Raw genomic sequence first — 56,108 nt, forward strand, 5'->3', positions numbered from 1 at the left:
CTCGTCGAAGGAGACCTTGCCGATGATGAAGTGGAGGTTCGCGTGCTTGTCCACGCGGAACTCGATCTTGCCGCCCTTGATGTCGGTGACAGCCTTGGCGACATCCGGGGTGACGGTGCCGGTCTTCGGGTTCGGCATCAGACCACGGGGACCGAGCACGCGGCCGAGGCGGCCGACCTTGCCCATGAGGTCCGGGGTGGCGACGACGGCGTCGAAGTCCAGACGGCCCTTGGAGACCTCGTCGATGAGCTCGTCCGAGCCGACGATGTCGGCGCCGGCGGCTTCCGCGGCCGCAGCACGGTCACCGGTCGCGAAGACCAGGACCCGGGCGGTCTTACCGGTGCCGTGCGGGAGGTTCACGGTGCCACGGACCATCTGGTCGGCCTTGCGCGGGTCGACGCCCAGACGCATGGCAACCTCGACGGTCGCGTCGAACTTGGCGGACGAGGTGTCCTTGGCGAGACGGACGGCCTCGAGCGGGGCGTACAGACGCTCCCGGTCGATCTTCGCGTCCGCGTTGCGAAGAGTCTTGCTGCGCTTCACTTCTGCTCCTGATGCAGTGGGTGGAGTCGTGGTGCGGACCAGCGCCTGGTCCTGCCACGGGGTGCCGAAAGGGGGCTGGGATCAGCCCTCGACCGTGATGCCCATGGAGCGGGCGGTGCCGGCGATGATCTTCGACGCGGCGTCCAGGTCGTTGGCGTTCAGGTCGGGCATCTTGGTGGTGGCGATCTCGCGGACCTGCGCCTCGGTGATCTTGGCGACCTTGGTCTTGTGCGGCTCGCCGGAGCCCTTCTCCACGCCCGCGGCCTTCAGGATGAGCTTCGCGGCCGGCGGAGTCTTGGTGACGAAGGTGAAGGAGCGGTCCTCGTAGACCGTGATCTCCACCGGCACGACCATGCCACGCTGCGACTCGGTCGCGGCGTTGTAGGCCTTGCAGAACTCCATGATGTTGACGCCGTGCTGACCCAGCGCGGGGCCGACCGGCGGAGCCGGGTTTGCGGCACCGGCCTGGATCTGGAGCTTGATAAGCCCCGTGACCTTCTTCTTCTTGGGAGGCATGCTCTCTCCGGGTCCTAGTGAGAGGTGTTTCGCCATTCCACCCGGTCATCCGGATGGAGGCATACCGCACAACGATAACGGGTATAGCGGTGCGGCCAAAAACCGAGCAGGTCAGACAGGCCGCGAAGGGCCCGTCCGACCTGGTCGGAAGACTGGAACTGGGACCGCTCGGGGTCAGTTCTTCTGGATCTGGTCGAAGGAGAGCTCGACCGGGGTCTCCCGGCCGAAGATCTCCACCAGACCCTTGACCTTCTTCGAGTCGGCGTTGATCTCGTTGATCGTGGCCTGCAGCGTCGCGAACGGACCGTCGGTGACGGTGACGGAGTCGCCCACCTCGAAGTCCAGGACCTGGACCTCGACCTTGCGGGACGGCGCCGGCTTGCCCTCGGCCGCGGCTGCCTCCTTGGCGGCCTTCTCCTCGGCCTCCGGGGCGAGCATCTTGACGATCTCGTCCAGCGTCAGCGGGTAGGGGTCGTAGGCGTTGCCGACGAAGCCGGTGACACCCGGGGTGTTGCGGACGACGCCCCAGGACTCGTTCGTCAGGTCCATGCGCACCAGGACATAGCCCGGGAGCTTGTTCTGGCGGACGGTGCGGCGGTCGCCGTTCTTGATCTGGACGACCTCTTCCTGCGGCACCTCGGCCTGGAAGATGTAGTCCTCGACGTTCAGCGAGACGGCGCGCTGCTCAAGGTTGGTCTTCACGCGGTTCTCGTAACCCGCGTACGTGTGGATGACGTACCACTCGCCGGGCAGGCCGCGCAGCTCGTCGCGGAGGGCGGCCACCGGGTCGACCGGCTCCTGCTCCTCGGCGGTCTCGTCCTCGGCCTCCTCGGCGGCGGCCTCGTCCTCGTCCTCGACGTGCACCGCGGCCTCTTCGGCGGGCTCGCCGGCGGCGGCGTCCTCGGCGTCGAGCTCGTCGACGTCGTCGGCGTTCTCGACGATCTGACGCGCGCCCTCTTCGTCAATGCTTGCAGCGTCGCCCTCGACCTCGGCCGGGGCAGCCGCGTCAACGTCGGCCGCTGCCGTCTCGGCGGAGTCTGCGGCGTCGTTCAGGTTCGGGTCAGACACTGTGGCTGCTTCTTCCTGGCTTCAAGGGGTTGAACATGCGAAACGGGCGCCCGCGTAGGCGCCCTCCGCGGGATCAGCCGAAGACGTACCCGACGACTCGGTTGATTCCCAAGTCAATCACGGTTACGAGACCGATGATGATGACAACGAAGACGATCACCACACTGGTGTACGTCGACAACTGGCTACGCGTGGGCCAGACAACCTTGCGGAGCTCCGCGACGATCTGGCGGTAGAAGAGCGCGAGACGCGCGAAGGGGCCCTTCTTGCCGCGCTTGCCGCCGCGACGGGGCTTCTTCTGGGACTCCGAGGCGTCGTCCTCGGAACGACCACGCTCAGGCATGTCGATGGAGCCCAGGGCGTCCGTCACTCGTCCTCACCTGAATCCGGGTCGTGGCCGTGCCGCGCCCGGTGGAGCTGCACGGCGGTGCATACGTACGCGTGCACGCACTGCGGTGAGAGTGCGTGTAGCAGGGCCGGAGGGACTTGAACCCCCAACCGCTGGTTTTGGAGACCAGTGCTCTACCAATTGAGCTACGACCCTTTGTGGTTCCCCCAACCTACCGCATGCGGCCGACTGCACTAGGTGCATGCGCCGCGGCGACCTGTTGGGAGCCAACGGTCAGCGAGTGTACGTGGTTCCGGGCCGGGCGTCGAACACGATTGTCCCGGTGGTGCCCCGCAAACCCGTGTGCCGGGCTCGTCGGGGGTCTGCAACGATGCATGTATGAGCGCTGCAACCCCTTCCGCATCGTCCCCCACCGACCGTCGGGTATCGGCCCGCGTCGGTTCGATCTCCGAGTCCGCGACCCTGGCCGTCGACGCCAAGGCCAAGGCCCTCAAGGCCGCCGGACGCCCGGTGATCGGCTTCGGCGCCGGTGAGCCCGACTTCCCCACGCCCGACTACATCGTCGAGGCGGCGATCGAGGCATGCCGCAACCCGAAGTACCACCGCTACACCCCGGCCGGCGGCCTCCCCGAGCTGAAGTCCGCGATCGCCGCGAAGACGCTGCGCGACTCCGGCTACGAGATCGAGGCCGCGAACGTCCTGGTGACGAACGGCGGCAAGCAGGCCATCTACGAGGCGTTCGCGGCCATCCTCGACCCGGGTGACGAGGTCATCGTCCCGGCGCCGTACTGGACCACCTACCCCGAGTCGATCCGCCTCGCGGGCGGCGTGCCGGTCGACGTGGTCGCCGACGAGACCACCGGCTACCGGGTGACCGTGGAGCAGCTGGAGGCGGCCCGTACGGAGCGCACCAAGGTGCTGCTGTTCGTCTCGCCGTCGAACCCGACCGGCGCGGTGTACACCCGCGAGCAGGTCGAGGCGGTCGGCCGCTGGGCCGCCGAGCACGGACTGTGGGTGCTGACCGACGAGATCTACGAGCACCTGGTCTACGGCGACGCCGAGTTCTCGTCGCTGCCGGTGGTCGTGCCCGAGCTGCGCGACAAGTGCATCATCGTCAACGGCGTGGCGAAGACCTACGCGATGACCGGCTGGCGGGTGGGCTGGGCGATCGGCCCCAAGGACGTCATCAAGGCCGCCGCGAACCTCCAGTCGCACGCCACCTCCAACGTCTCCAACGTCGCGCAGGCCGCGGCCATCGCGGCGGTCTCCGGCGACCTCACGGCCGTCGAGGAGATGAAGGTCGCCTTCGACCGGCGCCGCAAGACCATCGTGCGGATGCTCAACGAGATCGACGGTGTGCTGTGCCCGGAGCCGGAGGGCGCGTTCTACGCGTACCCGTCGGTCAAGGAGCTGCTGGGCAAGGAGATCCGCGGCAAGCGCCCGCAGAGCAGCGTCGAGCTGGCCGAGCTGATCCTGGAGGAGGCGGAGGTCGCCGTCGTTCCGGGCGAGGCCTTCGGCACCCCCGGCTACCTGCGACTTTCGTACGCGCTGGGCGACGAGGACCTGGTCGAGGGCGTGTCCCGGATCCAGAAGCTGCTGGCGGAGGCCAAGTAGCCGCACACGGTTGTCCGTGAGTGCCCCGAGCGGGCGGCCGGAAGGTGTTCCGGGCCGCCCGCTCGCGCGTTCTTCCGGACACCCCTTCGGGAAAGGCCCTACCGGCGCGCCGCCCGGATGCGGCAAGATCGGCTGATGGAGCCCTTGCCAGGGGGACGTCCCCCGAACCCCACGAGCACTCGTGACCGCGGCCCGGCCGCCGTACGAGACCTGCGCCGGCTGCCGAAGGCCCATCTGCATCTGCACTTCACCGGTTCGATGCGGCCGTCGACCCTGCTGGACCTCGCCGACAAGTACGGCGTCCATCTGCCGGAGGCCCTGCGGGGCGGTGAGCCGCCCAGACTGCGCGCGACGGACGAACGCGGCTGGTTCCGCTTCCAGCGGCTGTACGACATCGCGCGCTCGTGTCTGCGCGCGCCGGAGGACATTCAGCGGCTGGTGCGCGAGGCCGCCGAGGAGGACGTCCGCGACGGATCGCGCTGGCTGGAGATCCAGGTCGACCCGACCTCGTACGCGCCGCGGCTGGGCGGGCTGATCCCGGCGCTGGAGATCATCCTGGACGCGGTGCGCAGCGCCTCGCGGGAGACCGGGCTGGGCATCCGCGTGCTGGTCGCGGCCAACCGTATGAAACACCCGCTGGACGCCCGTACGCTGGCGCGTCTGGCGGTGCGCTACGCCGACCAGGGCGTGGTCGGCTTCGGGCTCTCCAACGACGAACGCCGGGGTCTCGCCCGGGACTTCGACCGCGCCTTCGCCATCGCCCGGGAGGGCGGTCTGCTGGCGGCGCCGCACGGCGGTGAGCTGGCTGGGCCGGCCAGTGTCCGGGACTGCCTGGACGATCTGCACGCCGGCCGGGTCGGGCACGGCGTACGGGCCGCGGAGGACGCCGCGCTGCTGCGCCGGCTGGCCTCGCGCGAGGTGACCTGCGAGGTGTGCCCGGCGTCGAATGTGGCGCTGGGGGTCTACGAGAAGCCGGAGGACGTGCCGCTGCGGACGCTCTTCGAGGCCGGGGTGCCGATGGCGCTGGGCGCGGACGACCCGCTGCTGTTCGGCGCGCGGCTGGCCGCGCAGTACGAGATCGCCCGCACCGCGCACGGCTTCACCGACACCGAACTCGCCGAGCTGGCCCGCCAGTCGGTGCGCGGCTCACGCGCGCCGCAGGACGAGCAGCAGCGGCTGCTGGCGGAGATCGACGGCTGGCTGGCCGGGTAGCGCCCCGGCCGGCCCGTACAGGGCCTTCCGGGGCCGCTCGGGGCCTTGGGGCCCGCCGGGGGCCTTGCGCCGCCGCTAGAGGCTGACGCCGACCGTCACCGGTTCGTTGACGAGCGTGACGCCGAAGGCGGCGTGGACGCCGTCGCGGACCTCGCGGGCCAGCATGAGCAGGTCCTCGGTGGTGGCCGCGCCGCGGTTCGTGAGCGCGAGGGTGTGCTTGGTGGAGATACGGGCCGGGCCGCTGCCGTAGCCCTTGGTGAAGCCGGCGCGGTCGATGAGCCAGGCTGCCGAGGTCTTCACCAGGCCGTCGCCGGCGGGGAAGGCGGGCGGGGCGACATCGGGACCGAGGCGGTCCTGGACGCGCCGCAGGAAGGCGGCGTGCTCGGCCTCGGTGAGGATCGGGTTGGTGAAGAAGGAGCCGGCCGACCAGGTGTCGTGGTCCGCCGCGTCCAGCACCATGCCCTTGCCCGCGCGCAGGGCCAGGACGGTCTCCCGGGCGATGGCGGCCGGGACCCGGTCGCCGGCCTCGACGCCGAGGGCGCGGGCGGTCTCGGGGTACTTCAGGGGTGCGGAGAGGCCGCCGGCGTCCTCCAGGGCGAAGCGCACCCGCAGCACCACGAACCGGTCGGGGTCCGCCTTGAAGCGGCTGTGGCGGTAGGAGAAGCCGCACTCCTCGCCCGGGATCGTGACGGTCTCGCCGGCCCGGCGGTCGTAGGCGACGACCTCGGTGATCGTCGTGGCGACCTCCTGGCCGTACGCGCCCACGTTCTGGATCGGCGTGGCGCCCGCCGAGCCGGGGATGCCGGCCAGGCACTCGACGCCGGCCAGCCCGGCCTCGACCGTACGGGCGACGGCGTCGGACCAGTTCTCGCCCGCGGCGAGCTCCAGGGCCGTGCCGTCCAGCGAGAAGCCGCTGGTGGCGATGCGCAGGGCGGTGCCCTCGAAGCCCTTGTCGCCGATGACGAGGTTGCTGCCGCCGCCGATGATCAGCAGCGGGGTGCCGGCGTCGTCGGCCGCGCGGACGGCGGCGATCACCTCCTCGTCGGTGGTGGCCGTGACGAGGCGGGTCGCCGGGCCGCCCAGCCGGAAGGTGGTCAGCGGGGCGAGGGGGGCGTCGTGTTCTACGTGGCGTTCCTGCACGCGCCCAAGGGTACGGGGGCGGTCCGACAGTGCCGTCCGGCCGCCCCCTGCGTCCGCCGCCCGCTCAGGCGAGGCGGACCACCGCACGGGCCATACCCAGCACCTTCTTGCCGGCGCTTATCGCGGTGAGGTCGACCCGGACCGTACGGGCGTCGTCGTCGAGCTTGGCCGCCACCTTGGCGCCGACCTCGATCAGCGCGCCTTCGTCGTCGTTGGGGACGACGACGGGCTTGGTGAAGCGCACGCCGTACTCGGCGACCGCGCCGGGGTCGCCGGTCCAGTCGGTGACCACCCGGATCGCCTCGGCCATGGTGAACATGCCGTGGGCGATGACGTCCGGCAGGCCGACCTCCTTGGCGAACTTCTCGTTCCAGTGGATCGGGTTGAAGTCGCCGGAGGCGCCCGCGTAGCGCACGAGTGTGGCGCGGCTCACGGGAAAGGTCTGCGCCGGGAGTTCGGTGCCGACCTCGACATCGTCGTAAGAGATCTTCGCGGTCATCTCAGGCCTCCTCGGCGCGACGGGACACCAGCTTGGTGAAGGCGGTCACGACATGCTCGCCCGCCTGGTCGTGCACCTCGCCGCGGATGTCGATGATGTCGTTGCCCGCCATCGTCTTGACGGCCTCGATAGTGGAGGTGACGGCCAGTCGGTCGCCGCTGCGCACCGGCCGGGTGTAGGCGAACTTCTGGTCGCCGTGCACCACCCGGCTGTAGTCCAGGCCCAGTTGCGGATCCTCGATGACCTGCCCCGCCGCCTTGAAAGTGATCGCGAACACAAAAGTCGGCGGCGCGATCACATCGGGGTGACCGAGGGCCTTGGCCGCTTCGGCGTCGGTGTAGGCAGGGTTGGGGTCACCGATCGCCTCGGCGAATTCGCGGATCTTTTCCCGGCCGACCTCATAGGGGTCGGTGGGCGGGTACGTGCGTCCGACAAAAGACTGGTCGAGCGCCATGGGCTCGCAACCTCCGTGTACTGATGGTGATAACGCCGTGAGGCCGCCCCCAGAATGGGGACGGCCTCACGAACGAGCCTGGTGTTATCGCGTCTCGCGGTGCGCGGTGTGCGAGTTGCAGCGCGGACAGTGCTTCTTCATCTCAAGACGGTCCGGGTCGTTGCGCCGGTTCTTCTTGGTGATGTAGTTCCGCTCCTTGCACTCCACGCAGGCCAGCGTGATCTTCGGGCGGACGTCGGTGGCAGCCACGTGAGTGCTCCTTGACGGACGGATGGACGGATGAACGCAGAAAAGAGTAGCCGATCGAAGGACCGACCCCACAATCGGCTACTGTCAGTAGCGGTGACCGGACTTGAACCGGTGACACAGCGATTATGAGCCGCTTGCTCTACCGACTGAGCTACACCGCTGCGATGCGGGAAGTCCCTCGCCCGAAGGCGAGGTGCCTCTCACATCAGAGCCCCAATACGGAATCGAACCGTAGACCTTCTCCTTACCATGGAGACGCTCTGCCGACTGAGCTATTGGGGCGAGCGATGAAGACATTACACGGCCCGCCGCCAAACGTGAAATCCGTATCCGGGCCGCGCCCCAACGGCCCCGCGCACCACACCGGTACGACTATTTCGCGCCTGCGCGAAGCTCCCCCGGCGGCGCCCTAGTCTCGGAGGCACGCTGCGTGATCTTGCACGCCCGGGCCTTCGAGGAGCGCGATGTCCGACAGCAGTCCGCCGCAGCCCCAGCCGGGAAGACCCGGCAACCCCGGACGGCACACCAGGTCGGACGGCGGTTCGCTGGTCCTGTGCGGCGCCCGGCTCGCCGACGGCCGCACGGTGGACGTACGCCTCGGAGACGGGCGCATCGAGGCCGTGGGGACGGCCGGCAGCCTCTCCCTCCAGGGCGCCCGCCTCGACCTCTCCGGCTACCTGCTGCTCCCCGCCCCCGCCGAGCCGCACGCGCACTGCGACACCGCCCTGACCGCGGACTGCGACGGCCCCGCCTCCGGCTCCCCCGAGGACGTCCAGCGGCGGACGACCGAGGCGGCGCTGCTGCAGCTGGGGCACGGCGCCACCGCCTCCCGCAGTCACGTCAGGATCGGCGACGTACAGGGGCTGCGGTCCCTCCAGGCGGTGCTGCAGGCCCGCAGGTCGCTGCGCGGGATGGCCGATCTGGCGGCGGTCGCGGTGCCGCGGGTGCTGACCGGGGTGGCCGGGGCGGACGGCCTGTCGATGCTGCGGGACGCGGTGAAGATGGGCGCCTCGGTCATCGGCGGCTGCCCGGACCTGGACCCCGATCCGGCCGGCTATGTCGAGGCGGTGCTGGAACTGGCCGACGAGCACGGCTGCCCGGTGGACCTGCACACCGATGGCGACGATCCGGCCCGGCTGGCCCGCTTCGCGGCGATGTCCGGGGGCCTGCGGCCGGGCGTCGCCCTCGGCCCGTGCGCCGGGATGACCCGGATGCCGCGCAGCGTGGCGGCCCGGGTCGCCGAGCAGCTGGCGGCGGCGGACGTCGCGGTGGTCTGCCTGCCGCAGGGCGACTGCGCGGGCCTGGAGCGGTACGGCTCGCGGGTGGCGCGGCCGGCTCCCGTGCGGCTGCTGCGGGCGGCCGGGGTGCGGGTGGCGGCCGGCAGCGGGGCGCTGCGGGACGTGGCGAACCCGGTGGGGCGCGGCGACCCGTTGGAGGCCGCGTACCTCCTGGCGTCCCTGGGCGAGGCCACGCCGGAGGCGGCGTACGAGTCGGTGAGCGCGGCGGCGCGGGCGACGCTGGGGCTGCCGGAGGTGCGCGTGGAGGCGGGTTTCCCCGCGGAGCTGCTGGCGGTGCGCGGCGAGCGGATCGCCGGGGTGCTCTCGCTGGCGTACAGCCGGATCGTGATCCACCGGGGGCGGGTGGTCGCCCGTACCAGCGCGGTGCGCGAGTACTGCGACGCGACGGGAGAGGTGGCGCTGGAGCTGCCGCGGCAGTCGCAGCGCTGAGCGCCGGCGGGGCGGCCCGGCGGCCAGAAGGAGCCCCTCGTGCGGCCGGTCCCGCGCTGCGCGGCGGCCCTTCGGCGTACGGTCGGGATCATGCGCATTGTCATCGCAGGTGGACATGGTCAGATCGCGCTGCGGCTGGAGCGGTTGCTCGCCAAGCGCGGGGACGAGGTCGCGGGCATCATCCGCCGGACGGAGCAGGCCGGCGACGTACTGGCCGCCGGGGCCGAGCCGGTGGTCTGCGATCTGGAGTCGGCGTCGGTGGAGGACCTCGCCCGGCACCTGGAGGGCGCGGACGCGGCCGTCTTCGCGGCGGGCGCCGGGCCGGGCAGCGGCATCGCCCGCAAGGACACCGTGGACCGGGGCGCGGCGGCGCTCTTCGCGGACGCGGCCGAGGCGGCGGGCGTCCGCCGCTTCCTCGTGATCTCCGCGATGGGCGCGGACCGCGAGCCCCCCGAGGGCACCGACCCGGTCTTCGCGGCCTATCTGAAGGCCAAGGGCGCCGCGGACGCGGACGTACGGGCCCGCGCCGGACTGGACTGGACGATCCTGCGGCCGGGCCTGCTGACGGACGAGCCCGGAACGTCCCTGGTGGCCCTGGCCGACGCCACCGGACGCGGCGCGGTGCCCCGCGACGATGTGGCGGCAGCTCTCGTGGAGCTGCTCGACGAGCCGGGCACCATCGGCCGGACGCTGGAGCTGATCGGCGGCGAGGTGCCCGTGGCGGAGGCGGTGCGGGCGGTGGCGCAGCGCTGAGCGCCGCGGCCGCGGGGTCTTCGCGGCGCCCGCGGGCCCGGCGCACGGAAAAGGCCCCTGAGTCGTATTGCTACAACTCAAGGGCCTTTTCACACCTGTGGCGGCGCCAGGATTCGAACCTGGGAAGGCGAAGCCGGCAGATTTACAGTCTGCTCCCTTTGGCCGCTCGGGCACACCGCCAGGGTTTGCTGCCGGGAGACCCGCTTTGGGGCGGTGCTCCGTGGCAACGACGTAAACCATACCCGATGGCTGGGGGTGGTTCGCCACTCGATTCCGGAGCGCTGGATCTTGGCCGGGTGGCTAGGCTTGGCAGGCGGTCCGGGCACGGTCCGCACCCCTGACGGATCTAGGTACGAGGAGCCAACTCAACATGGCCGACTCCAGTTTCGACATCGTCTCGAAGGTAGAGCGGCAGGAGGTCGACAACGCCCTCAACCAGGCCGCCAAGGAGATCTCGCAGCGCTACGACTTCAAGGGCGTGGGCGCGTCGATCGCGTGGTCGGGCGAGAAGATCGAGATGCGGGCCAACGCCGAGGAGCGGGTCAAGGCCGTACTCGACATCTTCGAGACCAAGCTGGTCAAGCGCGGGATCTCGCTGAAGGCGCTGGACGCCGGCGAACCGCAGGCCTCGGGCAAGGAGTACAAGATCTCCGCCTCCATCGAGGAGGGGATCTCGCAGGAGAACGCGAAGAAGGTCGCCAAGATCATCCGCGATGAGGGCCCCAAGGGCGTCAAGGCGCAGGTACAGGGCGACGAGCTGCGGGTCAGCTCCAAGAGCCGGGACGACCTGCAGGCGGTGCAGCAGCTGCTGAAGGGCAAGGACCTGGACTTCGCCATCCAGTTCGTGAACTACCGGTAGCAGCCCGGCCTCCGGGTGCCATGGATGGGGCGGTGCGCTGCGGTGTGCCGCCCCACCGGCTTTGGGGGCGCCCGTAGAAGGCCCTGCCGGCGGGCGGCCTTACGGGAGTGCTTGACCTCAACCGCGCTTGAGATTGCAGTCTCCCGGCATGACTTCTCTTGACGCACAGCGCAGCGCCGCCCCGGTGAACGGTCCCGGGGACGGCTTCGCCACGGATGTCTTCCCGCAGATCCGGCGGCCGGACGCCGGGACGGTACTGATCAGCGAGTGGGACGCCGGCAGCCCCGAGGGGCAGCGGGCCGTCCTGGACGGCGTCGCCCGGGCCTGGGAGGAGGCACCGCTGCCGGCCGGCTTCCTGTCACGGGTGCTGTTCGCCGGGACGGACGGGCGCAGCGTGCTCAACTACGCGCAGTGGACGAGCGACGCGGCACACCGGGAGTTCGTACGGAGCGAGGACACCGGGCTGGGCGAGCGGGTCGCGGCGGCGCTCAAGGCGGTGGGGGACGTCGGCGCTTCCGGGCCCACCCGCTACCGGCTCTACCGCAGCATGCTGCCCCAGGGGGAGCCGGCGGCGCCGGGCTGCGTCGTACGCGTCGCCTTCCGCACGACGGGGCACGACGCCGCGCGGGGACTCGTCGACGGTCTGCTGGACCGGCTCGGCGGGGTGCAGCCGGGCGAGGGCGGGATCGGCTCGCACTTCCACATCAGCGAGGACGGCACACGGGTCGTCAACTACAGCGAGTGGACGGACCCGGAGTCGCACGCCCGGCAGATCGGCACCAGCCTCCAGGCCGGCGGTCCGGTGATGAGCTTCATCACGAGCCTGCCGGGGGTCGAACCGCTCGGGTTCCGGCGGTATGCGACCCCCAGGGGGCTCGTACGGGTGTGACGCGGAGCCCCTGGCGTCAGCGGGTGGCGAAGGGCTGGTCGGTGGGCACGATCTCCCGTCCCAGGGGCAGCAGGGACAGCGGGATCATCTTGAAGTTGGCGATGCCGAAGGGGATGCCGATGATCGTCACGCACAGGGCGATGCCCGTGACGATGTGCCCCAGGGCCAGCCACCAGCCCGCGAAGACGAACCAGATGACGTTGCCGATCGCCGAGCCGGCGCCGGCGTCGTGCCGGACGACCGTCGTACGGCCGAAGGGCCACAGGGCGTAGCCGGCTATCCGGAAGGACGCGATGCCGAAGGGGATCGTGATGATCAGGATGCAGCAGACGATGCCCGCGACCACATAGCCGAGCGCCAGCCAGAAGCCGCTGAGGATCAGCCAGAGGACGTTGAGGAGGGTTTTCATGATCGGCAGCCTTCCACGGGCACGGCACAGAACGTAACTGCTCTGCTAGACGCACCGAACCTGGTGAAACGTTGCCCTCATGATGCGACGGGGCGGAAGGGACGGCCACCCGCCCCGTAAGGCGCCCGGGGCCTCACCGGCCGTGGTGGCCCGCCATCTCTTCGAGGCGGCTGATCCGCTCGCGCATCGGGGGGTGCGTGGAGAAGAGCCGGGACATGCCGCCGCCGGCGCGGAAGGGGTTGGCGATCATCATGTGGCCGGCGGTCTCCAGCCGGGGCTCGGGCGGGAGCGGGAGCCGCTGGGTGCCGGCCTCCAGCTTGCGCAGGGCGGAGGCCAGGGCGAGCGGGTCGCCGGTGAGCTGTGCGCCCGAGGCGTCCGCCTCGTACTCGCGGGAGCGGCTGACGGCCAGTTGGATCAGCGAGGCCGCGATCGGCCCGAGGATCGCGACCAGCAGCATGCCCAGGAGGCCGGGGCCCTCGTCGTCGTCGGAGCGGCCTATGGGAATCAGCCAGGCGAAGTTGACCAGGAACATCACGACCGAGGCCAGTGCGCCGGCGACCGAGGAGATCAGGATGTCGCGGTTGTAGACATGGCTGAGCTCATGGCCGATGACGCCGCGCAGCTCGCGCTCGGTCAGCAGCTGGAGGATGCCGTCGGTGCAGCAGACCGCGGCGTTGCGCGGATTGCGGCCGGTGGCGAAGGCGTTGGGCGCCTGGGTCGGCGAGATGTACAGCCGCGGCATCGGCTGGCGGGCGGTCGTCGAGAGCTCGCGGACCATCCTGTAGAGCTGCGGGGCCTCGAACTCGCTGACGGGGCGGGCCCGCATGGCCCGCAGGGCCAGCTTGTCGCTGTTCCAGTACGCGTAGGCGTTGGTGCCCAGGGCGACGAGGACGGCGATGATCAGGCCCGTACGGCCGAAGAGGCTGCCGATGACGATGATGAGTGCGGACAGCCCCCCAAGGAGGACGGCGGTCCTGAGCCCGTTGTGCCGGCGGTGCACGGTACGCCCTCCAAACGGTGCGGCAGGGGAACCCTGTGCCTTGTTGCTCCACTCTCCAGTGGACCCTTACGCACTGGTCAACGCGAGATGAACGAGGCTGGTTCCCCGGCGCGCGGACCGTGGGGCCGGGCGGGGCATGACGGTGCGCGGCGTGGTGCCCTACCGCCGTACGGGTGGGCGGAAGGCCGTAGGGGGCCCGTGCGGGTCCGCTACGGCTCGCGGCGGGCCGTCAGAGCAGCGCCACGGAAGCGAAGCGCAGGACGAGCTGCGGAGCGCCGGAGAGGGCCACGCCGAGGACGGCGGCCAGGGCGATGGCGGTGGCGAGGGGGCCCGGGATCCTGGCGCGGGACGGCTCCGCGGCCCGGGGGGCCTCCACCGCCCCGGTGCCTTCGGCACCCTCGGCCTCCTTCGCGCCCCGGAAGAGCACCGCGGTCCACTGCAGGTAGTAGTAGAGCGCGATCACGACATTGACGGCCATGACGACGGCGAGCCAGGCCAGCCCCGCGTCGACGGCCACGGCGAAGACCGTGACCTTGGCGAACAGGCCGATGATGCCCGGCGGCAGACCGGCGAGGCAGAGCAGGAAGAAGCCGAGCGCGAGCGCCGCCAGGGGACGCCGGGCGTACAGGCCCCGGTAGTCGGCGATGCGGTTGGCCGGGCTCGTACGGGCCACCAGGGCGGCGACGGCGAAGGCGCCGAGGTTCACGGCCGCGTACATCAGGGCGTAGGCCACCGTGGAGCCGATGGCGCGCGCCGGATCGTGGACGTATCCGGCGGCCGCGAGGGGGACCAGGAGGTAGCCGGCCTGGCCGACCGAGGACCAGGCGAGCAGGCGTACGGCGCTGTGCGCGCGCCGCGGGTCCTGGCGCAGGGCCGCGACGTTGCCGACGGTCATGGTGAGCGCGGCGAGGACGGCGAGCGCCGGGCCCCAGACATCCGCGTACGCGGGGAAGCCCTGGACCGTGACGAGGATCAGACCGGAGAAGCCGACCGCCTTGCCGACCACGGAGAGGTAGCCGGCGATGGGCAGCGGTGCGCCGACGTAGGTGTCCGGCACCCAGAAGTGGAACGGGGCGGCCGCGGTCTTGAAGGCGAAGCCGACCAGGGTGAGCGCGACGCCGGCGCTCGCCAGGGTGGCCAGGCGCGGGTCGGGGAGGTCGGCCAGGCCGCTCGCCACCCGGGAGAGGTGCAGGCTGCCGGTGGCGGCGTACAGGAAGCTCACGCCGAGCAGCATCACGGCGGTGGCGGCCACCGAGGACAGGAAGAACTTCAGCGCCGCCTCGGAGGAGAGCCGGTCGCCGCGGCGCAGCCCCACGAGGGCGAAGGCGGGCAGCGAGGCCACTTCGAGGGCGATGACGAGGGTGGCGAGGTCCCTGGAGGCGGGCAGCAGGGCGGCGCCGGCGGCCGAGGACAGCAGCAGGAACCAGTACTCGCCGGTGGGCAGGTCGTGGTCCTTGATGGTGTCGATGGACAGCAGAGCCGTCAGCAGCGCCCCGCCGAGCACCAGGAACTGGATGACCAGGGTGAACGGGTCGGCCACGTAACTGCACACATCGGGATGCCCCGGGAGGCAGAAGGTGCGGCGGTCGCCGTTCAGGAGCGGCAGCAGCGCCAGCGCGCAGAGGGCGAGGCCGGCCGTGGCGATCCAGCCCAGCAGCGGCTTGCGGGCCGCCGGGAGGAAGAGGTCGGCGACGAGCACCACCAGGGCGACGGCCGCGGCGAGGGTGGGCGGCGCGATGGCGAGCCAGTCGACGGACTGGACCAGTGAGGTGACCGAGCTCATCACTTACCGCCTCCGAGGAGCTGCTGGACGGCCGGGTCGGTGAGGCCGAGGAGGGCCGCGGGCCACAGTCCGGCGAGGACGGTGAGGACGGCGAGGGGGCTCCAGGCCGCGTACTCGTAGCGCGCGATGTCGGGGATGACGGGGGCCGCGGCCGGTGCGGGGTCCGCGGGGGCGGTGTCGTCCGGGTCGCTCCCGTCGCCCAGCGGGGCGGTCGGTGCGAGGTGCGGGGTGCCGCCCATGCAGACGCGGCGGACGACGAGCAGCAGGTACGCCGCGGTCAGCAGGGTGCCGAGGCCGGCCAGCACCATGAACGTCAGGAAGGCGGGGCGGCTCAGGCCGGCGGCCGGCCGGAAGGCGCCGAACATCGCGAGCATCTCGCCCCAGAAGCCGGCCAGGCCGGGGAGGCCCAGCGAGGCGACGGCCGCGAAGGCGAGCAGCCCGCCGAAGCGGGGCGCCTTGCCGTAGAGGGCGGCGCCGGTCGTGCCGGCGAGGGTGTCGAGGTCGGTGCTGCCGTAGCGGTCCTTGAGGGCGCCGACCAGGAAGAACAGCAGGCCGGTGATCAGGCCGTGGGCGATGTTGGCGAACAGTGCGCCGTTGACCCCGGTGGGCGTCATGCTGGCGATGCCGAGCAGTACGAAGCCCATGTGGCCGACGGAGCTGTAGGCGATCAGGCGCTTGAGGTCGCCCTTGGCGCCCTTGCGCACGAGGGCGAGGCAGGCCAGTGAGCCGTAGATGATGCCGACGGCGGCCAGCGCGGCCAGGTACGGGGCGAAGGTGTGCATGCCCTCGGGAGTGATGGGCAGCGCGATCCGCACGAAGCCGTACGTGCCCATCTTCAGCAGGACGCCGGCCAGCAGCACCGAGCCGACGGTGGGGGCGGCGGTGTGCGCGTCGGGCAGCCAGCTGTGCAGCGGCCACATCGGGGACTTGACGGCCAGTCCGATGCCGATCGTGAGCACCGCGAGCAGCTGGACCGTGTGGCTGAGCTGGGCTTTCGGGCCGTTGTCAGTGGCGAGTGCCACCATGTCGAACGTGCCGGATTTCACGCCGATGAGGAGGAGGCCGAGCAGCATGACGACCGAGCCGAGCAGCGTGTAGAGGATGAACTTCCAGGCCGCCGCCTGCTTTTCCGCACCGCCCCAGCGGGCGATGAGGAAGTACATCGGGATGAGGACCATCTCGAAGGCGAGGAAGAAGAGCATCAGGTCGAGGACGGCGAAGGTCGCGAGGGTGCCGGCCTCCAACGTGAGCAGCAGGGCCACGAATGCCTTGGGAGACGGGCCCGCCGGCATGTGGAAGTAGCTGTAGAGCGCGCAGAGGAAGGTCAGCAGCGCGGTCATGACGACAAGGGGGAGCGAGATGCCGTCGACGCCGAGGTGGATACGGATGTCGAGCGCCGGGATCCAGCTGATGTCGGTGGTGGCCTGCATACGGGCCGGGTGAGCGTGGTCGAAGCCGGCTGCCAGCGCGATCGTGGCGGCCAGCACGACACCGGTGACGGTCACGCCGTGGCGCAGTACGGCCTGGTCGGGGTCCTTGCCCTTCAGTCCGGGCGGTGCCGGGAGCAGCGCGGCGAGCGCGCCGACGAGAGGCAGGACGACGGTCCCCGCGAGGAGCAGCTGCAGAGCGGTGTGGTTCACGGGTCAGGCCCTCCTCAGGGGTTCGGCTCCGGCGAGGCAGGCCACGAGGGCTGTCGGCTGGGGGTGCGGGGTTCGGCCCCCGGTCAGTGGCGGCACGGTCAGGCTCCCGTGCCGGTGGCGACGAGGACGGCGGCGACGGCCAGGACGAGCGAGCCCGCGAGCAGCGCGCCGAGGTAGGTCTGCACGTTCCCGGTCTGGGCGCGGCGGACGGCGGCGCCCAGCAGGCGGGGTGCGGTGCCGGCGCCGCGGACGTAGGTGTCGACGACCTCGCGGTCCAGGAAGCGGACCAGCGTGGCGGCGGCGCGTACGGGCCGGACGAAGAGGGCGGAGTAGACGGCGTCGAGGTGGAAGCCGACGGCCGCGTGGCGGTGCAGCGGGCCGAGCAGGAGGCGGCCGGGGTCGGCGGGGTCGGCGGCGCCGGAGACGCTCCCGTAGACCGGGGCGTGGGTGGCGATCGCGGTCTCCTCGGCGAGCCCGGGGGCGGCGTCCGGGGCGGTGACGACCGCACCGATGGGGGTGCGGGCGGCGAGGGCGCTGGTGTGCCGCCAGGTGGCGTAGGTGACCAGGCCGCCGATGAGGGCGAGTCCGGTGCCCAGGACGGAGGTGGTCAGGGTCGGGGCGAGCGAGCGCCCGTCGAACCATTCGGGCAGCAGGGGGGCGGCGAGACCGAGCGCGAGGGTGGGCACGAAGAGCACCCACAGGACGGCGTTCATGACGACCGGCTGCGGGCCGTGGTCGGGGGCTTCGACGCCCTTGCCCTTGAAGGCCAGCAGCCACAGGCGGGCGGCGTAGGCCGCGGTGAGGAGGGCGGTGAGCAGTCCGGAGACCAGTACGGTCCAGCCGGCGGCGCCGGGGATGGCGGGTGCCTCTCCGGTGGCGGCGTGCTCGGCGGCGCCCAGAACGGCTTCCTTGGAGAAGAAGCCGGCGAACGGCGGGACGGCGGCGAGGGCGAACAGCGCGACGGTGACGGTCCAGTACGCGTCCGGGATACGCCGGGCCAGGCCGCTCATCCGCGACATGGCGGCCAGCGAGTTGGTGCCCGCGGCGTGGATGATCACGCCCGCGCCGAGGAAGAGGAGGGCCTTGAACGCACCGTGCGTCAGGAGGTGGAAGACGGCGGCGCCGCGGTCGCCGACGGCCAGCGCACCGAGCATGTAGCCGAGCTGACCGACCGTCGAATAGGCCAGGACGCGCTTGATGTCGTCCTGGGCCAGCGCGGCCAGTCCGGAGCCGACCATGGTGATCGCGGCCATGACGGCGAGTACGACCAGCGCGGCCGCGGAGGCCGCGAAGACCGGGAGGAGACGGGCCACGACATAGACACCGGCCGCCACCATCGTCGCGGCGTGGATCAGCGCGGAGACCGGCGTCGGGCCGGCCATCGCGTCCGGGAGCCAGGTGTGCAGCGGGAACTGCGCGGACTTGCCCGCGACCCCGCCGAGCAGCAGCAGCGCGATCAGCGTCGGGTGGTCCAGGCCGCCGTTGGCGACGGAGCCGAGGATGCCGGTGATGTTGAAGGTGCCGGCGTCGGCGGCCAGCGCGAAGATGCCGAACAGGAAGGGGACATCGCCGAGCTTGGTGACGAGGAATGCCTTGAGCGAGGCGGCGCGGGCGGTCTCGGTCTCCCAGTAGTGGCCCACCAGGAAGTAGGAGCAGATGCCCATGACTTCCCAGCCGACCAGCAGCATCATCAGGTCGCCGGTGTAGACGACCACCAGCATCGCGGAGGTGAAGAGCGAGACCAGCGCGGCGTAGGAGGGGTAGCGCGGATCGTCGCGCAGATAGGCGGTGGAGTAGATCTGCACACAGGTCGCCACGACACCGACCAGGACGGCGATCAGCGCGGCGAAGCCGTCGATGTGCAGGGCCAGGTCGATGGGGACCGAGCCGGTCGGGGTGAGCTGGGTGGCGACGTCGGTGGCCGGTCCGCCGCCCTGCCCGACGGCGACGACCACGGTGAGCACGGCCGCGGCGAGCGTCGGCAGCACGGCCAGCGGCCGTACGAAACCGGGCGTACGGCGCCCCAGGAGGAGGCCGGCGACGGCCCCGAGGAAGGGCAGGAGGGGAACGAGAACGGCGGTGGTCGTGAGCGTCACGCGGTGGCCTCCGCCTTGGTGTCCGGCTGCGGGGTCCCGTCCGCGGCGTCCGCCCCGGCCGGCTGCTCGGCGAGGTCGCGGAGCCGGTCGATGTCGGAGCTGCCGCGGTTGCGGTAGACGAGCAGCACGATCGCCAGGCCGATGCCGATCTCGGCGGCGGCGATGGCGATGGTGAAGAGGGTGAGCGCCTGGCCGGCGCGCAGGGTGTCGCGCAGCCAGACGTCGAAGGCGACGAGGTTGAGGTTGACGGCGTTGAGCATCAGCTCGACGGACATCAGCACCAGGATGGCGTTGCGGCGGGCGAGCACGCCGTACAGACCGGTGCAGAAGAGGAGGACGGCGAGGACGGCCGGATAGGCGAGATGCATCAGCGCTGCTCCTCTCGCGGGGCGGGGGCACCAGAGGCACTGTTCCTCAGCGCCGCCGCCGGGGCCCGGCCCTCGCCGCCCTTGCGGGACAGCACGATCGCCCCGACGAGCGCGGCGAGCAGCAGCACCGACAGCGCCTCGAAGGGCAGCACCCAGTACTGGAAGAGGCCGCGTCCGGAGACTTCGGTGGAGCCCTGGGCGGCGCCGTCGAGGTTGATCCAGGTGGCGCGGAAGGCATCGACGACGACCCAGACCAGGGCGCCGGCCGAGGCGAGGGCCACCACGAGCGCGGCCCAGCGGTTGCCCGAATCGGCGTCCGGTGAGCGGCCGATGGGGGCCTTGGTGAGCATCAGCCCGAAGAGCAGGAGGACGACAACGGAACCAACGTAGATCAGCACCTGCACCCAGGCGATGAACTCGGCCGTGAGCAGGAGGTATTCGACGGCGACCCCGCCGAGGGCGACGACCAGCCAGAGGGCGGCGTGCACCAGCTGCCGGGTGGTGACGGTGACCAGGGCCGCGCCGAGGGTGGCGATACCGACCAGGACGAAGGCGATCTCGACACCGGTGGGCGAAAGGAAGCCGTGGCCTGCGGCGGTGGCGGCGAGCGTCACGCTTCCTCCCCTGGGGTCTTCGGTGGTTCCTGGTCCTGGGCCGCGGCGGCCTGCGCCTCGGCTTCCGCCTCCTGCTGGGCGGCGAGCTTGTCCGCTGCCTTACGGGCGGCGGCGATCTCCTTGGGCTCCTCGGCGGCCGGGTCGAGCGCCGGCGGCTCGGGCACCGTCCACATCCACTCGCGGAGCTTGTCGCGCTCATGGGTCAGTTCGCGGATGTCGGTCTCGGCGTACTCGAACTCCGGCGACCAGAAGAGCGCGTCGAAGGGGCACACCTCGATGCAGATACCGCAGTACATGCACAGCGCGAAGTCGATCGCGAAGCGGTCCAGCACATTGCGGCTGCGCTCGCGGCCTCCGGGCGCGGCCGGCGGCACCGTCTCCTTGTGGGAGTCGATGTAGATGCACCAGTCCGGGCACTCGCGCGCGCACAGCATGCAGACCGTGCAGTTCTCCTCGAACAGGCCGATGACGCCGCGGGTCCGGGGCGCCAGGTCGGGCTGGACGTCCGGGTACTGCGCGGTGACCGACCGCTTCGTCATCGTCCGCAGGGTGACGGCCAGGCCCTTGGCGAGGCCGCTGCCGGGAATACCCATTACGAGATCACCACCTTCACTACGCCGGTGAGGGCGATCTGGGCGAGCGCGAGCGGGATCAGGACCGTCCAGGCGAGCTTTTGCAGCTGGTCCTCGCGCAGCCGCGGGTAGGTCACCCGCAGCCAGATGACGCCGAAGGCGAGGATCACGGTCTTCAGCAGCGTCCACAGCCAGCCCAGGCCGTCGGCGCCGAACGGGCCGTGCCAGCCACCGAGGAAGAGCACCGAGGTCAGCGCGCAGAGCACGACGATGCCCGCGTACTCGGCGAGCAGGAAGAGGGCGAAGCGCAGTCCGGTGTACTCGGTGTACGCGCCGAAGATGATCTCCGAGTCGGCGACCGGCATGTCGAACGGTGGGCGCTGCAGCTCGGCGAGCCCCGCGGTGAAGAAGACCACCCCGCCGACGATCTGCCACGGCAGCCACCACCAGTGGAATGCCTCGACGATGCCGGGCAGCGAGAGCGTGCCGGCGGCCATCGCGACCGACGCCGCGGCCAGCAGCATCGGCAGCTCGTAGGCGAGCAGCTGCGCGGCCGTCCGCAGACCGCCCAGGAGCGAGAACTTGTTCGCCGAGGCCCAGCCCGCCATCAGTGAGCCGAGCACGCCGACACCCATGACGGCGAGGACGAAGAAGATCCCGGCGTCCAGTTCCTGTCCGACGGCGTTGTGCGGCCCTATCGGGATCGCGACCAGCACCAGGAGGTAGGGCAGCAGGGCGACGGCGGGCGCGAGCTGGAAGATCCGCCGGTCGGCACCGGCCGGAACGATGTCCTCCTTCTGCGCGAACTTCACACCGTCGGCGACGAGCTGCGCCCAGCCGTGGAAGCCGCCCGCGTACATCGGACCGAGGCGGCCCTGCATATGGGCCATGACCTTGTGCTCGGTCTGCCCGATGACCAGGGGGAACACCAGGAACACGGCGAAGACGGCGACGAGGCGCAGCGCGATGTCGAGGGCGTCGCTCATGCCGACACCTCGCTTCGCTCAGCCCCGCATGCGCGAGGCGCGCACCTCTCCACGATCCGCTCGCTGCGCTCGCTCATGGGGTGTCGCCTCCTGCCGGGTCTTGGGGGGTGCCCTGGTCAGGGCGGGGCTCGGGCGCGGGCTCGGGCTGTTGGACCGGGGCGGTCCGCGGCTCGGCCGCGTCCTTCGGCTCCGGGGCCGGCTCGGCCTCCCCCTCGGGCGCGGACTGCTGCTGCGGCTCCGCCGTGCGCTCCGGCTCCGCCTCGCGCTCCGGCTCGTCGAAGGCCGGGCGCGCGTGGTGCCACGGCGCGTCGGAGGTACGCGGTGCGGCCGCCTCGGGGGCCTTCGCCGCCGGGGCCTGCTCGGGCTCGGCCGCCTCCGCCGCCGCGCGCTGCTGGCTCGCCGAACCCTCGCCGGCCGAGCGCGTACGGCGGGCCGGGCGCTCCGGCCGTCCCGTGGGCGCCGGGGCCGCCGGTGTCTCCGCGGTCGCCGGGGCCTGCGGGGTCGCCGGGGCCTGCGGGGTCGCCGGGGCCTGCGGGGTCGCGGCCCCCTCCCCCGCGGCCTGCTGGCTGGCCGAACCCGCGCTCGCGGTCCGGGTACGCCGCGCCGGGCGCTCGCCCGCGGCGGCACCGGCCGCGCGGGCACCGCCCGCCGCCCGCGCACCCCGCGCCGGGCGCGCGGGCGCCGGCGGCAGCTGGCCCTTCAGCGGGCCCCACTCGTTCGGGTCCGGGACGCCGGGCGGCAGCATCTGGCGGCGCTTGGGCCCGCCGTGTTCGGACTCCCCCGGCTCCTTGGCGCCCGGCCACGCCTTGGCGACCCGCGCCGCCAGCACGAAGTCCTTGCGCAGCGGGTGCCCCTCGAAGGACTCGGGGAGCAGCAGCGGTACGAGGTGGGGGTGGCCGGTGAAGTCGACGCCGAACATCTCGTGGGTCTCGCGCTCGTGCCAGCCCGCGCCCGCGTAGACGCCGACGGCGGTGGGCAGCGCGGCCGCCTCGTGCGGCACCGTCGTGCGCACGATCAGCCGCCGGACGGTCCCCGGGCGGGCGACGTCCGCGAGGTGTGCGCAGATCCGGAAGCCGGTGCCGGGCTCGTCGACGGCGCTCAGCCAGTCGAAGTAGCTGCAGCCGAGGTCGTCACGGGCCGCGGTCAGCGCGGTCAGCCAGCCGTCCACCGGGACGTCGACGGTCAGCAGGTCGTACGCCAGCTCCGCCGTGGCCCCGGCGCCGAAGATCTCGCTCGCGGGCCGCGGCAGCCAGCCGACCACGGGCTCGGCGGCGGGCTGCTCGGCGGTCTCCGGCTGCTCGGGCTGGTCCGGCTGCTCGCTCATCGGGGCTCCTCCCCCGGTGCCGTCGGCTCCCCCGCCGGCTTCGGGGCGGGCGGTGCGACCAGCCCGCTGCGCAGCGCGGCCGCGGAGGGCCGGGCGGCGCCCTTGGCGTACCGCTCCCCCAGCGACTCGCGGGCGATCTTCTCCTGGAGCTTGAGGATGCCCTGAAGCAGCGCCTCCGGCCGCGGCGGGCAGCCCGGTACGTACACATCGACCGGGATGATCTGGTCGACGCCCTTGGTGACCGAGTACGAGTCCCAGTAGGGACCGCCGCAGTTGGAGCAGGCCCCGAAGGAGATGACGTACTTGGGCTCGGGCATCTGCTCGTAGAGCCGCTTGACCGCGGGCGCCATCTTGTCGGTGACGGTGCCGGAGACGACCATCAGGTCGGCCTGGCGCGGGCCGGGCGCGAAGGGGATCACGCCGAGCCGGATGAAGTCGTGGCGCGCCATGGAGGCGGCGATGAACTCGATGGCGCAGCAGGCCAGGCCGAAGTTGAAGACCCACAGGCTGTACCGGCGGCCCCAGTTGAGGACCACCTTCATCGGTTCGGGCGCGAGCCGGGCCAGGGTGCCCAGGCGCCGCGGCTCCGGCAGGAACTCGGGGGCGGCGCCCTCGGGTGCGGCTGCCGAGCCGTTGGAGGCGGGGGTCACGTCCATTCCAGGACGCCCTTCTTCCATGCGTAGAGCAGGCCGACGGCGAGGAAGCCGAGGAAGATGAACATCTCCACGAGCGTCGCGCCGCCGAAGCCGGGGGCGGCGAAGACCGTCGCCCAGGGGAACAGGAAGATCGAGTCGACGGCGAAGATGACGTAGAGGAAGGCGTAGACGTAGTAGCGGACCTGGGTGTGCGCCCAGCCCTCGCCGACCGGGTCCACGCCGCACTCGTACGTCAGCAGCTTCTCGGGCGTCGGAACGGCAGGGCGCAGCAGCCGCCCGGCCCCGAAGGCCACGGCGACGAAGAGCACACCGACCACGGCGATGAGCCCCACGACCGAATAGCCCTGGAAATAGTCCGCGGCGATGGTGGTGCGTACGGTCGCGTCCGCCACGTCCGCCCCTCGCTCCCTGACTGCGCTTGTTCAACGACTTCGACGATCTGTACGGACCGGAGTCTAGGCCCTGTCAGGCCCGTCCGAGCAGCCGAGTCGTCGCCGACGGTGAGCTTGTCCGTACTTCGCCCTACCTGGGCGGGAGGCAGCGTAGACATCCCGCGCGGTTGTCTCATCAGGTGTCTCACAGAGCGGGATGCCGTGCCCGCCCACCGGGGCGGGAGCGAGCGGGATCAGCGGACCGGACCGCCGTCGAAGGGGCTCCTGGTGTCGGGGCCGGCGGCGGGAGCGGGGTGCTCCGGAGCCTGGGGAGCCGGCATCGGGGGTGCGGCCGGCGGCTGGGGCGCCGGGGGCCGGGCCCCGGGCCCCGGCTGGGGTGGAGCTGGGGCCTGGGGCACGGGCTGGGGCGGGTAGTGCTGCTGGGGCGCCGGCTGGGGTTGCCGTGGCGGGAGCGGCGCCGGCGCGTGAGGCGCCGGTTGCGGCTGTGCCGGAGGTGGCATGTGCGGCTGAGCCGGCAGTGGCGGCTGCGGCGTCGTCGGTGCCGGTGGGTACGCCGGCGCCTGGCCGGGCGCGGTCGCCGACGGCTGCCCCGGGGCGTACGCCGGCGCCGGGGCCTCGCCGTACGGGGTGGCCTGAACCGGTCCGTTGGCCGTCGCCTGGACCGGCGCTCCGGCGGGCGGCGCCGTCTGCGGCCGGCGCCGGCCCGGATCCCGCGAGGCCGCGCGGTTCATCGCCTCGGCCGCGATCCGCGCCGCCGCCTCCCGGGTCCGTTCGCCGAGCAGCTCCGTACGGATCGCGCCACCGGCCGCCAGATGGCGGTCGTACGGCAGGGGCAGCACCGCCGCGCCGCCGGCACCCAGGTGTTCGGCCGCCCTGCGGACATCGACACCGCTGTCGGGCGAGGAGTGGGTGAGCACGACCACCGTGGTCGGCAGCAGTCCGGGGTGCAGGCCGCCGATCCAGTTCAGTACGGAGCGGGTGGCCGCCACGCCCTCCGGGGTCGCCGGGGTGACCAGCACCCGCGCGTGCGTGGTCACCAGCGCGGTGCGCGCCACCTCGGCGGGCAGCGTCTCGCAGTCCACGACGGTGGCCGCGAAGTGGCGGCGCAGGGACGTCATCACGACGCGGTAGGTGTCGATGTCCAGGCGGGCACCGATGGAGCCCTGGCTGCCGGGCAGCAGCCAGCCGCCGCCGGCGAACGGCAGGAGGTAGCCGGTCAGGTCCGTGATCAGCATCGAGGGATCGACGATCTGCGCCAGATCGCTGCCCGACCAGCGCACCTCACGGGCGCCGAGGCGGTGCGGCAGCGTACCGAGCGCCGGGTCCGCCTCGACGGCGAGCACGGGGTCGGAGCGGTAGTGCGCGAAGGTGAGCGCCAGGAGGGCGGCGACGGTGGACTTGCCCGCACCGCCCCGGATGCTGGACACGGCGATCTGCCGCCCCGTGGTCACGGGCTGCTGGATGGCGTACGCGGCCTGGGTGACGGCGGCCGTCTCGGCGGCCGGCGACGAGGCGAAGACCCGGCGCAGCGCGCGGCCGGCGCGCCGGGCCAGCGGGTCGCCGCGGCGCGGCCTGGGCTGCCCGTCGGCCAGCTCGGGCGGCAGAAGGGGCACGGAGACGGGCGTCCGCGCCGGCAGCCCGGACCGGCCGTAGCGGCCGGGGGCGGGGGCGGGGGCCTGGGCGGACGGCGCCGAGGGCTGGGGAGACGGCGCCGACGGCTGGGCGACCGGCGGGCCGCTCGGGGCGGGGGCGCCGGGCGAGGGCATCGGCCCGGCGGGGGGTATCGGCCCGGCGGGGGGTATCGGCCCGGCCGCCTGCACCGGCTCGGTGACCGGCGCCGGCTCGGTGGCCGGAAGGGCTCCCGACCCGTAGCTCGCGCTCACCGCATCCCCGCCTTCTGCCGCTCCGGCTCCCATTCGGGCCCCCTCGCCCACTCCCGCTCCGTCCACGTTCGCTCCGTCCGAAATCGCTCGGCCCGGGTTCGCTCCCGACGATGACAAGACCCCTCCACCACCCTCCGGGTCAGGACGAGCCGAACAGCAGGCCGTAGAGCCCGAAGGCCCCGAGGGCCACCGGGATCAGCGCCACGACGCTCACCGACTCGGCCAGGTCCAGCCACCGCCGCAGCCGCGCCCGCAGCGCCTCCGGAACCCGCGCGGCGAGCACCGCGACCGGCAGCACGGCCAGCACCCCCAGCGTGGCCAGCGCGAACGCCGGCGCCCCGCCGTCGGTGGCCCAGAGCAACACCAGCCGTACGCCCACCACCAGGCCCGCCGCCAGCAGTGCGACGACCTCCACGGCCAGCGGATAGGCGCGGGCCCGCGAGCACAGGACGACACACAGCAGCAGTCCGGCGAGCACCGTCCACAGGCCGGGCGTGCGCACCGCGAGCACCCCCGCAGCGCCGGCCGAGGCCGCCATCGCCACCGTGGCCAGGGCCAGCTCCCGATGGGCGGCGGCCAGCGCGCCCGCCACCTGATGCCTGCTGACCGGTGTGCCGCCGGAGCGCTGGTCGTCGAGCCTGGTCAGACCGGCCGCCATCAGGGCGAGCCGCGGCAGATAGCCGAGGACCAGTACGGAGCCGAAGCCGAGCGCGACTCCCGTACGCGCGGGGGTGGTCAGGGCCAGTCCCAGCCCCCAGGCGCCCACGGCGAGCGCGACCGACGCCGCGCCTATCAGGCAGGCGCGACCGAGCCCCGCACAGAGTCCGAGGAGCGCGAGCACGGCCGCGACGGTCAGCCCGACGGCGGCGAGCCTGGGGCCGCCGTCCGGGACCGCCTGCCAGGCCGCGGCCACCCCGAGGGTGCCGCCGAGCAGCAGGGCGGCTTGGGAGGCGGGCCGCCCCGTCCGTCCGGCGCGTGTGCCGAGGGCCGCCGCGGCGCCCGTGATGACGACGGCGGCGATGCCGAGCCCCAGGGCGGCGCTGGCGCTGCCGTACCAGCTGTGTGCGCAGATCCCGGCGAGCGCGCCGAGCAGCACGCTCGCCGCCGTCGCGGTCCAGGCCCTGCTCCGCTCGCCCCATCCCCAGCCGCGGACATCGAGGGGGCCGGCCACGGCGTCGGTGAGGTCCCGCGCCGCGGAGTCCGGCTGCCGCGCGGCGAAATCCGGCTTCAGCAACCGGCCGTCGTCACTGCGCGCCATCGCCACCCGCCCCTCCCGTTGTGCGTCGCCACACAATACGGTCCCGGCGTCGCGCCCTGTCCACCGCTGTGGACAACGAAGCGGGCATCGGCCGCTCCCCACGCGCTGTGCCGGGGCCAGGGCCTTGACCTGCGACGGGGCGGACGGTGCGGGAAGCGAGGGTGGGGAAAACCCCACCATCAGCCACCCCAGCCGCCCCATGGCAACCGCAGCCTCGGCCGGGCAGGCTGGGGGCATGACGGACAGTTCCCGACCCGGTGCCGCTGCTGACGACCTTGACGGTGCCTCACCCCCGCCACCCAAAGCGGCGCTCAGCAAGGCGACATGGCAGGAGATCGCCTATCTGCTGGCCAACTTCCCGCTGGGCGTCGCGGCGTTCGCGGTGGTGGTCGTCTGGCTGACGCTCGGACTCGGGCTGTCGGTCACCGTGATCGGGCTGCCGCTGCTGGCCACGGGGCTGACGGCGTGCCGGCAGTACGGGAGGCTGGAGCGGGCCAGGGCGCGGGCGCTGCTCGGGGTGCGGGTCGAGGAGCCGAGCCCGCTGCGGGCGCGGGAGTCCGGGTTCTTCCCCTGGCTGTGGACGCGCCTCAAGGACCCGGTCGCCTGGCGGCACGCGCTGTTCGCGTTCGTCCGGCTGCCGTGGGCGCTTCTCACGTTCACGGTCGTCTTCGCCTCGCTCTTCGTGGGCTGGCCGGCGCTCCCCTGGGTGGCGCGCTGGCTGTCGAACGTCGACCGGGCGATGGTGCGCGGCCTGCTGTCGCCGTCCGACGAGCTGGAGCGGCGGATCGCCGAGCTGGAGTCGGACCGGGTGACGGTCACCGACACCGCGGCCGCCGATCTGCGGCGGATCGAGCGGGATCTGCACGACGGCGCGCAGGCCCGGCTGGTGGCGCTGGCCATGGGGCTCGGGCTGGCGAAGGAGAAGCTGCTGGAGGGGCAGGCCGACGAAACCGTGGCGGCGATGGTGGACGAGGCGCACGGCGAGGTGAAGCTGGCGCTGCAGGAGCTGCGGGATCTGGCCCGGGGCATCCATCCGGCGATCCTCACCGACCGCGGGCTGGGGCCCGCCCTGGCCTCGCTGGCCGGGCGCTGCACGGTGCCCGCGACGACCTCCGTCGACCTGTCCGAGCGGCCCGCGCCCGCCATCGAGGGCATCGCCTACTTCACCGTCTCCGAGCTGCTGCAGAACGTCTCCAAGCACAGCGCCGCACGGCGGGCGTCCGTCGAGGTGTGGCGGGCGGAGGACCGCCTGCTGATCCAGGTGGTGGACGACGGGCGGGGCGGGGCGCGGCTGGACGGCGGCAGCGGGATGGCCGGGCTCGCCGAGCGGCTGGGGTCGGTGGACGGGCTGTTCGTGCTGGATTCGCCGGCCGGCGGGCCCACGCGGGTGACGGCGGAGCTGCCGTGGCGGGCGCGCGACGGGGCGGGGGCGGCGCCGGCGTCGCAGCGGGAGCGGCGGCCGCGGGGCCGCTGACCTGCGAGTTGCGCTGAACCCCAGGTCAGGGGGTGGGGAAAACCCCAGGAAAAGACTGCGAAGACCCTCATGGTGCGCCGGGCTCGGCTCGCGGAGGCTTGTCGTAGCGGAAAACCGCTGGGCCCGCGCAGGGCCGGCAGCTCACGCAGCGGCGCCGACAGGCAGGAACCGCATACGACAGAACGGACGACGAGACGATGGATATGGCATACGCACCGCAGCCCGGCGGCTCACGAGTGCCCGTGGGAGTGCGCGCCCCGTTCTCCGGGCGCACCTGGCGGGAGTTCCTCTACCTCTTCCTCAGCCTCCCGATGTCCATCGTGATGTTCACGTACGCCATAGCGGTGGTCTCGCTCGGCGCCGGTCTGCTGGTGACGTTCCTCGGCATTCCGGTGCTGGCGGGCGGCCTGGCCGGCAACCGGGGGCTGGGCAGCGTGGAGCGTGCGCGGGCCCGGGGTCTGCTGGCGCTGGACGTGGCCGATCCCGAGCCGGTGCGTCCCTCGAAGCCGGGCGTGATGGGCTGGGTCGGGGCCGTGCTGAAGAGCGGGGTGTCCTGGCGGCACCTGCTCTACTCCCTGCTGCACTTCCCGTGGGCGGTCTTCTCCTTCGTCTTCTCGGTGACGTTCTGGACCATCGGCTGGGCGCTGCTGGCCTATCCGCTGTGGCGGTGGACGTTCCCCGCCTACCTCGACCAGCCGGGCATCCAGATGTGGGGCGGCGGCGGCAACGGCTTCTATCTCGACACCACCGCGGAGATCTGGATCACCAGCGGGGTGGGGCTGCTGCTCGTGCTGGCCGGGCCGTGGGTGATCCGCGGACTGACGCAGGTGGACCGGGTGATGGTCCACGGCCTGCTGGGCCCCTCCTCGCTCGCCACCCGGGTCGTCGAGCTGGAGTCGGACCGCGGCGTGGTGGTGGACACCGCGGCGGCCGATCTGCGCCGCATCGAGCGCGATCTGCACGACGGTGCGCAGGCGCGGCTGGTGTCGCTCGCCATGGATCTGGGCCTGGCCAAGGAGAAGCTGGCACAGGACCCGGAAGCCGCGGCGCGGATGGTCGACGAGGCACACGGGGAGGTGAAGATCGCGCTCCAGGAGCTGCGCGATCTGGCCCGGGGGATACACCCGGCGATCCTCACCGACCGGGGCCTCGGCCCGGCGCTGTCGGCGCTGGCCGCCCGCTGCACGGTTCCGGTGCAGGTGACGGTGGACCTCGACCACCGCCCGGCGGCGGCCATCGAGGGCATCGCCTACTTCACCGCCTCCGAGCTGCTGCAGAACGTCTCCAAGCACGCCCGGGCCACCCGCGCGACGGTGGATGTCTGGCGCACCGCGGACCGGCTCGTGGTGCTGGTGACGGACGACGGCAGGGGCGGTGCCCGCCCCGACGCCGGCACCGGCCTGGCCGGCCTCGCGGAGCGACTCGGCTCCGTCGACGGCCTGCTGATAGTGGACTCCCCGATCGGCGGTCCGACGTCCATCACGGCCGAACTGCCCTGGCGCGGGTGACTGCGGGGACACCGGAGCGGGGATAGCGGGCGGCGGCCGGGGACGGGACGGGGGTCCGGCCCCGGCACCCTCGCCCCCCGCCACGCCTGCGCCGTTCTCCCCTCCGGCGCCGCTCGCCCGCCCCGCCTGGGCACCGCCCCGCTCCCCTTCGCCCCCTGATCCGCCCGCCCGCGTCCGAATGCTGGAATGCTGGGGCCGGCAGGGTGGGTGCGATGAGGCATGGGGGATCGGACGTCGTGGAGGACAAGGTGCGGGTGGTCATCGCCGAGGATTCGGTGCTGCTCCGGGAGGGGCTGACCCGGCTGCTCACCGACCGTGGGCATGAGGTCGTGGCGGGCGTGGGGGACGCCGAGGCGCTGATCAAGGCGATCGGGGAGCTGGCCGACGAGGACGCGCTGCCGGATGTGGTGGTGGCGGACGTACGGATGCCGCCGACGCACACCGACGAGGGGGTGCGGGCCGCGATCCGGCTGCGCCGCGACCATCCGGGCCTGGGGGTGCTGGTGCTCTCGCAGTACGTCGAGGAGCAGTACGCCACGGAACTGCTGGCCGGGTCGAGCCGGGGTATCGGCTATCTGCTCAAGGACCGGGTCGCCGAGGTGCGGGAGTTCGTCGACGCGGTGGTCCGGGTCGCCGAGGGCGGCACCGCGCTGGACCCGGAGGTGGTGGCACAGCTGCTGGGCCGCAGCCGTAAGCAGGATGTGCTGGCCAATCTGACGCCGCGCGAGCGGGAAGTACTGGGGCTGATGGCCGAGGGCCGGACGAACTCCGCCATCGCCCGGCAGCTGGTGGTCAGCGACGGTGCGGTCGAGAAGCACGTCAGCAACATCTTCCTGAAGCTGGGGCTGGCGCAGAGTGACGGGGATCACCGCAGAGTGCTTGCCGTACTCACCTATCTCAACTCCTGACAGCCTGACACTGTCTCAGATTGGCAGGCCGAGGCCATTTTCGCCACGGCCCGGGACTTTGGGCGTAGAACCAATGGAGGAGTCCGGAGCGTCATGAATAAGGGGTTACGGGGGCGATGATTTCATGACAAAACACGCCAGATCGGTGTCTCATCTTGAGGTCCACCATGCGATCCACCCAGGGAAGGTCACCCTTACCCACGTACGATGGTTATGGGACAACCGTCCGGTACGACTCGTCCCGAGCCCTGCCTCCGGCGGGGACGCCGCACCCCTCGAGGGAGGTCCGAAGCAGTGACCAGCCAGGTCAGTAGCCCAGCCGAGCAGACCGACGCAGCGCTAGTCGGGGAACAGCGCTCTTCCGGTAACGGCGGGGAAGGCAAGGAAGTCCGGCGCCTGGACCGGGTGATCATCCGGTTCGCCGGTGACTCCGGTGACGGAATGCAGCTCACCGGAGACCGGTTCACCTCAGAAACGGCGTCGTTCGGCAACGACCTGTCGACGCTGCCCAACTTCCCCGCCGAGATCCGGGCGCCCGCCGGCACGCTGCCGGGCGTCTCCAGCTTCCAGCTGCACTTCGCCGATCACGACATCCTCACGCCCGGAGACGCTCCGAACGTGCTGGTGGCGATGAACCCGGCCGCGCTCAAGGCGAACCTCGCCGACGTCCCGCGAGGCGCGGAGATCATCGTCAACACCGACGAGTTCACCAAGCGCCCGATGGCGAAGGTCGGCTATGCGACCAGCCCGCTGGAGGACGGCTCGCTGGCCGCCTACAACGTCCATCCGGTGCCGCTGACGACGCTGACGATCGAGGCGCTCAAGGAGTTCGGGCTCTCCCGCAAGGAGGCCGAGCGCAGCAAGAACATGTTCGCGCTGGGGCTGCTGTCGTGGATGTACCACCGCCCGACCGAAGGCACCGAGAAGTTCCTGCGCGCCAAGTTCGCCAAGAAGCCGGACATCGCGGAGGCGAACGTCACCGCCTTCCGGGCGGGCTGGAACTTCGGCGAGACGACCGAGGACTTCGCGGTCTCCTACGAGGTCGCACCGGCCACCAAGGCCTTCCCGACCGGCACCTACCGCAACATCTCCGGCAACCTCGCGCTGTCCTACGGCCTGGTCGCCGCCTCCCAGCAGGCGGATCTGCCGCTGTACCTGGGCTCCTACCCGATCACCCCGGCCTCCGACATCCTGCACGAGCTGTCCAAGCACAAGAACTTCGGTGTGCGGACGTTCCAGGCGGAGGACGAGATCGCCGGTATCGGCGCGGCGCTGGGCGCGGCGTTCGGCGGCGCCCTGGCGGTGACGACGACGTCCGGCCCGGGTGTGGCGCTGAAGTCGGAGACCATCGGTCTCGCGGTCAGCCTCGAACTTCCGCTGCTGATCGTGGACATCCAGCGCGGCGGGCCCTCGACGGGTCTGCCGACGAAGACCGAGCAGGCCGACCTGCTGCAGGCGATGTACGGGCGCAACGGCGAGGCGCCGGTGCCGATCGTGGCGCCCAGGACTCCCGCCGACTGCTTCGACGCGGCGCTGGACGCGGCCCGTATCGCGCTGACGTACCGCACCCCCGTCTTCCTGCTCTCCGACGGCTATCTGGCCAACGGCTCCGAGCCCTGGCGGATCCCCGACGTCGGGGAACTCCCCGATCTGCGCGTGCAGTTCGCCTCCGGCCCCAACCACGAGCTGGCGGACGGCACGGAGGTCTTCTGGCCGTACAAGCGCGATGAGCAGACCCTGGCCCGCCCCTGGGCGGTGCCGGGCACTCCGGGCCTGGAGCACCGCATCGGCGGTATCGAGAAGCAGGACGGCACCGGCAACATCTCCTACGACCCCGCCAACCACGACTTCATGGTGCGCACCCGCCAGGCCAAGGTCGACGGCATCGAGGTCCCGGACCTGGTGGTCGACGACCCCACCGACGACAGCGGCCGGGGTGCCGGCACCCTGGTCATCGGCTGGGGTTCGACGTACGGACCCATCACCGCGGCGGTACGGCGCGTAAGGGGCGCAGGGGAGCGCATCGCGCAGGCCCATCTGCGCCATCTCAACCCCTTCCCCCGGAATCTGGGGGAGGTCCTGGCGCGTTACGACAAGGTCATCGTGCCGGAGATGAACCTCGGGCAGCTCGCCACTCTGCTGCGCGCCAAGTACCTGGTCGACGCCCGCTCGCACACCCAGGTCAGCGGAATGCCGTTCAAGGCCGAGCAGCTCGCGGAGGTCTTTAAGGAGGCCATCAATGACTGAGACGATCTCGGAGCGGCCCTCGCAGATCGAGGCGCTCTCCTTGGTGCCCAAGGCCGAGGCCAAGCAGTCCATGAAGGACTTCAAGTCCGATCAGGAAGTGCGCTGGTGCCCCGGTTGCGGTGACTACGCCGTCCTCGCCGCCGTGCAGGGCTTCATGCCCGAGCTCGGCCTGGCGAAGGAGAACATCGTCTTCGTCTCCGGCATCGGCTGCTCCTCCCGCTTCCCGTACTACATGAACACCTACGGGATGCACTCCATCCACGGCCGCGCCCCGGCCATCGCCACGGGCCTGGCCTCCTCGCGGCGCGATCTGTCCGTCTGGGTCGTCACGGGCGACGGCGATGCGCTGTCCATCGGCGGCAACCACCTCATCCACGCCCTGCGGCGCAACGTCAACCTCAAGATCCTGCTGTTCAACAACCGGATCTACGGTCTGACCAAGGGCCAGTACAGCCCCACCTCCGAGGTCGGCAAGATCACCAAGTCGACGCCGATGGGCTCGCTGGACGCGCCGTTCAACCCGGTCTCGCTGGCACTCGGGGCCGAGGCGACGTTCGTGGCCCGTACGGTCGACTCCGACCGCAAGCACCTCACCTCGGTGCTGCGGGAGGCCGCCGCCCACCCCGGCACGGCGCTGGTGGAGATCTACCAGAACTGCAACATCTTCAACGACGGCGCCTTCGAGGTCCTGAAGGACAAGGAGCAGGCCCAGGAGGCCGTCATCCGCCTGGAGCACGGCCAGCCGATCCGCTTCGGCGCGCCGGCCGCCGACGGCCTCGGCTCCAAGGGCGTGGTCCGCGACCCGGTCACCGGCGACCTCAAGATCATCGACGTGCAGCAGGAGGGCACGGAGGGGGTGCTGGTGCACGATGCGCACAACCCCTCCCCCACCACGGCCTTCGCGCTCTCCCGGCTCGCGGACCCCGACACCCTCCACCACACCCCGATCGGTGTGCTCCGCAACGTCGAACGTCCGGTCTACGACACCCTGATGTCCGAGCAGCTGGACACCGCCATCGAGCAGCAGGGTAAGGGCGACCTCGCCGCGCTGCTGACCGGCAACGACACCTGGACGGTCGTCGGCTGACGAGGACGGTCCACGGCCGGCCGTGCCGCCGGGCACGGCCGATGCGTGCAGGGCCCCGGAAACCGCCGCGGGTGTCCGTACGGGAACGTCCCAGGGCGTCCCCGTACGGGCACCCGCTCGCGGTTGCGGGGTGCGGTGCCTGGTTCGACCTGGGCGCGGCGCGTCTCTTCTGCGCGTCTCGTACGAGTGCCATGCTGGCGGCCTCCAACCGCCAAGGGGCAAGACATGAGCATCGTGGTCACCGGCGCCAGCGGGGCACTCGGCCGGCTGGTCATCGACGAACTGCTCAAGCGCGCCGCACCGGGCGACATCGTCGCGGTCGCCCGGGACCGGGCCAAGACGGCGGGCCTGGCGGCGCTCGGCGTCGGCATCAAGATCGCGGACTACGGTCGGCCCGAGACGCTCGAAGGGGTCTTCGCGGCCGGCGACCGGGTGCTGCTCATCTCCGGAAACGAGGCCGGTCAGCGCCTCACCCAGCATCGCGACGTGATCGACGCGGCGCGCGAGGCGGGCGTGGGGCTGCTGGCGTACACCAGCGTGCTGGGCGGGCCGACCGCGACCTTCTCCATCGCCGAGGAGCACATCGCCACCGAGCAGGCGCTGCTCGCGTCCGGTGTGCCGTACTGCCTGCTGCGCAACGGCTGGTACCACGAGAACTACACGGGTGCGCTGGCCGGCACGCTGAAGGCCGGCGCGGTGGTCGGCAGCGCGGGCGAGGGCCGGGTGGCCTCTGCCGCGCGCCGGGACTATGCCGAGGCGGCCGCCGTCGTGCTCACCGGCACCGGTCATGAGAACGCGGTGTACGAGCTGAGCGGTGACACCGCCTGGTCGATGGCGGAGTACGCCGCCGAGGTGTCCCGGCAGACCGGCCGGCGGATCCCGTACCGCGATCTGCCCCAGGAGCGGTACGTGGCCCTCATGATCGAGTCGGGGGTGCCGGCCCTGGGGGCGCAGCTGGTCGCCGACGCGGACGCCGGGATCTCCCGGGGCGAGCTGGCGGCGGCGCCCGGCGACCTCTCCCGGCTCATCGGCCGCCCGACGACACCGCTCGCCGAGTCGATCGCGGACGCCCTGGAACGACTGCAGAGCTGAGGCGACTACCGGCCCGCGGCGGCCCCGCTCTGAGGCGGCACCCCGCCGTCATTCTCCCGCCACACCCTTGTCATGACCGTCTATCGATACGCACATGACAGGCGGGCCGGTGGGCGCTACCTTCACAAGGACGACGAAGCACATCAGGAGGGTCCCCTTGCAGCATCGAGCCGATCAGCGCGCTGGACTCGCCTATGGCATCGCCGCCTACACCATGTGGGGCCTGCTGCCCCTCTACTGGCATCTGCTGGACACCGTCGCGCCGTCCGAGATCCTGGCCCACCGGATGGCGTGGTCGCTGCCCGTCGCCGTCGTCATCCTTGCCGTGCTGCGCCGCTGGGCCTGGATAGGCCCGCTGCTGCGGCAGCCCAAGCGGCTCGCACTGGTCCTGGTCTGCGCCGTGGTCATCTCGGCCAACTGGTTCCTCTACATCTGGGCGGTCAACGCCGGGCACGTCCTGGAAGCGTCGCTCGGCTACTTCATCAACCCTCTGGTCAGCATCGCCTTCGGCGTGCTCGTACTGCGTGAGCGGCTGCGGCCGTTGCAGTGGACGGCCGTGGGCGTGGGCACCCTGGCCGTCGTGGTGATGACCGTCGCCTACGGCAAGGTGCCCTGGATCGCGCTCGGTCTGGCCTTCTCCTTCGCGACGTACGGGCTGGTCAAGAAGGGCATCAAGCTCGACGGCATCGAGGGCTTCAGCGCCGAGACGGCGATGCAGCTGCTGCCCGCGCTGGGCTTCCTGATCTACCTCGGGACACAGGGCCGGTCCAGCTTCGTCAGCGGCGGAGTGGGCCAGGCGCTGCTGCTCGCGGCCTGCGGAGTGGCGACCGCGGTCCCGCTGATCTGCTTCGGCGCCTCGGCGGTGCGGCTGCCGCTGACCGTGATCGGGATGCTGCAGTACCTGGCGCCGACCTTCCAGTTCGTGCTGGGGCTCGCGGTCTTCCACGAGGAGATGCCGCCGGAGCGCTGGGCCGGCTTCGCGCTGGTGTGGGTGGCGCTGGTGGTGCTGACCTGGGACGCGCTGCGCACGGCGCGGCGGGCCCGGATGCAGCTGGCCGCCGCGGCGGCCCGTGCGGGCGAGGCGGCCGCGACCGAGGCGATGGCGTCGGCGGCGCAGCCCGCCGCCGTGCGGCCCCCCGGCCTCAAGCCGTGATGTCGCGGGTGGTGAACCGCGCCCAGGCCGCCGCCCCGAACACCGCCGCGTAGAGCGCCTGCAGGCCGAAGTTCTTCTGCAGCTGGTCCCAGTAGACGGGGTCGCGCAGCAGGTCCGCGAAGGACAGCCAGTAGTGCGGGAAGAGGTACGGCTGAATGGCGTCCAGCTGCGGGATGGTGTCCAGGATCTGCACGGTGATCAGCAGCCCGACCGTGGTCGCCATGGCGGCGATACCGCTGCTGGTGAGCGTCGATATGAACAGGCCGACGGCGGCCACCCCGGTCAGGGACAGCGCCACCGCTCCCGCGATGGCCAGCGCCCGCAGCAGCCCCTCGGCGAAGGACACGGTCGTGCCGGAGAGCAGGGTGATCTCGCCCAGGGGAAAGAGCAGAGCGCCGGTCACCAGCGCGAAGAGCGCCACGACCAGGGTGCCCACCAGGCAGAACGCCATGGCCGTGGCGAATTTGACCAGCAGCAGGCGGGTGCGGCCCGCGGGAGCGACCAGGAGGTAGCGCAGCGTCCCGCCGTGCGCCTCGCCGGCTATGGAGTCGCCCGCGATCACGCCGATGGACATCGGCAGGAAGAACGGCAGCGTCACCGCGAGCGAGGCGAAGACCAGGAAGAGGCCGTTGTTGCTGACCTGGGAGATGAACGCCGGGCCGCCCGCACCGCCGCCACCCGCCCCGCCGTCACCGGTCTCGATCTTGACGGCGATGCCGACCAGGACCGGTACGCCGGCGAGCACCGCCAGCAGCGCCAGGGTGCGCCAGCGCCGGAAGGTCATGGTGATCTCGCTGCGCAGCAGGCCCAGCGACCACAGTGGCCGTGTCCGGCGCGGCACCGCCTCAGCCTGCGACATCGAATCCCTCCCCGGTCAGATGCACGAAGACGTCCTCAAGCGAGGCGCGTTCGGTGCCGAAGGCGCGGACCCGGACTCCGGCGCGCACCAGGGCGGCGTTGATGTCCGCCAGCTCCAGGGGCGCCCGATCGCCCGGCCGGTCCGAAGGACCGGCCGGCAGCTCGCCCGTCACCCGGTCGTCGGTGACCTGAAGTCCGGTCACACCGTGTTCCTTCAGCACCCGCACCGCGTCCGCCCCGTCGGGGGTCGTCACCGTCAGCCGGCCGTGGCCGCGCGGCCCGAGGACCGTGGCGGAGAGGTCGGCGACCGTGCCCTGGGTGATCAGCCGGCCGCGGGCCATCACCGCGGCATGGGTACAGACCTGCTCGATCTCGTCGAGGAGGTGGGAGGAGAGGAAGACGGTCGTACCGTCGGCGGCCAGTTCCCGGACCAGGGTGCGGATCTCCCGCATGCCCTGCGGGTCCAGGCCGTTGGTGGGCTCGTCGAGCACCAGCAGCTCACGGGGCTGGAGCAGCGCCGCCGCCAGTCCGAGGCGCTGCTTCATACCGAGGGAGTAGGCCCGCGCCTTCTTGCCGGCCGCGGCGGCCAGGCCCACCCGTTCCAGTGCGCTGCCGACGCGCTGTGTGCGAGTACGGGGATCGGCGGCGGGGTCGGCGGCGTCGAAGCGCCGCAGGTTGTCGCGGCCGCTGAGGAAGCCGTAGAGCGCCGGGCCCTCGATGAGGGCGCCGACCTTGGGGAGCACCCGGCGGCCCGCGGCGGGCATCGGCTGCCCGAGCACCCGGGCGCTGCCGGCGGTCGCGTCGATCAGGCCCATCAGCATGCGGATGGTGGTGGTCTTGCCGGAGCCGTTGGGGCCGAGGAAGCCGAAGACGCTGCCGCGCGGTACGGCCAGATCAAGGCCGTCGACGGCGAGCTGGCCACCGCGGTATGCCTTGGTCAGCCCCCGCGTCTCGATCGCCCCGTCCCCGGCCGGCGGGTCGTCGAAGGCGGCCGGGCCCGTGGCTGGGCGCGCGCCAGCGGCCCCCGGGGCGGGCGGCTGTGGCATCGGCTCCCCCAACGTCGTACGGCTGGCCTGCGGGCCGCGCCGCGCCGCCCGGGTAGGGGCGGCGCGGCGGTCCCTGGTGCTGTGGCGGCCCGTTACTTGGCGGCGTTGGCCGCGTCGATCAGGGCCTGCTTGTCGACGGCACCGACGTAGATCGTGCCGTTGTCCGTTATCAGGGCGTTGACCAGGCGGGTGCTGAAGATCCGGCCGGAGCCGAAGGAGCCGCTGGCCTTGTCGCCGATGCTGTCCAGGAACTTGCCGACGTCGCCGCCCGCGCCCTGCTCCTTGCCCGAGGGCAGGCCGGGGCCGGCGCCCTTGATCGTGGCGATGGACGTCCAGCCCTTGCCGATGACGTTCAGCCCGCCCAGGTCCTTCTCGACGTCCTTCATGCCCTTGCGGGAACCGAAGTTTTTGGCGCCCTTGCCGTGTTCGCGCTCGGCCTTCGCGCGCTCCTGGTCGCCGTTGACGACCTTGGCGCCCTTGGGCGGGGTGAAGGAGAACAGGCTCGCGGCGGGCTTGGCGAAGTCGACATCGGTGTAGCCGACGTCGATGGCGGCCGCGCCACCGCTCTTGGGGGTCAGGGTGAACTTCAGCGGGACGCCGTTGGCGGCGTCCACCGCGACCCGGATCGAGCCGACCGTCGAAGCGGCCTGCTTGGGCTTGATCAGCAGCTGGTAGGCGTCCCGCCCGGCGACCTTGGCGGTGCCGTCGACGGTGACCGAGGTCGTGTCCCCGGCCGCCTCCAGGGCCTGCTTGGCCAGGTCCTGCGGGGTGGCGTTCTTCAGGTCCTTGGGGAGGTCCTTGGGCGCATGGTGCTGCTTGCCGTGCCGGCCGGCGTCCGGCGCGGTGCTGTGGACGGCGGTGTTGCTGCCGCTGTCGTACGCCCAGACGTCGTTGCCGTTGTGGACGAGGCTGTACTCGGCGGCCTTGTCGACGATCGACAGCCGCTGCTTGCCGGGGCCGTCGGCGGCGACACGGAGCGTGTGCGCACCGGACGCCAGCTCCATCAGCTTGCTCTCGGGCGCCGCGGACGCGCCGTCGCCCTCCTTCTCGCCGCCGCCCTGGCTGCCGCCGAAGCCGCCGGCCCCTCCGGCCATGCCCGGCAGGGCGGGCAGGCCGAGGTCGGTGGTGATCCGGACCGTGCCGGAGAGCTGCTGGACATCCGACTTGGCGATCTTGGCGATCAGGTCCTGCGCCGAGATCTTCGGCAGGTCCGGGGAGCCGCCGGCGAACGCCGGGACCAGCCCGATCGTGGCCGCCGCCACTCCCGCCACCGCGACCGGCACGGCGTACCGCACCGCTTTGCGGCGCTTCGGGGAGTGTCCCCCGTCCCCTTCGGTGACCTCTGTCGGTTCGTACCGTGGCATCTTGCCTACCTCCGTCGTATGCGGCGGTTGCTGCGCTGTCCGCTCGCCCACCCCTGGGCTCAAGGTGACCCGTCCGCCGCGCTCTGGTGCTTTCCATCTCACCAAAGCCCGCGGCGTACCGCGTCAGCCCGCGGGTGCAACTCGTCGTACTGCTGAGGTATGACGCCGGGTCACCGCACGGCGTTGCACGTACGACAGGAGTCTGATCACTCCCTAGGGGACGGGCGGGCGACCCCTCAGGGTTCTGCCCGCCCCACGTCACCCGGCTCGGTACACCACCGCGTCGCAGAGCCCCTCCAGGGCCTCCTTGGCCGGGCACTGCGGCAGCGGCGCCAGCATCGCGCGGGCCTCCTCCGCGTAGCGCACGGTGTCGCGGCGGGCCTCTTCGAGCGCCGGGTGGGCGCGCAGGCCGGCCAGCGCCTCGGCGTGCCGGGCGTCGTCGGTGAGATCGCCGGCCAGCAGCTCGCACAGCGCGCGGTCCTCCGGCGTGCCGGAGGCGCTCTCGGCCCGCGCCCGCAGATGCAGCACGGGCAGCGTCGGGATGCCCTCGCGCAGGTCCGTGCCGGGCGTCTTGCCCGACTCGTGCGAGTCGCTGGCGATGTCGAGCACGTCGTCGGCCAGCTGGAAGGCCGTGCCGAGCCGCTCGCCGTACTGGGTGAGGATGTTGACCGTGGCCTCGTCGGCGCCCGACATCATCGCGCCGAAGCGGCACGCGACGGCGACCAGCGAACCGGTCTTGCCGGCGAGGACGTCCAGGTAGTGGTCGACGGGGTCCCGGCCGTCGCGCGGCCCCGCGGTCTCCAGGATCTGGCCGGTCACCAGGCGCTCGAACGCCTCGGCCTGGATCCGGACCGCCTCGGGGCCGAGGTCGGCGAGGATGTGCGAGGCACGGGCGAAGAGGAAGTCCCCGGTCAGCACCGCGACGGAGTTGCCCCAGCGGGCGTTGGCGCTGGCCACGCCGCGGCGCACGTCCGCCTCGTCCATCACGTCGTCGTGGTAGAGCGTCGCCAGATGCGTCAGCTCCACGACGACGGCCGAGGGCACCACGCCCGGGCTGTGGGGGTCACCGAACTGGGCTGCCAGCTCCACCAGCAGCGGCCGGAACCGCTTGCCGCCCGCGCGCACGAGATGCTGCGCGGCTTCGGTGATGAACGGCACGTCGCTCTTGGTGGCCTCCAGCAGGCCCTCCTCGACAGCCGCCAACCCGGCCTGGACATCGGCCTCAAGAGCCTGGTCCCGCACGCTCAGCCCGAAGGGCCCGACGACGGTCACGAGGGGTACTCCTGTCTGCTGACGATCAAACTGAATGTCGATCTGTCGCTGTCTCCACCATTGGCCAGCGTATCCGGTCTCAGTTCGATCACAGTGAGCGCCCGCCCCCCGAACCGCCCGCGAAGCACGGCGGCCCCCCAGCCGGTACGTTGCGGATCACCTTTTGATGCGGGTTTGACTCCGGTCAACGGGGCAACAAAAGCCCCCGGTTTCCCGTCCACCCCAAGAGCCACAGCCCTGGCCCAAGAGCCGAATACCCGCCCCAAAAGAGGTGTTCTTCAGCCATCCTCACGGGCCACTCGCCCCTCCGCCCCCCCGGGGCGACGGGCTGGGCTCCATGACTTCTGGGGCACCGGCCGAGCACCTGCCCGGGCGCCCCCGCCGGTCACCCGTACGCCCGCGCCACCGCCCGCGCCAGCCGGGGCGAGGCGAACTCCGTACCGCAGACGAAGCGCATCACCGGGCCGAACGAGGCGGCCGCCGGCAGCCCCGTGAAGTACAGCCCCGGTACCGACGAGCCGAAGCCGGCGTCCAACAGGGGCCCGCCGGCCCGCGTCACGATCTCCGTGCGCAGCCCCTGGCCCAGGAAGTCCAGCGCGGCAAGGTCCATCCGGTAGCCGGTCGCGGCCAGCACATGATCGGCCGCGAGCTCCCCGCCCTGGCCGTCTGCGCCGCGCAGCGCCAGTACGGGACGGCCGTCGCGCACCGTCGCCCGTACGATCCGCCGGCCCTGCGTGACCTGCACCCGGCCGACGAAGCGGTCCCGCAGCCACCAGGCGCCGAGCGGGCCGAGCACCCTGCGCACCAGGTACCGGCGCAGCGGCGCCGGCAGCAGCCGGAACGCGTCGGCGTGGTTCGACAGCGCATACAACGACCAGGCGTTGCCGAACGGGGACGGCGGCCGCAGCCGCGGCTGGCGGTCCGGTGGCGCGCCGAAGCCCACGGCTGCGGACCCGCGCGCCACCACCCTTACGGACGCCGCGCCCGCCTCGGCCAGCAGCACCGCGCTCTCCAGGGCCGACTGTCCCGCGCCGATCACCACCACCTCCCGGCCGGCCAGCACCGACAGGTCGCGGTGCTGCGAGCTGTGCGAGACGGGCCCGGTGGCGGAGGGCCCCTCCGGGATCGCGGCGGCCAGTTCCGGCGGCAGCTGCGCCAGACCGCTCAGTCCGGTGGCGACGACCACGGCCCGTGCGCCGAACTGCTCACCGCTGTCCAGCTTCAGCTCGAAGCCCTCGGCCCGCCGGTCGACCGAGACCACCCTGACCTGCTCCAGATCCGGCAGCAGCCGCTGCTGCACCCATTGGCCGTACTGGACGAACGCCTCCACCGGGATGATGTCCCAGTCCGACTCGTAGCGGCGCCCCTCCCCCGTGGCCGTGCAGTAATCACCGAGGGTGTGCCCGCCCTGCGGGACGTGGATGCTGGAGGCCGCGGGCGTCGACTTGAGCAGCATGCCCCCCGGCATCTGCGCATGCCAGCTCACCATCGGGCTGCCGAAGACCCGCACCGGCAGGCCGCGCGCCCGTAGGTGCGCGGCCGTCGACAAGCCGTACGGGCCGGCCCCGATGACCGCTACCGGAGTGCTCACTTGGGTTCCTCCCCTTGCCTAGGTGGTGCGTCGGTGCCCGCCCGGCGGCCCGCCCGGCGCAGCTGCATCAGGTGCTGGGCGCCCGGCCCGACGGACCGCGCGAGCATGGTGAAGAACGGCAGCGGGTCGTCCCCGGCGAACCAGGCCAGTTCGGTGCCCGGGGCCCGCGCCGGTACGTGCGCGTTCCCCGAGCCGCCGCGCCGGTAGGCGACCCGCGCGGGCAGATCGACGTTCTCGACGACGAAGCGGCGACCCGCCCGCTGGGCGCCTTCAGGGACGGTGCGCCCCGTGAGGTACAGGTGCTGGGCGCGGACGACATCGACCCCGGCGGTGCTCTCGAAGAGCCGGAACTGCGCGCCCATACGGGGGTTGAAGTCCAGCAGCCGGTACCGGCCGTCGCGGCGGTCGAACCGCCAGTCCAGGTCGGCGATCCCGATGAACCCGATCCGCTGGATGAACTGTGCGGCCATCCGGGCGAGTTCGGGGTTGTCGACGACATGCGCGCAGGCCGTCATGCCGGCGTGCGGCGGCCAGGAGCGCACCTTGACGCCGGTGAACAGCGCCAGCGGCGCACCGTCCGCACCGAAGCAGCCGTGCACGATCCAGTCCTCGGCCTGCTCGCGTGGCAGGTACTCCTGGAGGATCACACTGGGCCGCGGCCCCCAGTCCCGCGCCAGGTCGAGCAGTTGAGCCGGCCCCTCTATCCGGGTCGTACCGGCGACCGCGGGACTTCTGCGCCGTACGAACGCCTCGCGGTTCTTGGCCACCACCGGGAAGCTCGCCTGCCTGGCGTACGCCTCGATCTCCCCGTAGGACGCGGGGAAGGCGGCTGCCGGCGAAGGCACGCCGTGCGCCGCGCACAGCTCGTGCAGGCCCTGCTTACTGGCCAGCTTGCGTGGCAGGTCCGCCGCCACCCGCGGGAAGAGAAACGATCCGGCGAGCGCCTCGGCATGCTCGGCGATCAGCACCGCGGCCTCTTCGTCGGTGGGGATCAGCATCGTCGGCCGGCCGATCCGGCGGCCGATCCGCAGCAGCCCCGCCACCAGGCGGTCCGGCTCCTCGCGCCCGGTGGTCGGCCACACGAAGCGGCCGCGGAGATAGCGGGAGGCCGCCGCCGGCGTGAAGCGGTCCTCCGTCACGGCGTACATGGGGACACCGAGCCGTCCCAGGCTGCGAATCGCCCCCACACCGCCGTGGTGCAAGGGGTAGGCCCCGATCTTCACGATCAGCCCCGGAACACTCCGGTCGACGGCGAGCCGTGCGCCACTGCGAGCCACGTGTCCCCCCAACGCAACGGTCCTCCCCGGCCCGTGCCAGGAAAGGAAGCTAGGACCGAATTGCGCAGTACGGCAAGGCTTTTCCGGACATTGCCAATACTTGGGGCGTACCGGGCCTATGGTCTCCGATCGACTCCCTACGCCTACGTCGCGCTCGCGCCCCCGCGACCGCCCCGCCGTACGGCCCCGGCCATCCGCCCGACCGGCCGGCACATCGGCCGCACCGGCCGCCGCACGCTCGCCCGGCGCAACCGCCCGCGCGAGTTATCCACAGGCCTCTTCGCCGCGACGTGCCCGGCCGTACTCTGATCAACACAGCCACCGGCTCGGGGCGCACCAGCCCCGGACGGCCCGGCTGCCCACCGGCGACGACGAACGCGAGGAGCTGTCCATGCCCGAGCAGAGCCCGTTCGAGCTGGCGGAAGGCGATCCCTTCGGCCCGCACAATCTCCCCTACGGCGTCTTCAGCACCACCGACGCGCCCGACCAACACCGCATCGGCGTCCGCTACGGCGCCCAGGTCCTCGACCTGAGCGCCCTGCCCAGCGCCCTGCCGGCCGCCATCCATCCGCATGCCGAGCTCCTCGCCGCGCCGACCCTCAACCCCCTCCTCGCCGCCGGCCGACCCGTCTGGCAGCAGATCCGCGCGGCCGTGCACACCGCCGTGACCGACCCCGCGCACCGCGACGAAGTGGCGCCGCTGCTCCACCCGTTGGAGGAGGTCACCCTGCACCTCCCCTTCGAGGTCGCCGACTACGTCGACTTCTACTCCAGCGAGTACCACGCCACCAACGTCGGCCGGATCTTCCGCCCGAACGATGCGGGGCTGCCGCCCAACTGGAAGCATCTCCCGATCGGTTACCACGGCCGGTCGGGCACCGTCGTCGCCACCGGCACCCCGGTGGTGCGCCCCAACGGCCAGCGCAAGGCGCCCGCGGACGAGGCCCCGACCTTCGGCCCGTCCGCCCGCCTCGACATCGAGGCCGAGGTCGGCTTCGTCGTCGGCACGCCCTCCACGCTCCATGAGCCCGTCGGCCTGGGCTCCTTCCGTGACCACGTATTCGGTGTCTGCCTCGTCAACGACTGGTCCGCCCGCGACATCCAGGCCTGGGAGTACGTGCCGCTCGGCCCGTTCCTCGGCAAGTCCTTCGCCACGTCCGTCTCCGCCTGGATCACCCCGCTCGACGCCCTCGACGAGGCCCGTACGCCACCACCCGCCCGGGACGTCCCGCCGCTGCCCTACCTCGACGACTCGGGCGTGGAGCCGGGCGGCTTCGACATCCGCATCGAGGTGCGCATCAACGACGAGGTCGTCTCGCGGCCCCCGTTCGCCAGCATGTACTGGACAGCCGCCCAGCAGCTGGCCCATATGACCGTCAACGGCGCCTCCCTCCGCACCGGCGATCTGTTCGCCTCCGGCACGGTCTCCGGCCCCGACCCCGATCAGCTCGGCTGCCTGCTCGAACTCACCCAGGGCAAGGGCCCCTACCTCCAGGACGGCGACGAGGTCACCCTCACCGCCTGGGCCCCGGGCCCCGGCGGCGCCCGGATCGAGCTGGGCGAGGTCACCGGCCGCATCCTGCCCGCCCCCACGGTGGGGACGCCGTAGTGACATGACCGACGCTCCCCTCACCCTCGCCGAGGAGCTGCTGCTGCTCGCGCTCGACCCGGTCCGCGGCCGCCCCCTGAACAACCCCAGGTACCTGCGGTACGGGCTCGCCGGGGCGGCGCTGGCCGACCTGGAGGCGACCGGACGGATCGCGGTCGAGCGCGGCGACCGCGTCAAGGTGGCCAATCCGCTGCCGCTGGGCGACCCGATACTCGACGGCGCCCTGGCAACGCTCCCCGCCCCCGCCAAGGGCGGCCGGGGCATCAGGGCCCACCGCTGGGTACGCGGCGCCGGCCGCCCCGTCCATGAGCTGTGCCTGCGCCGGCTGGAGGAGCGCGGCGCGCTGCGCAGGCAGGCCCACCGCGCCCTGGGCCTGTTCCCGTACGAGCGCTTCCCGGCGGGGGCGGTGGACCTGACCGGCCCGGCCCGCGCCCGGTTCAGGGCCGCGGTCGAGGCCCAGCTCCCCGACCGGCGCGCCCGGCTCCTGGCGGCGTACTCCTCGGCGACGGACCTGGACGCCAAGCTCCTGCCGGGCAGTTCCTTCCGCCCGCTCCGCCGCGATCTGCGACGCCTGGCCAAGGAGGAGTGGACGGCGCACGCCGCGTTCCGCGTCGTACAGGACGACCAGAGCGCCGGGGGGTAGCGCGGACGGGGGCGGAGAGCGCGATGAGGCCGCCGGTGGTCGCGACGAAGCCGCTTGGCAAGGGGCCGGCAGGGCCCTGGGGGGGCGTGCTGGCGGGATCCTGGTGAGGTCCTGGTGGGGAACTGACGGGGTTCTGGCGACGGCCCTGACAGGTCCCGGAGTAAGGCGTGGCACGAGCCTGGCAGAGCCTCTGGCGGGGGCCTCGACGGAGGTCTCGGCGGGGGCTTCGACGGAGGTCTCGGCGGAGGTCTCGGCGAAGGCCCTAGCTGAGGTCTCGGCAGAGCCTTCTGGCGGTCGCGGTTGCCTCGGCTGCGTCCGCTGGAGCGGGAGGTGGAGGTGGAGGGTGGGAGGGGCCGGGGGGGGAGGGGCCCCTAAGGCAGTAGCTGTGTGCCCCGCCCCCGCCCCGCGCCCCGTCCCCTCCCCCTCCCCAACCACTCAGCCCAGCCCGCGCCGTGCCCCTGCCCGTACCCGCGCCGTATCCCTGTCCTCTCCCGAGCCGCCCCCCTGCCCCCACCCAGCCCCGCTCAGCCCCGCTCCTTCGGCCCACTCCCCCCTACCCTCCCCCCCACCCGCTTCGCCCCCTTAGTCCCCCTCGCCCCGATTTCGCGTCACAGCCGCACACCAACTCCGTACCGGCGTTGCCGCAATGCGGTGACGGGGCCGAGAGCCGTGGAGGGCGCTGCTAGCCTCACGTCTCCCTGTCCCACAACGGAGGAGACGTACGTGCGCAAGGCAGCGCAGATCGCCGGGGCGGCGGCCATCGCCGCGATGCTGCTCAGCGGTTGCGGAAGCAGCGGCGGCAACGGCAGCGACAGCAAGCCGAGCAAGACGCCGGAGGCCGCGCCGTCGACTCCGGGAGACGCCGACAAGCCCGCCGGCCCCACCGCGGTCGAGGGAGCCTGGAAGAGCGGTTCGGACAGCAGCCCGCTGATCCTCGTGATCAAGGAGGGCACGGTCGCGTTCAGCAACGGACACAAGGCCGCCTGCCTGGGCAAGGTCCAGACGATGGCCGGAATGACCATGGCCGCGCTCAAGTGCACCGACGGGGACACCACCCGCACCATGGGCACCCTCAAGCCCGGTTCGGACGGCAAGACCCTGACCGTCGACTGGAAGAGCGGCCCCACCGAGAAGTACACCAAGTCCAGCGACGGCAGCGTGAAGATCCCGGACATGCCCCAGCTGCCGAGCGGTATGCCCAAGAGCTGACCGCGGCCCTGCGCGGCAACGGCCGCCGCCCGAACCCGAGTGGGTTGCGGGCGGCGGCCGTTGTGCGTACCGGCTGCCGTGCCTCAGCGCACGAAGACCCCTGCCTGCCCGGCGAGGTCGAGGAAGTACTGCGGCGCCAGACCGAGCACCAGGGTGGCCACGACGCCGATGGCGATGGCCGTGGTCGTCAGCGGACTGGGGACCGCGACGGTCGGGCCTTCCGCCTTGGGCTCGTTGAAGAACATCAGCACGATGACGCGGATGTAGAAGAACGCGGCGATGGCGGAGGAGAGGACACCGACCACCACGAGCCAGCCCGCGCCGCTCTGCGCCGCCGCCTTGAAGACCGCGAACTTCCCGGCGAAGCCGGAGGTCAGCGGGATGCCGGCGAAGGCCAGCAGGAAGACGGCGAAGACCGCGGCCACCAGTGGCGAACGGCGGCCGAGTCCGGCCCACTTGGACAGCTGGGTGGCCTCGCCTCCCGCGTCCCGCACCAGGGTGACGACGGCGAAGGCGCCGAGCGTCACGAAGGAGTAGGCGCCGAGGTAGAACAGCACCGAGGAGATGCCGTCCTCACTGGTGGCGATCACACCGACGAGGATGAAGCCGGCGTGGGCGATGGAGGAGTAGGCCAGCAGCCGCTTGATGTCGGTCTGGGTGATGGCGATGATCGCGCCGCCCAGCATCGTGATGATCGCGACGCCCCACAGCACCGGCCGCCAGTCCCAGCGCATGCCCGGCAGGACGACGTACAGCAGGCGCAGCAGCGCGCCGAAGGCGGCGACCTTCGTGGCGGCCGCCATGAAGCCGGTGACCGGGGTCGGCGCGCCCTGGTAGACGTCCGGGGTCCACATGTGGAACGGGACCGCGCCGACCTTGAACAGCAGGCCCATCAGCACCAGTGCCGCGCCGATCAGCAGCAGCGCGTCGTTGCCCATGGTGCCGGCCAGCGCCGGGTCGATCTGCTTGGCGCCGTCCGAGATCACCTCGGCGATCCCGGAGTACGTCACGGTGCCGGCGTAGCCGTACAGCAGGGCAACGCCGAAGAGGAGGAACGCGGAGGAGAAGGCGCCGAGGAGGAAGTACTTGACGGCGGACTCCTGCGACAGCAGTCGCTGGCGGCGGGCCAGCGCGCACAGGATGTAGAGCGGGAGGGAGAAGACCTCCAGGGCGACGAAGAGCGTCAGCAGGTCGTTGGCGGCCGGGAAGATCAGCATGCCGCCGATCGCGAAGAGGGCGATCGGGAAGACCTCGGTGGTGGTGAACCCGGCCTTGACCGCGGCCTGTTCGGCCGGGCCACCGGGCACGGCGGCGGGCTGGGCCGCGAAGGAGTCCACCCGCCTGCCGTGCGCCGCCGGGTCGAGCCGGCGCTCGGCGAAGGTGAAGACCGCGATCAGGGACACCAGCAGGATCGTGCCCTGCAGGAACAGGGCGGGGCCGTCGACGGCGATGGCTCCCATGGCGGCGATATGCGCCTTGGACGAGCCGAAGCCGCCGGCCGCCAGGCCGATCACCGCGGCGAACGCGGCGGCCAGCGTCACCAGGGACAGCAACAACTGGGAGTGGTAGCGGGCGCGGCGCGGCACGAACGCCTCGACCAGCACGCCGATCACCGCCGCACCGAGGACGATCAGCGTCGGTGACAGCTGGGCGTACTCGATGTGCGGCCCCGGGATCTTGCCCGGTGCGCCGGCCGCCACCGTCCACAGGCTGTGGACACTTGCCACGGAACTCACTTCGCGGCCTCCACGTCTTGATCGTTCGCGGCGTGGCCGTGCCGGCCTCCACCGGGCACGGCGTTCACCTGCACAGTGGGCTTGGGATCATGCTTGTCCACGACGGACAGGGTGTGGTCGACGGCCGGATTGACGATGTCGGTGAGCGGCTTCGGATACACCCCGAGGAAGATCAGCAGCGCGATCAGCGGCGCCACCACCACCAGCTCCCGCACCCTGAGGTCGGGCATGCCGGTCACCTCCGCCTTCACCGGCCCGGTCATCGTCCGCTGGTAGAGGACCAGGACGTAGAGCGCGGCGAGGACGATGCCGAAGGTGGCGACGATGCCGATCACCGGGTAGCGGGTGAACGTGCCGACCAGGACCAGGAATTCGCTGACGAACGGTGCCAGGCCCGGCAGCGACAGGGTGGCGAGGCCGCCGATGAGGAACGTGCCGGCGAGGACGGGGGCGACCTTCTGGACGCCGCCGTAGTCCGCGATCAGGCGCGAGCCGCGGCGGCTGATCAGGAAGCCGGCCACCAGCATCAGTGCGGCGGTGGAGATGCCGTGGTTGACCATGTAGAGCGTGGCGCCGCCCTGGCCCTGGGACGTCATCGCGAAGATGCCCAGGATGATGAAGCCGAAGTGGGAGATCGAGGCGTAGGCGACCAGCCGCTTGATGTCCCGCTGGGCGACCGCGAGCAGCGCACCGTAGACGATGCTGATCAGTGCGAGCACCAGGATGGCGGGGGTGGCCCAGCTGCTGGCCTCCGGGAAGAGCTGGAGGCAGAAGCGGAGCATCGCGAACGTGCCGACCTTGTCGACGACCGCCGTGATCAGCACCGCGACCGGCGCGGTCGACTCGCCCATGGCGCCGGGCAGCCAGGTGTGCAGCGGCCACAGCGGCGCCTTCACCGCGAAGGCGAAGAAGAAGCCGAGGAAGAGCAGCCGCTCGGTGCCGGCGGCGATGTCCAGCTTGCCGGCCGCCCGGGCCTCGACGATCTGCTGGAGCGAGAACGTGCCGCTGCCGAGCTGGTCGGCGGTGACGGCGTACAGCCCGATCACCGCGGCCAGCATGATCAGGCCGCCGGCGAGGTTGTAGAGCAGGAACTTCACCGCGGCGTACGACCGCCGGCCGGCGGACTGCTCCTCCCCGTCCGCACCGGCGCGGTCCCCGAAGCCGCCGATGAGGAAGTACATCGGGATCAGCATGGCTTCGAAGAAGATGTAGAAGAGGAAGACGTCGGTGGCCTCGAAGGAGATCACCACCATGGCCTCGACGGCCAGGATCAGCGCGAAGAAGCCCTGGGTGGGCCGCCAGCGCCGGTTGGGCGTGGCCTCTTCGAGGGGGTCGGCGTCATGCCAGCCCGCCAGGATGATGAAGGGGATCAGCAGGGCGGTCAGCGCGATCAGCGCGACCGCGATGCCGTCCACGCCGAGTTCGTAGCGGACGCCGAAGTCCGGGATCCAGGCGTGCGATTCGGTGAGCTGGTAGGGGCTCTTGGCGCCGGGGTCGAAGCGGAACGCGACGACCAGGGCCAGCGCGAAGGTGATCAGCGAGAACAGCAGCGCGAGCCATTTGGCCGCGGTGCGCTTGGCTGCGGGCAGCGCGGCGGTGGCGATCGCGCCGACCGCCGGAACCACGGCCGTTGCCGTCAGCAGGGGAAACGACATGGCTCAGACACCCCTCATCAGCAGGGTCGCGGCGACGAGAACGGCGGCCCCGCCCAGCATCTGGACCGCGTAGGAGCGGACGAAGCCGCTCTGCAACTGGCGCAGCAGGCCGGAGAGTCCGCCCATGGAGGCCGCCGTGCCGTTGACCGCCCCGTCCACCACGGAGCGGTCGAGTTGGACGAGCGTGGTGGTGACCTCGCCGCCGCCGCGCACGAAGACGACGTGGTTGAAGTCGTCCTGGAGCAGATCGCGGCGGGCGGCCCGGGTGAGCCACGAACCGCGGGGGGCGAGTTCCGGGACGGGCTTGCGGCCGTACATCATCCAGGCGATGCCGACGCCGATGAGCAGGACGACGACGGTGGAGGCGGTGACGGTGGTGGCGCTGACCGGGGAGTGGCCGTGCGCGAACGAGGTGACCGGCTCCAGCCACTTCACAAAGGCGTCGTTGACGCTGAACAGCGCGCCGGCGAAGACCGATCCGACGGCCAGCACGATCATCGGGAGCGTCATGACCTTCGGCGACTCGTGCGGATGCACGTCGCTCGGGTTCCAGCGCTTCTCGCCGAAGAACGTCATCAGCATCACCCGTGTCATGTAGAACGCGGTGATCGCGGCGCCCAGGAGGGCCGCGCCGCCGAGGATCCAGCCCTCGGTGCCGCCCTTGGCGAAGGCTGCCTCGATGATCTTGTCCTTGGAGAAGAAGCCGGACAGTCCGGGGAAGCCGATGATCGCCAGATAGCCGAGGCCGAAGGTGATGAACGTGACCGGCATGTACCGGCGCAGGCCGCCGTAGCGGCGCATGTCGACCTCGTCGTTCATGCCGTGCATCACCGAACCGGCGCCGAGGAAGAGGCCGGCCTTGAAGAAGCCGTGGGTGACCAGGTGCATGATCGCGAAGGCGTAGCCGATGGGGCCGAGGCCGGCGGCCAGGACCATGTAGCCGATCTGCGACATCGTCGAGCCGGCCAGGGCCTTCTTGATGTCGTCCTTGGCGCAACCGACGATCGCACCGAACAGGAGGGTGACCGCGCCGACCGCGACGACGGCGGTCTGCGCGTCCGGCGCGGCATTGAAGATCGCCCCGGAGCGGGTGATCAGATACACGCCGGCGGTGACCATCGTGGCGGCGTGGATCAGGGCCGAGACCGGGGTCGGGCCCTCCATCGCGTCCCCCAGCCAGGACTGCAGCGGCACCTGTGCCGACTTGCCGCAGGCGGCCAGCAGCAGCATCAGCCCGATGGCGGTGAGCTTGCCCTCGGACGTGTCTGCGGTGGCCGCGAACACCGGCCCGAAGGCGAAGGTCCCGAACGTCGTGAACATCAGCATGATCGCGATGGACAGGCCCATATCGCCGACGCGGTTGACCAGGAACGCCTTCTTGGCGGCGGTGGCCGCGCTGGGCTTGTGCTGCCAGAACCCGATCAGGAGGTACGAGGCGAGGCCGACGCCCTCCCAGCCGACGTACAGCAGAAGGTAGTTGTCGGCGATGACCAGCAGGAGCATCGCCGCGAGGAAGAGGTTGAGATAGCCGAAGAAGCGGCGGCGCCGCTCGTCGTGCTCCATATAGCCGATCGAGTAGATGTGGATCAGCGATCCGACACCGGTGATCAGCAGGACGAAGGTCATCGACAGCTGGTCGAGCTGGAAGGCGACGTCGGCCTGGAAGCCGCCGACCGGGATCCAGCTGAACAGATGCTGATGCAGGGCACGGTGCTCGGGGCTCTTGCCGAGCATGTCGGCGAAGAGCGCCACCCCGACGGCGAACGACGCCACCGCCAGCAGGGTGCCGATCCAGTGGCCGGTGCGGTCGAGTCGTTTGCCGCCGCACAGCAGCAGGGCCGCACCGACCAGCGGTGCCGCGACAAGCAGCGCGATCAAGTTCTCCACTTTGTGCGACCCCTTACAGCTTCATCAGACTGGCGTCGTCGACCGAGGCCGTATGACGGGTGCGGAAGATCGACACGATGATCGCCAGGCCGACCACGACCTCGGCCGCGGCGACGACCATCGTGAAGAAGGCGATGATCTGGCCGTCCAGATTCCCGTGCATCCGCGAGAAGGTGACGAAGGCGAGATTGCAGGCGTTGAGCATCAGCTCGATGCACATGAACATCACGATGGCGTTCCGCCTGATCAGCACCCCGGCCGCGCCGATAGTGAACAGCAGGGCGGCGAGGTAGAGGTAGTAGACCGGGTTCATTTCTTGGCCCCCTCCTTGTGCTCCTTGCGCGGCGCGCCACCGGAGGGCGGCGGCGCGGGCTCGTCCTCGGCGGAGCGGCCCAGCCACTCCTCGGAGCGCTGCTCCAGCGCCTTGAGTTCGGCGAGCGACTCACCGGAGACATCGCGCATCTGGCCGCGCTCGCGGAGCGTGGGACTGACGGTCAGCTCGGACGGGGTGCCGTCGGGCAGCAGGCCCGGGATGTCGACGGCGTTGTGCCGGGCGTAGACCCCGGGGGCGGGCAGCGGGGGCACCTGCTTGCCCTCGCGGATCCGGGCCTCGGACTGCTCGCGCTGCGACTTGGCCCGCTCCGTGCGCTCCCGGTGCGTGAGCACCATCGCGCCGACGGCCGCCGTGATCAGCAGCGCGCCGGTGACTTCGAAGGCGAAGACGTACTTGGTGAAGATGAGCGCGGCCAGGCCCTGCACATTGCCCCCGGCGTTCGCCTCGCCCAGGCCGTTGAACTCCTTGAGCGAGGCGTTGCCGATGCCGGCGATCAGCAGGATGCCGAAGCCGATGCCCATTCCGGCGGCGAGCCAGCGCTGGCCCTTGAGCGTCTCCTTGAGGGAGTCCGCGGCCGTGACACCGACCAGCATGACGACGAACAGGAACAGCATCATGATCGCGCCCGTGTAGACGACGATCTGCACGACGCCGAGGAAGTACGCGCCGTTGGCGAGGTAGAAGACCGCCAGGACGATCATGGTGCCGGCGAGCGAGAGGGCGCTGTGCACCGCCCGCTTCATCAGGATCGTGCACAGCGCGCCGATGACGGCGACGCTGCCCAGGATCCAGAACTGCACGGCCTCCCCCGTGGAGGCGGCCGCGGTGGCGAGGCCGGTCATGCCTGCACCTCCTCGTCGGCGGTCCGGTCCGGCTGCTCGTCGGGGCGCTCCCCCTTGGAGACGGCGACCTGGCGGACGGTGCCGGGCGCGGCCTCGGTCACCAGCCCGTTGTAGTAGTCCTTCTCCGTCATGCCGGGGTAGATCGCATGGGGGGAGTCGACCATCGTGTCCTGCAGGCCCGCGAGCAGCTCCTCCTTGGTGTAGATGAGCGATTCGCGGGACCGGTCGGCGAGTTCGTACTCGTTGGTCATGGTGAGCGCGCGGGTCGGGCATGCCTCCACGCACAGACCGCACAGGATGCAGCGCAGATAGTTGATCTGGTAGACGCGGCCGTAGCGCTCGCCCGGGGAGTAGCGCTCCTCTTCGGTGTTGTCCGCGCCTTCGACATAGATCGCGTCCGCCGGGCAGGCCCAAGCGCACAGCTCGCAGCCGATGCACTTCTCCAGCCCGTCCGGATGGCGGTTGAGCTGATGGCGGCCGTGGAAACGCGGCGCCGTCGGCTTCTTCTCCTCCGGATACTGCTCGGTCAGCCGCTTCTTGAACATGGCCTTGAAGGTCACGCCGAAGCCGGCCACGGGGTTCTGGAACTCAGGCACCGTCGCCCCCCTTTCCATCGGTCTCATTACCGTCACTGACAGTGTCCATCCGACCACTGACAATCAACTCCCGCTCCCGGCGGGGCCGTCGGCGCGGCACGGGCGGCAGGCTCTGCCCGGGCAGCGGCGGTACGGGGAAGCCGCCGGCCATCGGGTCGAAGGCGCCGTCGCCGTCCGTCTCCGGCTCTTCCTCGCCTCGTCGGAAGAAGTCCACGACCAGGGAGATCAGCAGCAGCCCGACGGCGCTGCCGGCGACGTACAGCACGATCTGGGAGAAGTCGTAGCCCTCGTTCTTCAGCGCCCGGACGGTGGCGACCAGCATCAGCCAGACCATCGAGACCGGGATGAGGACCTTCCAGCCCAGCTTCATGAACTGGTCGTAGCGCACCCGGGGAAGAGTGCCGCGCAGCCAGATGAAGAAGAACAGCAGCAGCTGCACCTTGAGGGTGAACCACAGCAGCGGCCACCAGCCGTGGTTGGCGCCCTCCCAGAACCCCGACACGGGCCAGGGCGCCCGCCAGCCGCCCAGGAAGAGCGTGACCGCGACCGCCGAGACGGTGACCATGTTGATGTACTCGGCCAGCATGAACATCGCGAACTTGATGGACGAGTACTCGGTGTTGAAGCCGCCGACGAGGTCGCCCTCGGACTCCGGCATGTCGAACGGCGCGCGGTTGGTCTCGCCGACCATGGCGACGATGTAGATGATGAAGGACACCGGCAGCAGCAGGATGTACCACCGGCTCTGCTGCGACTCCACGATGGTGGAGGTCGACATCGACCCGGAGTACAGGAACACCGCCGCGAACGAGATGCCCATCGCGATCTCGTACGAGATCATCTGCGCGCACGAGCGGAGCCCGCCGAGCAGCGGGTAGGTCGAGCCGGAGGACCAGCCCGCCAGCACGATCCCGTAGATGCCGACCGAGGCCGTGGCCAGGATGTAGAGGATGCCGATGGGCAAGTCGGTCAGCTGCATCGGGGTGCGCTGGCCGAAGATCGAGATCTCGTTGTCGGCCGGGCCGAAGGGGATCACCGCGATCGCCATGAAGGCCGGGATGGCCGCCACGATCGGCGCGAGGATGTAGACCGCTTTGTCGGCCCGCTTGACGACCAGGTCCTCCTTCAGCATCAGCTTGATGCCGTCGGCCAGCGACTGGAGCATCCCCCAGGGGCCGTGCCGGTTGGGGCCGATCCGCAGCTGCATCCAGGCGACGACCTTGCGCTCCCAGACGATCGAGAACAGCACCGTCAGCATCAGGAACGCGAAGCAGAAGACCGCCTTGATGACGATCAGCCACCAGGGATCGCGGCCGAACATCGACAGGTCTTCCTGGGCCAGCGCGGTCTGCGCGGTGGCCAGTTGGCCGAGCTGCATCATGCGTCCACCTCCTTGGCCGGCGCCGGCGTGCCCGGGGCGGCGGAGATCTTCACCAGGTCACCGGGGCGCGCCCCGGTGTCGGCGGCGACGCCACCGCCCGTGGAGTTCAGCGGCAGCCACACCACCCGGTCGGGCATCGGCGTGACCTTCAGCGGCAGCCGGACCGAGCCGGCCGGTCCGCCGATCTCCAGGAGGTCGCCGTCCTTGACGCCGGTCTCCTCGGCGGTGGCCTGCGACAGCCGGGCGAGCGCGGCGTGCCGGGTGCCGGCCAGCGCCTCGTCGCCTTCCTGGAGCAGCCCCTGGTCCAGCAGGAGCCGGTGTCCGGCGAGGACCGCCTCGCCGTCGGCGGGCCGGGGCAGCGGGCGCCCGGTCTCCAGGGGCTCGCCGGCGTACGGGCCGTCCCAGTTGCCGAGCCGGTCCAGCTCGCGGCGTACGGAGCGGATGTCGGGCAGGGCCAGATGGACGTCCATGGCGTCGGCGAGCATG

Annotated in this window: 52 protein-coding genes and 4 tRNA genes (2 of these 56 running past the window's edge); 16 read left to right on the forward strand and 40 right to left on the reverse strand. The window is 71.7% G+C overall.

The genetic code is table 11. The features are described 5' to 3' along the window. From rplA to ACZ4NB_RS26235, 5 genes are all read right to left on the reverse strand, one after another. Positions 1-543 carry the 5' portion of a 50S ribosomal protein L1 gene (gene rplA / locus ACZ4NB_RS26215; protein ID WP_467665268.1) on the reverse strand. It extends 174 nt beyond the left edge of the window, so 543 of the gene's 717 nt are visible here — the first part of the coding sequence; it begins with the start codon at positions 541-543; its stop codon lies off the left edge, out of view. An 81-nt stretch (positions 544-624) separates the two neighbouring features. Further along, positions 625-1,059: a 50S ribosomal protein L11 gene (rplK, locus tag ACZ4NB_RS26220; RefSeq protein WP_016571043.1), complete on the reverse strand. Its 435-nt coding sequence runs from the start codon at positions 1,057-1,059 to the stop codon at positions 625-627. Between the two features lie 174 nt (positions 1,060-1,233). Continuing rightward, entirely contained in the window at positions 1,234-2,127 is an 894-nt protein-coding gene (nusG, locus tag ACZ4NB_RS26225) for a transcription termination/antitermination protein NusG (protein WP_467665270.1), read from the reverse strand. Positions 2,128-2,200: 73 nt separating this feature from the next. Continuing rightward, the gene (gene secE / locus ACZ4NB_RS26230) at positions 2,201-2,497 is read right to left on the reverse strand and encodes a preprotein translocase subunit SecE (RefSeq protein WP_384429860.1); all 297 of its coding nucleotides are present in this window, start codon (positions 2,495-2,497) and stop codon (positions 2,201-2,203) included. A 101-nt stretch (positions 2,498-2,598) separates the two neighbouring features. Further along, positions 2,599-2,671 (reverse strand) — tRNA-Trp (locus ACZ4NB_RS26235). A gap of 183 nt (positions 2,672-2,854) precedes the next feature. On the opposite strand from ACZ4NB_RS26235, the gene ACZ4NB_RS26240 reads away from it, so the two are divergent. Together ACZ4NB_RS26240 and ACZ4NB_RS26245 are read left to right on the forward strand one after the other, a co-directional pair. After that, positions 2,855-4,090, forward strand: a complete 1,236-nt coding sequence (locus ACZ4NB_RS26240; RefSeq protein WP_393487386.1) for a pyridoxal phosphate-dependent aminotransferase — start codon at positions 2,855-2,857, stop codon at positions 4,088-4,090. Between the two features lie 135 nt (positions 4,091-4,225). Further along, complete coding sequence (locus ACZ4NB_RS26245; RefSeq protein ID WP_467665273.1) at positions 4,226-5,302, forward strand: adenosine deaminase; 1,077 nt, start codon at positions 4,226-4,228, stop codon at positions 5,300-5,302. 75 nt (positions 5,303-5,377) lie between these two features. Here ACZ4NB_RS26245 and ACZ4NB_RS26250 read toward each other — a convergent pair whose 3' ends face one another. The 6 genes from ACZ4NB_RS26250 to ACZ4NB_RS26275 all read right to left on the reverse strand — a co-directional run bounded on the left by ACZ4NB_RS26250 (position 5,378) and on the right by ACZ4NB_RS26275 (position 7,926). Further along, entirely contained in the window at positions 5,378-6,442 is a 1,065-nt protein-coding gene (locus ACZ4NB_RS26250; protein ID WP_467665275.1) for a UDP-N-acetylmuramate dehydrogenase, read from the reverse strand. Between the two features lie 64 nt (positions 6,443-6,506). Next, positions 6,507-6,941: a MaoC family dehydratase gene (locus ACZ4NB_RS26255; RefSeq protein ID WP_467665277.1), complete on the reverse strand. Its 435-nt coding sequence runs from the start codon at positions 6,939-6,941 to the stop codon at positions 6,507-6,509. A gap of 1 nt (position 6,942) precedes the next feature. Further along, positions 6,943-7,395 carry an FAS1-like dehydratase domain-containing protein gene (locus tag ACZ4NB_RS26260; protein ID WP_393487381.1) on the reverse strand — a complete coding sequence of 151 codons (453 nt, stop codon included), beginning with the start codon at positions 7,393-7,395 and terminating at the stop codon, positions 6,943-6,945. Between the two features lie 84 nt (positions 7,396-7,479). Next, positions 7,480-7,644 (reverse strand): 50S ribosomal protein L33, encoded by a 165-nt coding sequence (gene rpmG, locus ACZ4NB_RS26265; protein ID WP_006604855.1) that lies wholly within the window; start codon positions 7,642-7,644, stop codon positions 7,480-7,482. Between the two features lie 88 nt (positions 7,645-7,732). Continuing rightward, positions 7,733-7,805 (reverse strand) — tRNA-Met (locus ACZ4NB_RS26270). Positions 7,806-7,853: 48 nt separating this feature from the next. Then, a tRNA-Thr gene (locus tag ACZ4NB_RS26275) sits at positions 7,854-7,926 on the reverse strand. A 182-nt stretch (positions 7,927-8,108) separates the two neighbouring features. On the opposite strand from ACZ4NB_RS26275, the gene ACZ4NB_RS26280 reads away from it, so the two are divergent. Next, the gene (locus tag ACZ4NB_RS26280) at positions 8,109-9,371 is read left to right on the forward strand and encodes an amidohydrolase family protein (protein ID WP_467665279.1); all 1,263 of its coding nucleotides are present in this window, start codon (positions 8,109-8,111) and stop codon (positions 9,369-9,371) included. 90 nt (positions 9,372-9,461) lie between these two features. Next, positions 9,462-10,124 (forward strand): NAD(P)H-binding protein, encoded by a 663-nt coding sequence (locus ACZ4NB_RS26285; RefSeq protein WP_467665281.1) that lies wholly within the window; start codon positions 9,462-9,464, stop codon positions 10,122-10,124. A gap of 98 nt (positions 10,125-10,222) precedes the next feature. Here ACZ4NB_RS26285 and ACZ4NB_RS26290 read toward each other — a convergent pair. After that, a tRNA-Tyr gene (locus ACZ4NB_RS26290) sits at positions 10,223-10,304 on the reverse strand. 190 nt (positions 10,305-10,494) lie between these two features. Here ACZ4NB_RS26290 and ACZ4NB_RS26295 point away from each other — a divergent pair. Together ACZ4NB_RS26295 and ACZ4NB_RS26300 are read left to right on the forward strand one after the other, a co-directional pair. Beyond that, positions 10,495-10,983: a YajQ family cyclic di-GMP-binding protein gene (locus tag ACZ4NB_RS26295; protein ID WP_467665283.1), complete on the forward strand. Its 489-nt coding sequence runs from the start codon at positions 10,495-10,497 to the stop codon at positions 10,981-10,983. Between the two features lie 148 nt (positions 10,984-11,131). Continuing rightward, positions 11,132-11,872, forward strand: coding sequence for an antibiotic biosynthesis monooxygenase (locus ACZ4NB_RS26300; protein ID WP_467665285.1), 741 nt, complete (start codon positions 11,132-11,134; stop codon positions 11,870-11,872). A 16-nt stretch (positions 11,873-11,888) separates the two neighbouring features. On the opposite strand, the gene ACZ4NB_RS26305 is transcribed toward ACZ4NB_RS26300, so the two are convergent. The 14 genes from ACZ4NB_RS26305 to ACZ4NB_RS26370 all read right to left on the reverse strand — a co-directional run bounded on the left by ACZ4NB_RS26305 (position 11,889) and on the right by ACZ4NB_RS26370 (position 26,853). Beyond that, positions 11,889-12,281 carry a YccF domain-containing protein gene (locus tag ACZ4NB_RS26305; protein ID WP_467665287.1) on the reverse strand — a complete coding sequence of 131 codons (393 nt, stop codon included), beginning with the start codon at positions 12,279-12,281 and terminating at the stop codon, positions 11,889-11,891. A 133-nt stretch (positions 12,282-12,414) separates the two neighbouring features. Continuing rightward, a complete protein-coding gene (htpX, locus tag ACZ4NB_RS26310) occupies positions 12,415-13,281 on the reverse strand; it encodes a zinc metalloprotease HtpX (RefSeq protein WP_467665288.1) in 867 nt (288 codons plus the stop codon). Positions 13,282-13,510: 229 nt separating this feature from the next. Then, a complete protein-coding gene (locus ACZ4NB_RS26315) occupies positions 13,511-15,064 on the reverse strand; it encodes an NADH-quinone oxidoreductase subunit N (protein WP_467665290.1) in 1,554 nt (517 codons plus the stop codon). After that, entirely contained in the window at positions 15,064-16,704 is a 1,641-nt protein-coding gene (locus tag ACZ4NB_RS26320) for a complex I subunit 4 family protein (RefSeq protein WP_467665292.1), read from the reverse strand. The genes ACZ4NB_RS26315 and ACZ4NB_RS26320 overlap by 1 nt, the downstream gene beginning before the upstream one ends. A 98-nt stretch (positions 16,705-16,802) precedes the next feature. Further along, positions 16,803-18,800 (reverse strand): NADH-quinone oxidoreductase subunit 5 family protein, encoded by a 1,998-nt coding sequence (locus ACZ4NB_RS26325; protein ID WP_467665294.1) that lies wholly within the window; start codon positions 18,798-18,800, stop codon positions 16,803-16,805. Further along, positions 18,797-19,168: an NADH-quinone oxidoreductase subunit NuoK gene (nuoK, locus tag ACZ4NB_RS26330; protein WP_467665295.1), complete on the reverse strand. Its 372-nt coding sequence runs from the start codon at positions 19,166-19,168 to the stop codon at positions 18,797-18,799. Before nuoK (ACZ4NB_RS26330) ends, ACZ4NB_RS26325 begins: the two co-directional genes overlap by 4 nt. After that, on the reverse strand, positions 19,168-19,782 hold the full coding sequence (locus ACZ4NB_RS26335) for an NADH-quinone oxidoreductase subunit J family protein (RefSeq protein WP_467665297.1): 615 nt from the start codon (positions 19,780-19,782) through the stop codon (positions 19,168-19,170). The genes nuoK (ACZ4NB_RS26330) and ACZ4NB_RS26335 overlap by 1 nt, the downstream gene beginning before the upstream one ends. Next, complete coding sequence (locus tag ACZ4NB_RS26340) at positions 19,779-20,375, reverse strand: NuoI/complex I 23 kDa subunit family protein (protein ID WP_467665299.1); 597 nt, start codon at positions 20,373-20,375, stop codon at positions 19,779-19,781. The genes ACZ4NB_RS26335 and ACZ4NB_RS26340 overlap by 4 nt, the downstream gene beginning before the upstream one ends. Further along, positions 20,375-21,340: a complex I subunit 1/NuoH family protein gene (locus ACZ4NB_RS26345; protein WP_467665301.1), complete on the reverse strand. Its 966-nt coding sequence runs from the start codon at positions 21,338-21,340 to the stop codon at positions 20,375-20,377. The genes ACZ4NB_RS26340 and ACZ4NB_RS26345 overlap by 1 nt, the downstream gene beginning before the upstream one ends. 73 nt (positions 21,341-21,413) lie before the next feature. Then, positions 21,414-22,664 carry an NADH-quinone oxidoreductase subunit C gene (locus ACZ4NB_RS26350; RefSeq protein ID WP_467665303.1) on the reverse strand — a complete coding sequence of 417 codons (1,251 nt, stop codon included), beginning with the start codon at positions 22,662-22,664 and terminating at the stop codon, positions 21,414-21,416. Then, the gene (locus ACZ4NB_RS26355) at positions 22,661-23,320 is read right to left on the reverse strand and encodes an NADH-quinone oxidoreductase subunit B (RefSeq protein ID WP_467665305.1); all 660 of its coding nucleotides are present in this window, start codon (positions 23,318-23,320) and stop codon (positions 22,661-22,663) included. Before ACZ4NB_RS26355 ends, ACZ4NB_RS26350 begins: the two co-directional genes overlap by 4 nt. Next, positions 23,311-23,712: an NADH-quinone oxidoreductase subunit A gene (locus tag ACZ4NB_RS26360; RefSeq protein ID WP_467665307.1), complete on the reverse strand. Its 402-nt coding sequence runs from the start codon at positions 23,710-23,712 to the stop codon at positions 23,311-23,313. Before ACZ4NB_RS26360 ends, ACZ4NB_RS26355 begins: the two co-directional genes overlap by 10 nt. A 233-nt stretch (positions 23,713-23,945) precedes the next feature. Beyond that, entirely contained in the window at positions 23,946-25,595 is a 1,650-nt protein-coding gene (locus ACZ4NB_RS26365; protein WP_467665309.1) for a hypothetical protein, read from the reverse strand. 139 nt (positions 25,596-25,734) lie between these two features. Continuing rightward, positions 25,735-26,853, reverse strand: coding sequence for a ubiquitin family protein (locus ACZ4NB_RS26370; RefSeq protein WP_467665310.1), 1,119 nt, complete (start codon positions 26,851-26,853; stop codon positions 25,735-25,737). 235 nt (positions 26,854-27,088) lie between these two features. Here ACZ4NB_RS26370 and ACZ4NB_RS26375 point away from each other — a divergent pair, with 235 nt between their 5' ends. The 7 genes from ACZ4NB_RS26375 to rarD all read left to right on the forward strand — a co-directional run bounded on the left by ACZ4NB_RS26375 (position 27,089) and on the right by rarD (position 36,322). Then, entirely contained in the window at positions 27,089-28,327 is a 1,239-nt protein-coding gene (locus tag ACZ4NB_RS26375; protein WP_467665312.1) for a sensor histidine kinase, read from the forward strand. Positions 28,328-28,524: 197 nt separating this feature from the next. Further along, positions 28,525-29,835: a sensor histidine kinase gene (locus ACZ4NB_RS26380; protein WP_467665314.1), complete on the forward strand. Its 1,311-nt coding sequence runs from the start codon at positions 28,525-28,527 to the stop codon at positions 29,833-29,835. A gap of 248 nt (positions 29,836-30,083) precedes the next feature. Next, the gene (locus ACZ4NB_RS26385; protein WP_399146738.1) at positions 30,084-30,743 is read left to right on the forward strand and encodes a LuxR C-terminal-related transcriptional regulator; all 660 of its coding nucleotides are present in this window, start codon (positions 30,084-30,086) and stop codon (positions 30,741-30,743) included. Positions 30,744-31,037: 294 nt separating this feature from the next. Further along, a complete protein-coding gene (locus tag ACZ4NB_RS26390) occupies positions 31,038-32,990 on the forward strand; it encodes a 2-oxoacid:acceptor oxidoreductase subunit alpha (RefSeq protein ID WP_467665316.1) in 1,953 nt (650 codons plus the stop codon). Next, positions 32,983-34,077: a 2-oxoacid:ferredoxin oxidoreductase subunit beta gene (locus ACZ4NB_RS26395; RefSeq protein ID WP_467665318.1), complete on the forward strand. Its 1,095-nt coding sequence runs from the start codon at positions 32,983-32,985 to the stop codon at positions 34,075-34,077. Before ACZ4NB_RS26390 ends, ACZ4NB_RS26395 begins: the two co-directional genes overlap by 8 nt. A gap of 225 nt (positions 34,078-34,302) precedes the next feature. Beyond that, positions 34,303-35,169 (forward strand): SDR family oxidoreductase, encoded by an 867-nt coding sequence (locus ACZ4NB_RS26400; RefSeq protein ID WP_467665320.1) that lies wholly within the window; start codon positions 34,303-34,305, stop codon positions 35,167-35,169. A gap of 157 nt (positions 35,170-35,326) precedes the next feature. Then, positions 35,327-36,322, forward strand: a complete 996-nt coding sequence (gene rarD / locus ACZ4NB_RS26405) for an EamA family transporter RarD (RefSeq protein ID WP_467665322.1) — start codon at positions 35,327-35,329, stop codon at positions 36,320-36,322. On the opposite strand, the gene ACZ4NB_RS26410 is transcribed toward rarD, so the two are convergent. The 6 genes from ACZ4NB_RS26410 to ACZ4NB_RS26435 form a co-directional block, all read right to left on the reverse strand. Further along, positions 36,312-37,181: an ABC transporter permease gene (locus ACZ4NB_RS26410; protein ID WP_467665324.1), complete on the reverse strand. Its 870-nt coding sequence runs from the start codon at positions 37,179-37,181 to the stop codon at positions 36,312-36,314. The genes rarD and ACZ4NB_RS26410 overlap by 11 nt on opposite strands. Then, complete coding sequence (locus ACZ4NB_RS26415) at positions 37,168-38,226, reverse strand: ABC transporter ATP-binding protein (protein WP_467665326.1); 1,059 nt, start codon at positions 38,224-38,226, stop codon at positions 37,168-37,170. Before ACZ4NB_RS26415 ends, ACZ4NB_RS26410 begins: the two co-directional genes overlap by 14 nt. 92 nt (positions 38,227-38,318) lie before the next feature. Further along, complete coding sequence (locus ACZ4NB_RS26420; protein WP_467665328.1) at positions 38,319-39,590, reverse strand: LolA family protein; 1,272 nt, start codon at positions 39,588-39,590, stop codon at positions 38,319-38,321. A gap of 258 nt (positions 39,591-39,848) precedes the next feature. After that, complete coding sequence (locus ACZ4NB_RS26425; RefSeq protein WP_467665330.1) at positions 39,849-40,862, reverse strand: polyprenyl synthetase family protein; 1,014 nt, start codon at positions 40,860-40,862, stop codon at positions 39,849-39,851. 385 nt (positions 40,863-41,247) lie between these two features. Further along, positions 41,248-42,453 (reverse strand): FAD-dependent oxidoreductase, encoded by a 1,206-nt coding sequence (locus tag ACZ4NB_RS26430; protein ID WP_467665332.1) that lies wholly within the window; start codon positions 42,451-42,453, stop codon positions 41,248-41,250. Beyond that, positions 42,450-43,730: a carboxylate--amine ligase gene (locus tag ACZ4NB_RS26435; RefSeq protein WP_467665334.1), complete on the reverse strand. Its 1,281-nt coding sequence runs from the start codon at positions 43,728-43,730 to the stop codon at positions 42,450-42,452. The genes ACZ4NB_RS26430 and ACZ4NB_RS26435 overlap by 4 nt, the downstream gene beginning before the upstream one ends. 391 nt (positions 43,731-44,121) lie before the next feature. Between ACZ4NB_RS26435 and fahA the strand changes: the two genes are divergently transcribed. The 3 genes from fahA (at position 44,122) to ACZ4NB_RS26450 (ending at position 47,191) form a co-directional block, all read left to right on the forward strand. Beyond that, positions 44,122-45,339 (forward strand): fumarylacetoacetase, encoded by a 1,218-nt coding sequence (gene fahA, locus ACZ4NB_RS26440; RefSeq protein WP_467665336.1) that lies wholly within the window; start codon positions 44,122-44,124, stop codon positions 45,337-45,339. A 4-nt stretch (positions 45,340-45,343) separates the two neighbouring features. Beyond that, positions 45,344-45,982, forward strand: a complete 639-nt coding sequence (locus ACZ4NB_RS26445) for a GOLPH3/VPS74 family protein (RefSeq protein WP_467665338.1) — start codon at positions 45,344-45,346, stop codon at positions 45,980-45,982. Positions 45,983-46,705: 723 nt separating this feature from the next. Then, a complete protein-coding gene (locus ACZ4NB_RS26450) occupies positions 46,706-47,191 on the forward strand; it encodes a hypothetical protein (protein WP_467665340.1) in 486 nt (161 codons plus the stop codon). A gap of 83 nt (positions 47,192-47,274) precedes the next feature. On the opposite strand, the gene nuoN is transcribed toward ACZ4NB_RS26450, so the two are convergent. The 8 genes in view from nuoN to ACZ4NB_RS26490 are tightly spaced (at most 13 nt apart) and all read right to left on the reverse strand, a layout consistent with a single transcriptional unit that may run on beyond the window. Beyond that, the gene (nuoN, locus tag ACZ4NB_RS26455) at positions 47,275-48,927 is read right to left on the reverse strand and encodes an NADH-quinone oxidoreductase subunit NuoN (protein ID WP_467665342.1); all 1,653 of its coding nucleotides are present in this window, start codon (positions 48,925-48,927) and stop codon (positions 47,275-47,277) included. Next, positions 48,924-50,582, reverse strand: a complete 1,659-nt coding sequence (locus ACZ4NB_RS26460; protein WP_467665344.1) for an NADH-quinone oxidoreductase subunit M — start codon at positions 50,580-50,582, stop codon at positions 48,924-48,926. Before ACZ4NB_RS26460 ends, nuoN begins: the two co-directional genes overlap by 4 nt. A 3-nt stretch (positions 50,583-50,585) precedes the next feature. After that, the gene (gene nuoL, locus ACZ4NB_RS26465) at positions 50,586-52,469 is read right to left on the reverse strand and encodes an NADH-quinone oxidoreductase subunit L (RefSeq protein WP_467665346.1); all 1,884 of its coding nucleotides are present in this window, start codon (positions 52,467-52,469) and stop codon (positions 50,586-50,588) included. Between the two features lie 13 nt (positions 52,470-52,482). Continuing rightward, positions 52,483-52,782: an NADH-quinone oxidoreductase subunit NuoK gene (gene nuoK / locus ACZ4NB_RS26470; protein WP_350730467.1), complete on the reverse strand. Its 300-nt coding sequence runs from the start codon at positions 52,780-52,782 to the stop codon at positions 52,483-52,485. After that, positions 52,779-53,645 carry an NADH-quinone oxidoreductase subunit J gene (locus ACZ4NB_RS26475; protein ID WP_467665348.1) on the reverse strand — a complete coding sequence of 289 codons (867 nt, stop codon included), beginning with the start codon at positions 53,643-53,645 and terminating at the stop codon, positions 52,779-52,781. Before ACZ4NB_RS26475 ends, nuoK (ACZ4NB_RS26470) begins: the two co-directional genes overlap by 4 nt. Further along, positions 53,642-54,259, reverse strand: coding sequence for an NADH-quinone oxidoreductase subunit NuoI (gene nuoI, locus ACZ4NB_RS26480; protein WP_467665350.1), 618 nt, complete (start codon positions 54,257-54,259; stop codon positions 53,642-53,644). The genes ACZ4NB_RS26475 and nuoI overlap by 4 nt, the downstream gene beginning before the upstream one ends. Then, entirely contained in the window at positions 54,234-55,622 is a 1,389-nt protein-coding gene (nuoH, locus tag ACZ4NB_RS26485; protein ID WP_467665352.1) for an NADH-quinone oxidoreductase subunit NuoH, read from the reverse strand. The genes nuoI and nuoH overlap by 26 nt, the downstream gene beginning before the upstream one ends. Continuing rightward, positions 55,619-56,108, reverse strand: the 3' end of a protein-coding gene (locus ACZ4NB_RS26490; RefSeq protein WP_467665354.1) for an NADH-quinone oxidoreductase subunit G. It continues 2,042 nt past the right edge of the window; 490 of the gene's 2,532 nt are visible here — the last part of the coding sequence; its start codon lies off the right edge, out of view; its stop codon occupies positions 55,619-55,621. The genes nuoH and ACZ4NB_RS26490 overlap by 4 nt, the downstream gene beginning before the upstream one ends.

This window comes from Streptomyces sp. NPDC026575, from assembly GCF_055567415.1.

What these genes read in the sequence shown, in the direction of transcription:
- rplK (WP_016571043.1), bottom strand. Translation starts at nt 1,059, where the DNA reads ATGCCTCCCAAGAAGAAGAAGGTCACGGGGCTTATCAAGCTCCAGATC.
- ACZ4NB_RS26240 (WP_393487386.1), top strand. Translation starts at nt 2,855, where the DNA reads ATGAGCGCTGCAACCCCTTCCGCATCGTCCCCCACCGACCGTCGGGTA.
- ACZ4NB_RS26245 (WP_467665273.1), top strand. Translation starts at nt 4,226, where the DNA reads ATGGAGCCCTTGCCAGGGGGACGTCCCCCGAACCCCACGAGCACTCGT.
- ACZ4NB_RS26255 (WP_467665277.1), bottom strand. Translation starts at nt 6,941, where the DNA reads ATGACCGCGAAGATCTCTTACGACGATGTCGAGGTCGGCACCGAACTC.
- ACZ4NB_RS26260 (WP_393487381.1), bottom strand. Translation starts at nt 7,395, where the DNA reads ATGGCGCTCGACCAGTCTTTTGTCGGACGCACGTACCCGCCCACCGAC.
- ACZ4NB_RS26280 (WP_467665279.1), top strand. Translation starts at nt 8,109, where the DNA reads ATGTCCGACAGCAGTCCGCCGCAGCCCCAGCCGGGAAGACCCGGCAAC.
- ACZ4NB_RS26285 (WP_467665281.1), top strand. Translation starts at nt 9,462, where the DNA reads ATGCGCATTGTCATCGCAGGTGGACATGGTCAGATCGCGCTGCGGCTG.
- ACZ4NB_RS26295 (WP_467665283.1), top strand. Translation starts at nt 10,495, where the DNA reads ATGGCCGACTCCAGTTTCGACATCGTCTCGAAGGTAGAGCGGCAGGAG.
- ACZ4NB_RS26300 (WP_467665285.1), top strand. Translation starts at nt 11,132, where the DNA reads ATGACTTCTCTTGACGCACAGCGCAGCGCCGCCCCGGTGAACGGTCCC.
- ACZ4NB_RS26305 (WP_467665287.1), bottom strand. Translation starts at nt 12,281, where the DNA reads ATGAAAACCCTCCTCAACGTCCTCTGGCTGATCCTCAGCGGCTTCTGG.
- ACZ4NB_RS26315 (WP_467665290.1), bottom strand. Translation starts at nt 15,064, where the DNA reads ATGAGCTCGGTCACCTCACTGGTCCAGTCCGTCGACTGGCTCGCCATC.
- nuoK (WP_467665295.1), bottom strand. Translation starts at nt 19,168, where the DNA reads ATGCATCTCGCCTATCCGGCCGTCCTCGCCGTCCTCCTCTTCTGCACC.
- ACZ4NB_RS26340 (WP_467665299.1), bottom strand. Translation starts at nt 20,375, where the DNA reads ATGGGTATTCCCGGCAGCGGCCTCGCCAAGGGCCTGGCCGTCACCCTG.
- ACZ4NB_RS26345 (WP_467665301.1), bottom strand. Translation starts at nt 21,340, where the DNA reads ATGAGCGACGCCCTCGACATCGCGCTGCGCCTCGTCGCCGTCTTCGCC.
- ACZ4NB_RS26350 (WP_467665303.1), bottom strand. Translation starts at nt 22,664, where the DNA reads ATGAGCGAGCAGCCGGACCAGCCCGAGCAGCCGGAGACCGCCGAGCAG.
- ACZ4NB_RS26355 (WP_467665305.1), bottom strand. Translation starts at nt 23,320, where the DNA reads ATGGACGTGACCCCCGCCTCCAACGGCTCGGCAGCCGCACCCGAGGGC.
- ACZ4NB_RS26370 (WP_467665310.1), bottom strand. Translation starts at nt 26,853, where the DNA reads ATGGCGCGCAGTGACGACGGCCGGTTGCTGAAGCCGGATTTCGCCGCG.
- ACZ4NB_RS26375 (WP_467665312.1), top strand. Translation starts at nt 27,089, where the DNA reads ATGACGGACAGTTCCCGACCCGGTGCCGCTGCTGACGACCTTGACGGT.
- ACZ4NB_RS26380 (WP_467665314.1), top strand. Translation starts at nt 28,525, where the DNA reads ATGGATATGGCATACGCACCGCAGCCCGGCGGCTCACGAGTGCCCGTG.
- ACZ4NB_RS26395 (WP_467665318.1), top strand. Translation starts at nt 32,983, where the DNA reads ATGACTGAGACGATCTCGGAGCGGCCCTCGCAGATCGAGGCGCTCTCC.
- ACZ4NB_RS26400 (WP_467665320.1), top strand. Translation starts at nt 34,303, where the DNA reads ATGAGCATCGTGGTCACCGGCGCCAGCGGGGCACTCGGCCGGCTGGTC.
- ACZ4NB_RS26410 (WP_467665324.1), bottom strand. Translation starts at nt 37,181, where the DNA reads ATGTCGCAGGCTGAGGCGGTGCCGCGCCGGACACGGCCACTGTGGTCG.
- ACZ4NB_RS26415 (WP_467665326.1), bottom strand. Translation starts at nt 38,226, where the DNA reads ATGCCACAGCCGCCCGCCCCGGGGGCCGCTGGCGCGCGCCCAGCCACG.
- ACZ4NB_RS26420 (WP_467665328.1), bottom strand. Translation starts at nt 39,590, where the DNA reads ATGCCACGGTACGAACCGACAGAGGTCACCGAAGGGGACGGGGGACAC.
- fahA (WP_467665336.1), top strand. Translation starts at nt 44,122, where the DNA reads ATGCCCGAGCAGAGCCCGTTCGAGCTGGCGGAAGGCGATCCCTTCGGC.
- ACZ4NB_RS26445 (WP_467665338.1), top strand. Translation starts at nt 45,344, where the DNA reads ATGACCGACGCTCCCCTCACCCTCGCCGAGGAGCTGCTGCTGCTCGCG.
- ACZ4NB_RS26460 (WP_467665344.1), bottom strand. Translation starts at nt 50,582, where the DNA reads ATGTCGTTTCCCCTGCTGACGGCAACGGCCGTGGTTCCGGCGGTCGGC.
- nuoK (WP_350730467.1), bottom strand. Translation starts at nt 52,782, where the DNA reads ATGAACCCGGTCTACTACCTCTACCTCGCCGCCCTGCTGTTCACTATC.
- ACZ4NB_RS26475 (WP_467665348.1), bottom strand. Translation starts at nt 53,645, where the DNA reads ATGACCGGCCTCGCCACCGCGGCCGCCTCCACGGGGGAGGCCGTGCAG.
- nuoI (WP_467665350.1), bottom strand. Translation starts at nt 54,259, where the DNA reads ATGGAAAGGGGGGCGACGGTGCCTGAGTTCCAGAACCCCGTGGCCGGC.
- nuoH (WP_467665352.1), bottom strand. Translation starts at nt 55,622, where the DNA reads ATGATGCAGCTCGGCCAACTGGCCACCGCGCAGACCGCGCTGGCCCAG.